This window comes from Actinomyces urogenitalis (assembly GCF_002861525.1).
GTDB lineage: Bacteria > Actinomycetota > Actinomycetes > Actinomycetales > Actinomycetaceae > Actinomyces > Actinomyces urogenitalis.
The window spans coordinates 56138-113808 of the sequence record NZ_PKHA01000003.1 but is presented as its reverse complement, the minus strand read 5'-3'; the positions used below and the strand labels follow the sequence as shown (position 1 = coordinate 113808).

49 protein-coding genes and 1 pseudogene (2 of these 50 running past the window's edge) are annotated in these 57671 nt (G+C 70.3%); 41 read left to right on the top strand and 9 right to left on the bottom strand.

Going from position 1 to position 57671, the window contains the following annotated elements:
- Positions 1-1791, top strand: partial view of a DEAD/DEAH box helicase family protein gene (locus tag CYJ26_RS04645; protein WP_101638044.1) — the 3' portion only. It extends 1125 nt beyond the left edge of the window; the window shows 1791 of its 2916 coding nt (coding positions 1126-2916); the start codon falls outside the window, past its left edge; the stop codon is at positions 1789-1791.
- Here the strand turns inward: CYJ26_RS04645 and CYJ26_RS04640 are convergent.
- The gene (locus tag CYJ26_RS04640) at positions 1779-2756 is read right to left on the bottom strand and encodes a hypothetical protein (protein WP_052039915.1); all 978 of its coding nucleotides are present in this window, start codon (positions 2754-2756) and stop codon (positions 1779-1781) included. The genes CYJ26_RS04645 and CYJ26_RS04640 overlap by 13 nt on opposite strands.
- 111 nt (positions 2757-2867) lie before the next feature.
- Between CYJ26_RS04640 and CYJ26_RS04635 the strand changes: the two genes are divergently transcribed.
- From CYJ26_RS04635 to rarD, 5 genes are all read left to right on the top strand, one after another.
- A complete protein-coding gene (locus CYJ26_RS04635) occupies positions 2868-3332 on the top strand; it encodes a ribosome maturation factor RimP (protein ID WP_034237229.1) in 465 nt (154 codons plus the stop codon).
- 27 nt (positions 3333-3359) lie between these two features.
- Positions 3360-4406 (top strand): transcription termination factor NusA, encoded by a 1047-nt coding sequence (gene nusA / locus CYJ26_RS04630; RefSeq protein WP_034237231.1) that lies wholly within the window; start codon positions 3360-3362, stop codon positions 4404-4406.
- Between the two features lie 105 nt (positions 4407-4511).
- The gene (locus CYJ26_RS04625; RefSeq protein WP_034237233.1) at positions 4512-4844 is read left to right on the top strand and encodes a YlxR family protein; all 333 of its coding nucleotides are present in this window, start codon (positions 4512-4514) and stop codon (positions 4842-4844) included.
- 103 nt (positions 4845-4947) lie between these two features.
- Entirely contained in the window at positions 4948-7938 is a 2991-nt protein-coding gene (infB, locus tag CYJ26_RS04620) for a translation initiation factor IF-2 (RefSeq protein WP_034237234.1), read from the top strand.
- Positions 7939-8033: 95 nt separating this feature from the next.
- On the top strand, positions 8034-8948 hold the full coding sequence (gene rarD, locus CYJ26_RS04615; protein ID WP_040319545.1) for an EamA family transporter RarD: 915 nt from the start codon (positions 8034-8036) through the stop codon (positions 8946-8948).
- A 35-nt stretch (positions 8949-8983) separates the two neighbouring features.
- On the opposite strand, the pseudogene CYJ26_RS11175 reads toward rarD, so the two are convergent.
- Positions 8984-10430 (bottom strand): annotated as a pseudogene (locus CYJ26_RS11175) (molybdopterin-dependent oxidoreductase).
- 285 nt (positions 10431-10715) lie between these two features.
- On the opposite strand from CYJ26_RS11175, the gene rbfA reads away from it, so the two are divergent.
- From rbfA to dapB, 8 genes are all read left to right on the top strand, one after another.
- Positions 10716-11189, top strand: coding sequence for a 30S ribosome-binding factor RbfA (gene rbfA, locus CYJ26_RS04605; protein WP_006548739.1), 474 nt, complete (start codon positions 10716-10718; stop codon positions 11187-11189).
- Positions 11186-12220, top strand: coding sequence for a tRNA pseudouridine(55) synthase TruB (gene truB / locus CYJ26_RS04600; protein WP_101638043.1), 1035 nt, complete (start codon positions 11186-11188; stop codon positions 12218-12220). The genes rbfA and truB overlap by 4 nt, the downstream gene beginning before the upstream one ends.
- Positions 12221-12248: 28 nt before the next feature.
- On the top strand, positions 12249-12518 hold the full coding sequence (locus tag CYJ26_RS04595) for a hypothetical protein (RefSeq protein WP_101638042.1): 270 nt from the start codon (positions 12249-12251) through the stop codon (positions 12516-12518).
- A 31-nt stretch (positions 12519-12549) separates the two neighbouring features.
- Positions 12550-13593 (top strand): bifunctional riboflavin kinase/FAD synthetase, encoded by a 1044-nt coding sequence (locus CYJ26_RS04590; RefSeq protein WP_101638041.1) that lies wholly within the window; start codon positions 12550-12552, stop codon positions 13591-13593.
- A gap of 151 nt (positions 13594-13744) precedes the next feature.
- Positions 13745-14014: a 30S ribosomal protein S15 gene (rpsO, locus tag CYJ26_RS04585; protein ID WP_006548743.1), complete on the top strand. Its 270-nt coding sequence runs from the start codon at positions 13745-13747 to the stop codon at positions 14012-14014.
- A gap of 271 nt (positions 14015-14285) precedes the next feature.
- Complete coding sequence (locus tag CYJ26_RS04580; protein ID WP_006548744.1) at positions 14286-16655, top strand: polyribonucleotide nucleotidyltransferase; 2370 nt, start codon at positions 14286-14288, stop codon at positions 16653-16655.
- Positions 16656-16759: 104 nt separating this feature from the next.
- Positions 16760-18124: a M16 family metallopeptidase gene (locus CYJ26_RS04575; protein ID WP_034237240.1), complete on the top strand. Its 1365-nt coding sequence runs from the start codon at positions 16760-16762 to the stop codon at positions 18122-18124.
- A gap of 26 nt (positions 18125-18150) precedes the next feature.
- Positions 18151-18903, top strand: a complete 753-nt coding sequence (gene dapB, locus CYJ26_RS04570) for a 4-hydroxy-tetrahydrodipicolinate reductase (RefSeq protein WP_034237242.1) — start codon at positions 18151-18153, stop codon at positions 18901-18903.
- Positions 18904-18906: 3 nt separating this feature from the next.
- On the opposite strand, the gene CYJ26_RS04565 is transcribed toward dapB, so the two are convergent.
- On the bottom strand, positions 18907-19572 hold the full coding sequence (locus tag CYJ26_RS04565) for a GNAT family N-acetyltransferase (protein WP_034237243.1): 666 nt from the start codon (positions 19570-19572) through the stop codon (positions 18907-18909).
- Positions 19573-19655: 83 nt separating this feature from the next.
- On the opposite strand from CYJ26_RS04565, the gene dapA reads away from it, so the two are divergent.
- Positions 19656-20552, top strand: a complete 897-nt coding sequence (gene dapA, locus CYJ26_RS04560) for a 4-hydroxy-tetrahydrodipicolinate synthase (RefSeq protein WP_040319546.1) — start codon at positions 19656-19658, stop codon at positions 20550-20552.
- On the opposite strand, the gene CYJ26_RS04555 is transcribed toward dapA, so the two are convergent.
- The 3 genes from CYJ26_RS04555 to CYJ26_RS04545 all read right to left on the bottom strand — a co-directional run bounded on the left by CYJ26_RS04555 (position 20549) and on the right by CYJ26_RS04545 (position 26765).
- A complete protein-coding gene (locus CYJ26_RS04555; RefSeq protein ID WP_006548749.1) occupies positions 20549-22345 on the bottom strand; it encodes an AMP-binding protein in 1797 nt (598 codons plus the stop codon). The genes dapA and CYJ26_RS04555 overlap by 4 nt on opposite strands.
- On the bottom strand, positions 22342-24195 hold the full coding sequence (locus CYJ26_RS04550; RefSeq protein ID WP_101638040.1) for an AMP-binding protein: 1854 nt from the start codon (positions 24193-24195) through the stop codon (positions 22342-22344). The genes CYJ26_RS04555 and CYJ26_RS04550 overlap by 4 nt, the downstream gene beginning before the upstream one ends.
- Positions 24196-24314: 119 nt before the next feature.
- Positions 24315-26765, bottom strand: a complete 2451-nt coding sequence (locus tag CYJ26_RS04545; RefSeq protein WP_101638039.1) for a HelD family protein — start codon at positions 26763-26765, stop codon at positions 24315-24317.
- 180 nt (positions 26766-26945) lie between these two features.
- Here CYJ26_RS04545 and CYJ26_RS04540 point away from each other — a divergent pair, with 180 nt between their 5' ends.
- Both CYJ26_RS04540 and CYJ26_RS04535 read left to right on the top strand, forming a co-directional pair.
- Positions 26946-27902, top strand: coding sequence for a PAC2 family protein (locus CYJ26_RS04540; RefSeq protein WP_006548752.1), 957 nt, complete (start codon positions 26946-26948; stop codon positions 27900-27902).
- Positions 27903-27941: 39 nt separating this feature from the next.
- Entirely contained in the window at positions 27942-29195 is a 1254-nt protein-coding gene (locus CYJ26_RS04535) for an MFS transporter (RefSeq protein WP_034237250.1), read from the top strand.
- A 25-nt stretch (positions 29196-29220) separates the two neighbouring features.
- On the opposite strand, the gene CYJ26_RS04530 is transcribed toward CYJ26_RS04535, so the two are convergent.
- Positions 29221-30042, bottom strand: a complete 822-nt coding sequence (locus CYJ26_RS04530) for a spermidine synthase (protein ID WP_006548754.1) — start codon at positions 30040-30042, stop codon at positions 29221-29223.
- 22 nt (positions 30043-30064) lie between these two features.
- Between CYJ26_RS04530 and dinB the strand changes: the two genes are divergently transcribed.
- From dinB to dnaE, 23 genes are all read left to right on the top strand, one after another.
- Positions 30065-31303 carry a DNA polymerase IV gene (gene dinB / locus CYJ26_RS04525; RefSeq protein ID WP_101638037.1) on the top strand — a complete coding sequence of 413 codons (1239 nt, stop codon included), beginning with the start codon at positions 30065-30067 and terminating at the stop codon, positions 31301-31303.
- Between the two features lie 156 nt (positions 31304-31459).
- A complete protein-coding gene (locus CYJ26_RS04520) occupies positions 31460-31855 on the top strand; it encodes a DUF3040 domain-containing protein (RefSeq protein ID WP_024036562.1) in 396 nt (131 codons plus the stop codon).
- A 463-nt stretch (positions 31856-32318) separates the two neighbouring features.
- Positions 32319-32750, top strand: coding sequence for a division/cell wall cluster transcriptional repressor MraZ (mraZ, locus tag CYJ26_RS04515; RefSeq protein WP_024034602.1), 432 nt, complete (start codon positions 32319-32321; stop codon positions 32748-32750).
- Positions 32751-32928: 178 nt separating this feature from the next.
- On the top strand, positions 32929-34020 hold the full coding sequence (gene rsmH / locus CYJ26_RS04510) for a 16S rRNA (cytosine(1402)-N(4))-methyltransferase RsmH (RefSeq protein WP_006548758.1): 1092 nt from the start codon (positions 32929-32931) through the stop codon (positions 34018-34020).
- Positions 34017-34415 carry a cell division protein FtsL gene (ftsL, locus tag CYJ26_RS04505; protein WP_024035228.1) on the top strand — a complete coding sequence of 133 codons (399 nt, stop codon included), beginning with the start codon at positions 34017-34019 and terminating at the stop codon, positions 34413-34415. Before rsmH ends, ftsL begins: the two co-directional genes overlap by 4 nt.
- 5 nt (positions 34416-34420) lie before the next feature.
- The gene (locus CYJ26_RS04500) at positions 34421-36229 is read left to right on the top strand and encodes a peptidoglycan D,D-transpeptidase FtsI family protein (protein ID WP_101638036.1); all 1809 of its coding nucleotides are present in this window, start codon (positions 34421-34423) and stop codon (positions 36227-36229) included.
- A gap of 69 nt (positions 36230-36298) precedes the next feature.
- The gene (locus tag CYJ26_RS04495; RefSeq protein ID WP_101638035.1) at positions 36299-37948 is read left to right on the top strand and encodes a UDP-N-acetylmuramoyl-L-alanyl-D-glutamate--2,6-diaminopimelate ligase; all 1650 of its coding nucleotides are present in this window, start codon (positions 36299-36301) and stop codon (positions 37946-37948) included.
- Positions 37941-39434, top strand: a complete 1494-nt coding sequence (locus CYJ26_RS04490) for a UDP-N-acetylmuramoyl-tripeptide--D-alanyl-D-alanine ligase (protein ID WP_034237254.1) — start codon at positions 37941-37943, stop codon at positions 39432-39434. Before CYJ26_RS04495 ends, CYJ26_RS04490 begins: the two co-directional genes overlap by 8 nt.
- A 4-nt stretch (positions 39435-39438) precedes the next feature.
- Positions 39439-40527, top strand: coding sequence for a phospho-N-acetylmuramoyl-pentapeptide-transferase (gene mraY / locus CYJ26_RS04485; RefSeq protein ID WP_024034983.1), 1089 nt, complete (start codon positions 39439-39441; stop codon positions 40525-40527).
- A 69-nt stretch (positions 40528-40596) separates the two neighbouring features.
- A complete protein-coding gene (gene murD / locus CYJ26_RS04480) occupies positions 40597-42117 on the top strand; it encodes a UDP-N-acetylmuramoyl-L-alanine--D-glutamate ligase (protein ID WP_101638034.1) in 1521 nt (506 codons plus the stop codon).
- Positions 42114-43379 (top strand): peptidoglycan glycosyltransferase FtsW, encoded by a 1266-nt coding sequence (locus CYJ26_RS04475; RefSeq protein ID WP_006548765.1) that lies wholly within the window; start codon positions 42114-42116, stop codon positions 43377-43379. The genes murD and CYJ26_RS04475 overlap by 4 nt, the downstream gene beginning before the upstream one ends.
- A complete protein-coding gene (locus CYJ26_RS04470) occupies positions 43372-44601 on the top strand; it encodes a UDP-N-acetylglucosamine--N-acetylmuramyl-(pentapeptide) pyrophosphoryl-undecaprenol N-acetylglucosamine transferase (RefSeq protein WP_024036170.1) in 1230 nt (409 codons plus the stop codon). Before CYJ26_RS04475 ends, CYJ26_RS04470 begins: the two co-directional genes overlap by 8 nt.
- The gene (gene murC, locus CYJ26_RS04465) at positions 44585-46072 is read left to right on the top strand and encodes a UDP-N-acetylmuramate--L-alanine ligase (RefSeq protein WP_101638033.1); all 1488 of its coding nucleotides are present in this window, start codon (positions 44585-44587) and stop codon (positions 46070-46072) included. The genes CYJ26_RS04470 and murC overlap by 17 nt, the downstream gene beginning before the upstream one ends.
- Positions 46069-46953, top strand: a complete 885-nt coding sequence (locus CYJ26_RS04460; RefSeq protein ID WP_006548768.1) for a cell division protein FtsQ/DivIB — start codon at positions 46069-46071, stop codon at positions 46951-46953. The genes murC and CYJ26_RS04460 overlap by 4 nt, the downstream gene beginning before the upstream one ends.
- A 196-nt stretch (positions 46954-47149) precedes the next feature.
- On the top strand, positions 47150-48403 hold the full coding sequence (gene ftsZ, locus CYJ26_RS04455; protein WP_034237257.1) for a cell division protein FtsZ: 1254 nt from the start codon (positions 47150-47152) through the stop codon (positions 48401-48403).
- Between the two features lie 107 nt (positions 48404-48510).
- On the top strand, positions 48511-49254 hold the full coding sequence (locus CYJ26_RS04450) for a purine nucleoside phosphorylase YfiH/LACC1 family protein (protein WP_006548771.1): 744 nt from the start codon (positions 48511-48513) through the stop codon (positions 49252-49254).
- A 97-nt stretch (positions 49255-49351) separates the two neighbouring features.
- Positions 49352-49834 carry a cell division protein SepF gene (locus tag CYJ26_RS04445; RefSeq protein ID WP_006548772.1) on the top strand — a complete coding sequence of 161 codons (483 nt, stop codon included), beginning with the start codon at positions 49352-49354 and terminating at the stop codon, positions 49832-49834.
- Positions 49835-49851: 17 nt separating this feature from the next.
- Positions 49852-50148, top strand: a complete 297-nt coding sequence (locus CYJ26_RS04440) for a YggT family protein (protein WP_006548773.1) — start codon at positions 49852-49854, stop codon at positions 50146-50148.
- Positions 50149-50342: 194 nt separating this feature from the next.
- A complete protein-coding gene (locus CYJ26_RS04435) occupies positions 50343-50948 on the top strand; it encodes a DivIVA domain-containing protein (RefSeq protein WP_034237258.1) in 606 nt (201 codons plus the stop codon).
- Positions 50949-51037: 89 nt separating this feature from the next.
- On the top strand, positions 51038-51670 hold the full coding sequence (lspA, locus tag CYJ26_RS04430) for a signal peptidase II (RefSeq protein ID WP_244902022.1): 633 nt from the start codon (positions 51038-51040) through the stop codon (positions 51668-51670).
- Positions 51667-52587: an RluA family pseudouridine synthase gene (locus CYJ26_RS04425; protein WP_024035674.1), complete on the top strand. Its 921-nt coding sequence runs from the start codon at positions 51667-51669 to the stop codon at positions 52585-52587. Before lspA ends, CYJ26_RS04425 begins: the two co-directional genes overlap by 4 nt.
- On the top strand, positions 52580-53089 hold the full coding sequence (locus CYJ26_RS04420; protein WP_101638032.1) for a GNAT family N-acetyltransferase: 510 nt from the start codon (positions 52580-52582) through the stop codon (positions 53087-53089). The genes CYJ26_RS04425 and CYJ26_RS04420 overlap by 8 nt, the downstream gene beginning before the upstream one ends.
- A 29-nt stretch (positions 53090-53118) precedes the next feature.
- Complete coding sequence (gene dnaE / locus CYJ26_RS04415) at positions 53119-56712, top strand: DNA polymerase III subunit alpha (RefSeq protein ID WP_101638031.1); 3594 nt, start codon at positions 53119-53121, stop codon at positions 56710-56712.
- 20 nt (positions 56713-56732) lie between these two features.
- Here dnaE and CYJ26_RS04410 read toward each other — a convergent pair whose 3' ends face one another.
- Positions 56733-56984 (bottom strand): RNA-binding S4 domain-containing protein, encoded by a 252-nt coding sequence (locus tag CYJ26_RS04410; protein WP_034237259.1) that lies wholly within the window; start codon positions 56982-56984, stop codon positions 56733-56735.
- Here CYJ26_RS04410 and CYJ26_RS04405 point away from each other — a divergent pair.
- Entirely contained in the window at positions 56983-57405 is a 423-nt protein-coding gene (locus tag CYJ26_RS04405) for a cupredoxin domain-containing protein (protein ID WP_101638030.1), read from the top strand. The two genes, CYJ26_RS04410 and CYJ26_RS04405, sit on opposite strands and share 2 nt — an antisense overlap.
- Before the next feature lie 36 nt (positions 57406-57441).
- Here CYJ26_RS04405 and CYJ26_RS04400 read toward each other — a convergent pair whose 3' ends face one another.
- On the bottom strand, positions 57442-57671 hold the final stretch of the coding sequence (locus tag CYJ26_RS04400; RefSeq protein WP_101638029.1) for a xylulokinase. The gene runs 1360 nt beyond the window's last position; the window shows 230 of its 1590 coding nt (coding positions 1361-1590); its start codon lies off the right edge, out of view — the gene reads right to left on this strand; it ends in the stop codon at positions 57442-57444.

Genomic DNA, 57671 nt, shown 5'->3' with positions numbered 1-57671 from the left:
CAGCTGTCTGTCCTGGAGACCAGCGAGCTCACCGGGCTCCTGGCCCGCTACGCCCTGGAACGCCTTCTGCCTGATCCTGCCCGCAGGTCGCAGTGGGAGGAGGTGCGCCAGACGCTCAGCGGCTTCGGGGTGCACCTGACCGACTCCGGGCTGCGACCCGGGCGCTCGCCCGTGGACCTCATCACCTCCTCCTCACTGGCCAAGGACACGGCCGTCATCGACGTCCTGCGCCACGAGCTGGACGCCCTGGGATCGCGGCTACGCGCCGTCGTCGTCACGGACGCCGCCGAGCGCTCTGCTGCTCACCGTGCCCTGGACGTGCTCACGGGAGACGGCCGGCCCGCGGCGCCAGGCGGCGCGTTGCGCTGCTTCGAGACGCTGCTGAGCGACGAGGCCCTGCGGGGCCTTGGCCCGGTGCTCATCACGAGCCGCCACCTGCGGCTAGCCAGCGGGCAGGAGGAGCTGCTGGCCACGCTGCGCGAGCGCACAGGGCTGGAGCTCAGCGGCCAGGACGACGGGGTGAGCCTGACGGTCGCCGGCCCCGGGGTCGGCTCGGCGGCGCTCGTGCTGGCAGTCAGTGAGCTCATGGCCGCTGGCCGGGTGCGCCTGGTGGTCTCCACCCGTGCGCTGCTGGGGGAGGGCTGGGACTGCCCGGCAGCCAACACGCTGGTGGACCTGTCCACCGTGACCACGGCGACGGCGGTGGCGCAGCTGCGTGGCCGCGGTACCCGGCTCGACCCGTCCTGGCCTAGCAAGGTGGCGCACTACTGGTCCGTGGTCTGCGTGCTGCCTGCCCAGGCTGGCCTCGGCGGCGGAGGCGACTTAGGGCGCCTGGAGCGCAAGGCGGACCAGATCTGGTCCGCGGTGCCGAGTGAGGCGACGCCCTGGCCCGGGGGTGACTGCGTTCCCAGTGCCGGTGGGACCCAGGCCGTCATCGAGACCGGCCTGCGCGGCGTGCTGAGCCCGCCCCAGCGCCTCCTCCTCGCCTCCCTGACCGCAGGAGCGCAGCATGCCCAGGTCGCCTGCCTCAACGAGCTGACTGTGGCGAGCCTGGGGGACAGAGGTATCGAGCGGGAGCGGTGGCTCGGCGCGGCCACGGGGATCGATCCGGACGCCATGGCGCCGCAGGGCGGCTCTGGGCGGTCGGCGAGAGCGGAGCGGTCGGGCTACCCCGTGGAGGTGGTACGCATCCAGTGGGCCAGCGCGCTGCTGCGCCACGGGGTGCCCAGCTCCTACTGGCAGGCAGCGGCCTGCGTGGTGGCGCGGTGCCTGAGTCAGGACGGCGGGGCACACGCGCACCTGGCGGTGCTTGAGGAGACAGACAACAGCCTGAGCGTGGGGCTGGTGGACGGGTCCGACGGCGCTGGTGCCCGCTTTGCGGACGCGCTCGCGGCGCTGCTGAGCGAGCCTGAGCGCCGTCCTCGCTTCGTGCTGGAGGCACAGCTGCTGACGACGACGGCGAATCCGCGCCGTCCGCTTCCCGCCTGGCGCCGGGCACTGGCACGCCTGCTTCTTCAGATCGGTCGGCTGCCGGGCAGGTCCGGTGGTGACGGGGACTGGATAGCCCTGGCCGTGCCGAGCCTCCTGGTCCGCTCGCGTCAGGAGGCCGAGGCCCTGGTGGCCGGCTGGACACGCTGGGTGGGGCCGTGCCGGCTGCGGCTGGTGCGTGACGGTGACGACGCCGCCGCCTACCTGGCGGCGCGAGGCGCCCACGGCCCGGTGAGGTACCTACGGGTGGAACGAGGCCGCCGGTGGGTGGAGCAGACTGTGGAACAGGCTCAGGACTCGTAGCCGGGCAGCGCCGGCAGCGTCGAGCCCCAGGCCCGGGCGCGTGCGGCGGCGTCGATGGCGGCGTCGATGGCGATCTCGCGCTGGTCCGGATCCAAGGCAATCAGGGAGACGATCTCCTGCTCGCACACGCGCAGCCAGGACTGGCGTGCCCAGGTGGTGTCCGCGCTCGTCGCGCTGGTGGAGGCCTGGGGCGGGGCGGCGTAGGCCGGCAGGCGCGAATCCGTTCCTCCCAGGGCGATGGAGGCGTTGACGACGTCGTCGGCGTAAGCGGCGTCAGCCTGTGCCTGGGCGCGCTGGGCGTCGGCCGAGCGTGCCGCCACCTCCTCCATGGCGTAGCGGGCCGCGTCATAGGCCTGCACGAGGTCTGGCTCCAGGGCCTGGGTCATCTGGGAGGCCTGACGCGGTGCCCCCTCCAGCGCCGTCTCGGCGGCCAGCGTGGTGGCCAGCTGCGTGGCGCCGGCGGACCAGGAGACGGCCAGGGCGGCGTACAGCTGCGCCTGGCCGGCCTGCTCGGCATGGAGAGCGGCCTGGCGCGCCTGCTCGGCACCCTGCTCCAGAGCCTGCAGCAGGTCATCGGGGGTGGCATCGGCCGGGGCTGTGGCGACCGGCGTCGTCGTGGGCAGGGTGGTAGGAGCAGAGGTGGGCCAGGGCTGCCAGACCCCGCCCAGGGCCTCAAGCTGGAGCTTGCCCGCCTCGACGAGCTGGGTGACCTGGGTGGCGACCTCCTGGTTGCCGGAGGTGAGAAGAACCTCGGCCGTGGAGGAGATGAGGGTGGCCTGGCGTGCCAGGGCGTCGCGTTCGGCCTCGGCGGCCGACGCCGTCGGCAGGGTGTCAGGAACGCCGTGCCCCAGCCGCAGCTCACAGGCTCCGGTGCCAGCCAGGAGGCCGCCGGCCAGGAGGAGCACCAAGGCGCCTCGCAGCGGGCGCGTCAGGACGGGGGAGCAGGGCAGGGGTGCAGGCTTCACACGGTGATCCTGGCACGGCCAGGTAGCATGAGCCATGCTGGCCACGCCCAAGGACGCGCCCACTAGTGCGTCGGTGGCCCGCGATCTGACCAACGACCGGGAAGGGACCCCATGGCGGACACGCTGTCAACTGCGACGACCGAGCGGCTCACCGAGCTGCTCACACCTGTGGTCGAGCAGGCAGGTCTGTTCCTGGAGGGGGTGGAGACCACCAGGGCCGGCCGCTACTCCACCGTGCGCGTCATCGTGGACCTGCCTGACGGCCCGGGCGACCTTGACCTGGACACGGTGGCTGAGGTGACCCAGACGGTGTCTGACGCCCTGGACGAGGCTGATCCGGTCAAGGGCCAGTACACCCTGGAGGTCACCAGTCCCGGGGCCGAGCGCGAGCTGACCACGCCCCGCACCTTTCGGCGCGCCACCGGTCACCAGGCCCGTCTGGTCACTGCCGGCCAGACCCTGACCGGGACCGTGCGCAGCGCAGACGAGGAGACCGTGACCGTGGAGGTCGACGGCAGTGAGCAGACGATTGCCTACACGGACCTCCTGGAGGCCCGGATGGTCGTCGTCTTCTGAATCGGGACGAGGACGAGAGAGGACACCATGGACATCAACATGCCGGAGCTGCGAGGCGCGGCCCAGGAGCTGGGCATCGACCTGGAGGACCTCCTGCCCGCCATCGAGGACGCCATCCTGGGTGCCTACACCAAGGTCCCGGGCGCTATCCGTGGCGCGCACGTCGAGATCGACCGCCGCAGCGGCCATATGGCCGTGCTGGCTCCTGAGGTTGACGAGGAGGACCAGCCCACGGGCGAGTTCTTCGACGACACCCCCGACGACTTCGGGCGCATCGCCCAGGCCACTGCCCGCTCGGTGATCGTCCAGCGCATCCAGGATCGGCGCGACTTCGAGGTCCTGGGCGCCTTCAAGGACAAGGCCGGCGAGCTGATCTCCGGCACCGTGGAGCAGGGGCGTGACCCGCGCATCGTCTACGTGCGTCTGGACGAGGAGCACGAGGGGATCATGCCTCCCCACGAGCAGGTCCCGGGTGAGCGCTACCGCCACGGCGACCGTATCCGCGCCTATGTCACCGAGGTCTCGCGCGGTCCCAAGGGAGCGCAGATCATCCTCTCGCGTACTCACCCCGGCCTGGTGCGCAAGCTCTTTGAGCGTGAGGTGCCCGAGCTGGTCTCGGGGGACGTGGAGATCATGGCGGTCGCGCGTGAGGCCGGCCACCGCACCAAGATGGCGGTGCGCTCGCGCCAGCGCGGCCTGGGGGCCAAGGGCGCCTGCATCGGCCCGATGGGTCAGCGCGTGCGTGCTGTCATGGCGGAGCTGGGCGGGGAGAAGATTGACATCGTCGACTACTCCGACGAGCCGGCCCGCTTCATCGCCAATGCCCTGTCCCCGGCGCGCGTGTCCTCGGTGCACATCCAGTCCATGGAGGACCAGACGGCCAAGGCCGTGGTACCTGACTTCCAGCTCTCCCTGGCCATCGGCAAGGAGGGGCAGAACGCTCGCCTGGCCGCGCGTCTGACGGGCTGGAAGATCGATATCCACGCCGACGCCGAGACCGGCGAGGTGATCGCGGGTCGTGGTTCTCGTGCCGACGACGTGACAGGCCCCTCAGCCGCACAGAGGGATGCCTGAGCCTGGCTGCCGCTAGACTTGTTCGGGACCCTGCGTGAGATCCTGGGGCCGTCAGGCCGCCAGGGGCAGCAGGTGACAGGACGATGGGAAGGACGCGACGAGACGGTGAAGCACCTCTCACACGTACCTGAACGCACCTGCATCGGCTGCCGCGCCAAGGGTCCTCGGGCGCAGCTGCTGCGCCTGGTCATCGACGACGGCCGGCTTCGTGTCGACCCCCGGGCGGTTGCGCCTGGGCGAGGCGCGTGGATCCACCCGGATCCCGCGTGCCTGGAGCTTGCCGAACGCAGGCGCGCCTTCGGGCGCGCGCTGCGCACCAGTGAGCCGCTGGACGTGGCTCCCGTGTGCGAGCGGATCTCCTCCCGGGGCAACCTGGATGAGGATGGTGCGAGCACGCACGAGCGGCCTGCACGCAGTGCCGCGACAACGACCGACTAAGAAGGCGGGTAGGAAGCCGATGGGCACCCGATGAGTACCCAGCGATGAGCTGCCTCAACTGACGCCCACCCTGATCCGGGGTGGGCAACCGGACAGGAGAAAAGTGGCTAAACCACGCGTTCACGAGCTCGCGAAGGAGCTCGACCCCACTGGCAAGAAGATCACCTCCAAGGTGATCCTGGCCTGGCTCAAGGACCAGGGAGAGTTCGTCAAGGCGGCCTCCTCCGCGGTCGAGCCTCCCGTCGCTCGTCGGGTCCGCGAGCACTTTGCCGATCAGGCGGCCTCGGCCGCAGGCAAGGACTCCGCCGCCCCGGCTGCCGCTGCCAAGCCTGCTCCGCGCCAGGGCGCGCCGAAGCCGGCTGCCCCGGCGCACGCCGCGGCTCCCGCGCCTGAGCACGCTGCGGCGGCCAAGCCCGGACCGGCCTCCAAGCCGGCTCCTGCGACTTCAACCCCCGGCCCCGCGGCGTCTCAGCCTGCTACCTCGAAGCCCGCGGCGCCCAAGCCGGCTGCGAAGCCCTCCTCGGCGCCGGCCTTCCAGGCCCCCAGCCAGAGCACGGGGCGCAGCGAGCACACGCCGACCCCCGGACCGCGCCCGGCGGCGCCGACCCCAGGTCCGCGCCCGGGTGCACCGCGTCCGGGTAACAACCCCTTCGCCACCTCCCAGGGCATGCCTCGCCCTGCGGGCCGTGGCGGTCAGCGCTCTGAGCGTGGCGAGCGTCAGGGCTCGCGCGGCCAGGGCGGCTCTCGCGGGCAGGGCGGACCTCGTCCGGGTAACAACCCCTTCGCCACCTCCCAGGGCATGCCTCGCCCAGGCGGCTCAGGTGGACCGCGCCCTCAGGGTGGTGCCCGTCCCGGACCTCGTCCGGGCGGTAACCGCGCCGGTGGCCACGGCGGCCCGCGTCCCCAGGGCGCTGGCTCGGGCGGCCCGCGTCCTCAGGGTGGGGCCCGTCCCGGACCTCGCCCAGGCGGCGGCCCGCGTCCGAACCCCGGCATGATGCCCGGCCACTCCTCGGTGGGACGCCCCGGCGCCCCGGCCCGTGGTGGTCAGGGTGGCCGCGGTGGCCGTCCTGGCGGCGGTCGCGGCGGAGCCGGCGGTGGCGCTGGTCGTCCCGGTGGTGGCGGCTTCGGCGGCGGTCCTCGCGGTGGCCGCGGTGGTCGCGGCTCGACGCAGGGCGCCTTCGGCCGTGGTGGTTCCAGCCAGCGTGGACGCAAGTCCAAGCGGGCCAAGAGGCAGGAGTTCGAGCAGCAGGGCGCGCCGTCGATCGGTGGCGTGATCGTCCCTCGCGGTGACGGCTCAACGCCGATCCGTGTGCGTCAGGGTGCCACCTTGACGGACCTGGCTGAGAAGATCAACGCCAACCCCGCGGCCCTGGTCACGGTCCTGTTCCACCTGGGAGAGATGGTTACGGCCACCCAGTCCGTGGACGAGGACACCTTCGCCCTGCTGGGCGCCGAGCTCGGCTACGACGTCAAGATCGTCTCGCCCGAGGACGAGGAGCGCGAGCTCCTGGAGTCCTTCGACATCGACCTGCAGGCCGAGGAGGCCGAGGTCGACGACGCCGACCTGCTCCCGCGTCCCCCGGTGGTCACGGTCATGGGTCACGTCGACCACGGTAAGACCAAGCTGCTGGACGCGATCCGCTCCACCGACGTCGTGGCTGGCGAGGCCGGCGGTATCACGCAGTCCATCGGTGCCTACCAGGTGCGCGTGCACCTGAATGACGAGGACCGTCGGATCACCTTCATCGACACCCCCGGTCACGAGGCCTTCACGGCCATGCGTGCCCGTGGTGCCGAGGTCACCGACATCGCCATCCTCGTGGTCGCTGCCGACGACGGCGTCATGCCCCAGACGGTCGAGGCGCTCAACCACGCCCAGGCGGCCGGTGTGCCGATCGTGGTCGCGGTCAACAAGATCGACAAGGAGGGCGCCAACCCGGACAAGATCCGCGGCCAGCTCACCGAGTACGGTCTTGTGCCCGAGGAGTACGGCGGCGACACGATGTTCGTCGACATCTCGGCCAAGCAGCGTCTGCACATTGACGAGCTGCTAGAGGCTGTGCTGCTGACGGCTGATGCTGCTCTCGACCTGCGGGCCAACCCCGACTCCGACGCCCGAGGCGTCACGATCGAGGCCAAGCTGGACAAGGGCCGTGGCGCGGTCTCGACCATCCTGGTCGAGCGCGGCACCCTGCACGTGGGTGACCCGATCGTGGCCGGCAGCGCCTACGGTCGCGTGCGTGCCATGTTCAACGAGCACGGTGACGCCCTGGAGGAGGTCGGCCCCGGTAGCCCCGCGCTGGTCCTGGGTCTGACCAACGTGCCCAGCGCTGGTGACTCCTTCATCGTCGCGCCCGACGACCGCACTGCCCGTCAGATCGCTGACAAGCGTGAGGCCGCTGATCGTGCGGCACTCCTGGCCAAGCGCCGCAAGCGTGTCTCCCTGGAGAACCTCACCGACGTCCTCAAGGAGGGCAAGGTCGACACCCTCAACCTCATCCTCAAGGGTGACTCCTCGGGTGCGGTCGAGGCCCTGGAGGACTCGCTGCTCAAGATCGACGTGGGCGAGGAGGTCGCTCTGCGCATCATCCACCGCGGCGTGGGTGCCATCACGCAGAACGACGTCAACCTGGCTACGGTCGACTCCGCCGTCATCATCGGCTTCAACGTCCGACCTGCCGAGCGTGTGGCCGAGCTGGCCGACCGCGAGGGCGTGGACATGAAGTTCTACTCGGTCATCTACTCCGCGATCGAGGACGTCGAGGCCGCGATGAAGGGCATGCTCAAGCCCATCTACGAGGAGGTGGAGCTCGGCAGCGCCGAGATCCGTCAGGTCTTCCACTCCTCGAAGTTCGGCTCCATCGCCGGTTCGATTGTGCGCTCGGGCGTCATCAAGCGTGGCACCAAGGCCCGCCTGGTGCGCGACGGCGTCGTGGTGGACGGCAACCTGTCCATCGAGTCGCTGCGCCGCGAGAAGGACGACGTCACCGAGGTCCGCGAGGGCTACGAGTGCGGTATCAACCTGGGCTTCAAGGACATCGCCGAGGGCGACGTCATCGAGACCTGGGAGATGCGCGAGAAGCCGCGTGACTGACCTCAGGCCTTGCCGGGCCTGTTAAGTCGGCCACGAGACGACGGCGCCGCCACCCTCTGTACGAGGGCGGCGGCGCCGTCGTCTACCGTGAGCGGGTGAGCCCAACTGATCCCGCCGCACGCCAGCGCGCCACCCTGCTGGTTTTGGCGACCTATCTCATCTGGGGTGCCTTCCCTCTCTACTTCAAGCTCCTGGCCGCCGCCGGCGCCCTGGAGGTCATCGGCTACCGGATCGTCTTCACCGCTGCCACGTGCCTGGTGCTGGTCAGCGTCACCCGCTCGTGGCCGAAGGTTGCGGCGGTCCTTCGCTCGCCGAGGCAGCTGGGGACCTTCATCGCCTCCGGCCTGCTCATCACGCTCAACTGGCTCACCTACGTCTACGGCGTCAACTCCGGCCACGCGGCCGACGCCGCCCTGGGGTACTTCATCAACCCGCTGGTCACCGTGGCACTGGCGGCGGCGGTGCTGGGTGAGAGACTGCGCCGCTACCAGGGGGTTGCCATCGGGCTGGCGGGCCTGGCGGTGGTGGTCATGGTCGTGATGCAGGGCACCCTGCCCTGGATCTCCCTGGCTCTGGCGCTGACCTTCGGGCTGTACGGGCTGGTCAAGCACGAGGCCACGGCTGACGCGCTGACCGGCCTGACGGTGGAGTCGCTGGTGGTGACTCCGCTGGGGCTGGGCTATCTCGTCTGGCTGGCGGCGACTGGTGGCTCGGTCCTCCAGGGAGCCGAGGGCTCGGCCGGCCTGGCTGTGCTGCTGGTGGCAGCGGGGCCGGTCACGGCGGTGCCCCTGCTCCTGTTCGCCTCAGGCGCGCGAGACGTGCCCCTGACGACGGTCGGTCTGGTCCAGTTCGTCTCACCGATCATCCAGTTCCTCATGGCCTGGGCGGTCTTCCACGAGGAGATCTCGGCCGGTCGCTGGACAGCGATGGTGCTGGTGTGGGTCGCCGTGCTGGTCTTCTGTGCGGACCTGGTCCTCCAGGCCAGGAGACGGCCTCGGGTACGGGGCTAGATTCGAGCGTCGACGTCCTGGTAACCCGAGTCCTCTCAGGTGCCCCCCATGCCATCGCCGACCTCGCAGTAGTCGCGGATGACGGTCACCGAGCGCACCCACTTGACCATCTTGTAGCCGTGGCCGGACTCGCAGCGAAGCCGCAGTGGTGCGCCGAACATGGGGGACAGGGGAGCGTCGTTGCGCCCCCAGGCCAGGATCGTGTCCTCCTCCAGAGCCAGACTGAGCGGCAGGCAGGTGTAGTAGGGCTCCACGGGCCGGCCGTCGTGCATGTGCTGGGCTTTGCCGAAGGACTCGAACATGACCCACTGGCCCTCGGGATCGATCTGTCCGGCCTGGGCCAGGAGGTCAGAGACCCGGACTCCTGTCCACTTGACGATGCCGGTCCATCCCTGCATGCAGGTGTGCATGGTGATCTGGGACTGGGAGGGCAGCGCCTGCAGCTCGGCCAGGGAGAGACTGGTCGGGCGTGAGACCAGGCCGTCCACGGTGAGGCGGAAGCCTTCAAAGTCCGCGGACGCGAGCTCGTGGTACTCCGGGGACTCCTGCGCTGAGGGGGTGCGGGTGTTGACCCAGTGGAAGGGGAGATGTCCGCCTCGGTGTACGGCCTGGCGCTGGACTGGCGTGAGGCCAGGCGGTCCACGGTCAGGCGGCGGACCACGCGTGTGGCGCCCCACAGCAGCCGCTGGCTGCGGCGGGTGTCAGCCAGTGTCCAGAAGGAGGCCCCGAGCTACAGGGCGATCACGCCCGCGATGGTGGCCACGACGATAAGGGTGGCAGCGCCCACACGAGCTGGGTCGAAGTGGCCGTAGACGATGTGGGTGAGGTTGTGCTCGCGGTGGACGATGAAGACCAGCAGGACGTGGACGACGGCGAAGCCCAGGTAGAGGGCCATGCCCAGGAAGTGCAGGGAGCGTGCGGTCTGACGCCCGCCGAGCATCTTGGCGTACCAGGGGAAGCGGCCCACCACGGCCGGGGACATCGCCGGGCCGGTGATGATCATGAGCGGGGCGGCGACGAAGACGATGACGAAGTAGCCCAGCTGCTGCAGGCCGTCGTAGGGCGTGAAGTCGCACAGCGAAGGTGCCTGCAGGTGGAGGTAGGTCAGGAAGGAGTCCCAGGCCTTCGGGAGGATCTCCAGGGAGGTGGGCACCAGGCTCCGGTTGCGATCATGAGGACCACGTAGACCAGACCGTTGACCATCCACACGCAGGTCAGGATCCCGTGCCAGGCACGGCCCAGGCCGATCTTGGCGCGTCCGGGCAGGGAGATGAAGGGAGACAGGTCGCGCTGGTCGTCGCGCGCCGTGAAGGCTCCCTCCTCCAGGGGCACGGTGTCCCGGGTGAAGCGGATCCACTCAGACCCCGGTGTGCAGTGGTTGTTGAAGTAGAGCCGGGGGCGGGAGGTGAGGATCTCGATCCCAGACCGGATGAGCATGCCGATGCACAGGAAGTTGATCAGGTACGTCACGCGCAGCCACATGGGGAAGGTCGAGGTGTCGATGCACTCAGAGGCAGCCTCGCTGGCGGCCAGCGCCGCAGCCGTGAGGAAGGGGGAACATCATTGGCCCTTCGGGAGGTGGGGATGAGAACAAGGCAATAGTAACGGAAAAATCCAGTAAATAAAGATTGTCTGTGATGAGCCAGCGAAAAGTGTGATCTCGCGCCGTGGTCAGGCTGAAGAGGTCGAGATCTGAGACAATCTCCTGCCCGCAGCCTGCGGGCGGACCGCCGAGCGGTCCCCTGACGCCCAGCAAGGAGAGCCTTCATGGCAGACGCAGCGCGCGCCCGCAAGGTCGCTGACCGCATTCACCAGACTGTTGCCAGGCTCCTGCAGGGGCGTATCAAGGACCCCCGCCTGGGATTCATTACGATCACTGACGTGCGGGTGACCGGTGACCTGCAGCAGGCCACGGTCTTCTACACCGTCTACGGTTCCCAGCGTGAGCGCCGGGACACCGCTGCGGCCCTGCGCTCGGCGACCGGGCTCATCCGCTCTGAGGTCGGCAAGGCGCTCGGGATCCGTCTGACCCCCTCCATCGCCTTCCAGCTTGACGCCCTGCCCACCCAGGCCAAGACCTTCGAGGACGCCCTGGCCCAGGCTCGTGCCAAGGACGAGGAGATCGCCCGCTCGACGGCCGGTGCGACCTACGCCGGGGACCCCGACCCCTACCGGCATGATGACGAGGACGAGGAGATCGAGGACGAGGAGCCGGACGAGGCTGACGAGGACGAGGCGTGAGGGTCTCGGACCGACCACAGCTGCCTCGTGGCGCCGTCACCGCAGCCGACGGCCTCGTCCTCATCGACAAGCCGGCGTCGGTCACCAGTCACGACGTCGTCGCCATGACCCGGCGTCTGGCCTCGACGCGCAAGGTCGGCCACGCCGGGACCCTGGACCCGATGGCCACCGGTCTGCTGGTGCTCGGCGTGGGCCGGGCCACGCGCTTCCTCACCTACCTGGTGGGAGCGGACAAGACCTACGAGGCGACCGTCCGGCTTGGCCAGGACACCCTGACCGAGGACGCCGAGGGTGAGGTGACCGGTGCCTGCGGTGCGCGCGTCGAGCAGGTCGCCGAGCGCCTGGAGCCTGCGATCCAGGCGCTGACGGGCCCGATCATGCAGGTGCCTTCGGCTGTCTCGGCCATCAAGGTCGACGGCGTGCGCTCCTACAAGCGCGTGCGCGAGGGCGGCGAGGTTGAGCTCGCGGCCCGACCGGTCACCATTCACTGCCTGACCCGCCGAGGGCCGCTGCGCAGCGAGCAGGCCGATGACGGCACGGCGGTGGTGGACATGGACCTGACGGTGGCCTGCTCCTCGGGAACCTACGTGCGTGCCCTGGCTCGTGACCTGGGCCAGGCCCTGGGCTGCGGGGCGCACCTGACGGCGCTGCGCCGCACTGCCGTCGGCCCCTTCAGCCTTGACGAGGCAGCGACGCTGGAGCAGCTGGCTGCCGTGGTCGAGGCCGATGCGCACGCTGAGCGTCCTGGCGGGCTGCCCACCGTGCCGCTGTCGGTGGTGGCGCGGCGGTGCTTCCCCGTCGTCGAGCTCAGCGAGGCCGAGGCTCGCGCCCTGGGCTACGGCCAGCTCCTGGGGGCCGAGGTGATGGAACGGGCGGTCGTGCCACCTGGCGTCATCGTTCCCAAGGCTGGCGGCTCGGGCGGTGTGGCCGCGGGGTTCGCGCCGGACGGGCAGGTCGTGGCACTGTTGACCTCGGCCAAGGACCGGACCCGGCCCCTGCTCGTCCTCGCTGCCCGCGACGGCGCGAGCTGAGTGCCGGTGAGTCGTGACAGGAGAGACGATGAGCGAGCAGACCACCAACGAGGCCCAGCAGTCCCAGGGGTGCGGATGCGGATGCGGCGGGCACGGCAAGCGTCAGGAGGCCCCGGCCCTCGCTCCTGAGGTTGTCCAGCCGCTGGGGGAGGGCTACCAGGATGACGGCGTCGTGCCTGGGCGCAAGGCCGGCAACGTCCTGGGGCTGCGCGACGTGTCGGCCTCCGGCGGCGGCTGTGGCTGTGGCGGTCACGGCGGAGGTCACGGCCACGGTGGCTGCGGCTGCGGCAAGCACTGAGTCTGTGGCGGCAGAGGAATCTGGGGGCACGGTGGAGGTCTGGTACGGGCCGGAGCAGGTGCCGTCGGCGCTGGGCGCGCCTGACGGACCTGGCACCGTGGTGAGCGTCGGCGTCTTCGACGGCGTCCACCGCGGGCACCGTGCGGTGCTGGCCAGGGCGGTCGAGTGCGCCCGGCAGGTGGGGCTCGCCCACCCCGAGCGGCCCCGGCCGCTGGCGGTGGCCGTCACCTTTGATCCTCACCCCATCCTCATCCACCGCCCGCACACCCACCTGCCGATGGTCACCTCACTGGCTGACCGCCTGGAGCTGCTGGCCACCACGGGGCTGGACGCCGTGCTCGTGATCCACTACACCCTCGACTTCGCCCAGCAGAGCCCGTACGGCTTCGTGCGCCGGTGGTTGGAGGAGCTGCTCGGGGCCCGCGCCGTGGTCGTGGGGGACGACGTGCGCTTCGGGCGGGGCAACAGCGGCGACGCGGCGACCCTGGAGCAGATCGGCCGGGCCGACGGCCTGGAGGTCGAGATCGTCCATGACGTCCTGGCGCCCAGTGGCAGACGTTGGTCCTCGACCTGGGTGCGTGAGCTCATCGAGGCCGGGGATGTGGCGGGCGCTGCCCAGGTGCTGGGGCGGCCCCACCGGCTGCGGGGCACCGTGGTCCACGGGCTGCGGCGCGGCCGCGAGCTGGGCTTCCCCACCGCCAACCTCCAGGCCGCCACGGCCGGGGTCGTCCCGCCCGACGGCGTCTACGCTGGCTGGCTCGTGCGCTCACCGGGCGCCGGGGATGGCTCGGGTGGTGGCCAGGAGCGTCTGCCTGCCGCGATCTCGATCGGCACCAACCCGACCTTTGATGACGTGCCCGAGCGGACGGTGGAGGCGCACGTGCTGGGGCGCTCTGACCTCAACCTCTATGGGGAGGTCGTGGCCATCGAGCTGGTTGAGCACCTGCGGCCGATGCTGGCCTTTGACGGCCTGGAGCCCCTGCTGGCCCAGATGCGTGCCGACGTCGTCGACACTGCCCGGGTGCTCGGCGTGCCGGCGCCTGCTCCGGTGCGGCCGCAGGACGTCACAGCCTGAGGTCCTGGCGGCTGTGCCGCTTCCCACAGGCCAGGCGGGACGGCCAGGGGGCTGGCGCTGGTATCTTTGTCGGGCCGTCGATCGGCCGCGGACGTGTCATGCCCGGGAGAACCAGCCCCGGCGCTCCGCGCAACGAGAAAGAGGAGCAACCGTGTCGGTTTCCCCCGAGCGCAAGCAGCAGATCATCGCCGAGTACGCCACCCACGAGGGTGACACGGGCTCCCCGGAGGTTCAGATCGCTGTCCTGTCCGAGCGCATCTCCAACCTCACCGAGCACTTCAAGACCCACACCCACGACCACCACTCACGTCGTGGCCTCTACCTGCTCATCGGTAAGCGCCGTCGTCTCCTGGACTACCTCATGAAGGAGGACATCGAGCGCTACCGCTCCCTCATCGCCAAGCTGGGCATCCGCCGCTGAGCGCCTGCACCGCAGCGAACGTAGGCCCCGTCACCTCACAGTGACGGGGCCTACGTCGTGCTCCAGCGCGGCAGACCTCTGCTCACGATAGGATCACAGTGCCTGCACCAGTGTCCGCTGGAACGGACCGAGCACGCAGGCGTGGGCGGAAGCCGTCGGTTTTCGGTGGTGGCCTCCGGACGGACGCACGGCGATCAGCCGGCTCCCTTCCGTGGGCCTCGATCGAAGGCCACGAGCCCGCCCCTGATCGAGAGAAAGAGACTCATCACAGATGTTCATCGATGACCCCGAGGTCACCGCTGCCGAGGCCGTGATCGACAACGGCTCCTTCGGCAAGCGCGTCGTCCGCTTCGAGACCGGACGCCTGGCCAAGCAGGCCGCTGGAAGCGCCATGGCCTACCTTGACGGCGAGACCGCCGTCCTGTCCGCCACGACGGTGGGCAAGCACCCCAAGGACCAGTTCGACTTCTTCCCGCTGACGGTGGACGTCGAGGAGCGCCAGTACGCTGCCGGCCGCATCCCCGGCTCCTTCTTCCGTCGCGAGGGCCGCGCCGGCACCTCCGCCATCCTCGCCTGCCGACTCATCGACCGCCCGCTGCGTCCCTCCTTCGTCAAGGGCCTGCGCAACGAGGTCCAGGTCGTCGAGACGGTCCTGGCCATCCACCCAGACGACGCCTACGACGTCCTGGCGATCAACGCCGCCTCGATGTCGACCCAGATCGCGGGCCTGCCCTTCGCTGGCCCCGTGGCCGGCACCCGCCTGGCCCTCATCGACGGCCAGTGGGTCGCCTTCCCCCGCTACTCCGAGCTCGAGCGCGCCACCTTCAACATGGTCGTGGCCGGTCGCGTCCTGGAGGACGGAGACGTCGCCATCATGATGGTGGAGGCCGGCGCCACGGAGAATGCCTGGGACCTCATCCGCGCCGGCGCCACCGCCCCGACCGAGCCCGTCGTCGCCTCGGCCCTGGAGGCTGCCAAGCCGCACATCAAGGCGCTGTGCGAGGCCCAGATGAAGGTCGCCAAGCACGCCTCCAAGCCCACCGCCGAGTTCCCGCTCTACCTCGACTACTCCGACGAGCAGTACGAGGCCGTTGAGAAGGCTGCTACCGCCCACGACCTGGCCGGCGCCATTGCCACCGAGGGCAAGCAGGCTCGCGACCTGGCCACCGACGCCGTGCGCGACGCCGTCCTGGCGGACCTGGCCGAGCAGTTCGGCACCGAGGAGGACGTCAAGGCCCTCAAGGCGGCCTTCAAGTCCGTGACCAAGAAGCTCGTGCGCCACCGCACCCTGACCGAGGGCATCCGCATGGACGGCCGCGGGCTGAAGGACATCCGCACCCTGGGCGCCGAGGTCGAGGTCCTGCCCCGCGTGCACGGCTCGGCCATCTTCGAGCGTGGCGAGACCCAGATCATGGGTGTGACCACCCTCAACATGCTGCGCATGGAGCAGCAGATCGACGACCTGTCGCCGATCACGCACAAGCGCTACATGCACCAGTACATCTTCCCGCCCTTCTCCACTGGCGAGACCGGGCGCGTGGGCGCTCCCAAGCGCCGCGAGATCGGACACGGTGCGCTGGCTGAGCGCGCCCTGGTGCCCGTCATCCCCAGCCGCGACGAGTTCCCCTACGCCATCCGTCAGGTCTCTGAGGCGCTGGGCTCCAACGGCTCGACCTCCATGGGCTCGGTGTGTGCCTCCACCCTCTCCCTGCTCAACGCCGGTGTGCCGCTGCGCGCCCCCGTGGCCGGTATCGCCATGGGCCTCATGCACGAGGAGATCGACGGCGAGACCAAGTGGGCCACGCTCACCGACATCCTCGGCTCCGAGGACGCCTTCGGCGACATGGACTTCAAGGTTGCCGGTACGCGTGAGTTCATCACGGCCCTGCAGCTGGACACCAAGCTCGACGGTCTGCCCTCCGACGTGCTCGCCGGCGCGCTCGGCCAGGCCCGCGACGCCCGCTTCTTCATCCTTGACGTCATGGAGCAGGCTATCGACGGCCCCGACGAGATGGCCCCGACCGCTCCGCGCGTGCTCACCGTCCACATCCCGGTGGACAAGATCGGTGAGGTCATCGGTCCCAAGGGCAAGATGATCAACCAGATCCAGGAGGACACCGGCGCGGACCTCACGGTCGAGGACGACGGCACCGTCTACATCGGTGCCTCTGACGGCCCCTCGGCCGAGGCCGCTCGCGACGCGGTCAACGCCATCGCCAACCCGCAGATGCCGGAGATCGGTGAGCGCTTCGTCGGCACGGTGGTCAAGACCACGACCTTCGGCGCCTTCGTCTCCCTGACCCCCGGCAAGGACGGCCTGCTGCACATCTCCCAGATCCGTCGCCTGGTCGGCGGCAAGCGCGTGGAGAACGTCGAGGACGTCCTGAACGTGGGTGACAAGGTCCAGGTCGAGCTCGCTGAGATCGACCAGCGTGGCAAGCTCTCGCTGCACGCGGTCCTCACCGACGAGCAGCTGGCCGCCGAGGAGGAGGCCAAGGCCTCCCGCGGCGGCGAGGAGGAGGGCGAGCGCCGTGAGCGTCGCCCCCGCCGCTCCGAGCGCGGTGAGGAGGGCGAGCGTCGTGAGCGTCGTCCCCGCCGTCGTCGCAACCGCGCCGCTGAGGAGTCCTCACCGCAGGAGTAAGGCGCGAGCCCATCAGGGCTGAGACGTCACCGGTCTGGGGCCGGGTGAGGGATTGCACCTCACCCGGCCCCAGTCGTAGGCGCGGGCCCCGTTAGGCTCGTGCGGTGACGAACTCCTTTGACACCGCCGGTGACGCAACGAACTACGCCGAGGTCGCCCTGGAACGTGGCCGGGCCGGTGCGCCCGGCACCGAGCTGCACCTCCTTGACGACGGTGCGGTGCTGCGCCGCTCGATCCTGCCAGGTGGGGTACGCGTCATCACCGAGGCCGTGCCGGGGCTGCGCTCAGCGAGCATCGGGATGTGGTTCGGCGTGGGCAGCCGGGACGAGGTCAGTGGCCAGGAGGGGGCTACCCACTTCCTGGAGCACCTGTTGTTCAAGGGAACGGCGAGCCGTGATGCCCGCGCGATCGCCGAGTCCTTCGACATGATCGGTGGGGAGTCCAACGCCGCCACCTCCAAGGAGCACACCTCCTACTACGCCCGCGTCCAGGGCAAGGACGCTGGGCAGGCTCTGGACGTGCTCACGGACATGGTCACCTCCTCCCTGCTGGACCCGGCCGAGGTGGAGACCGAGCGTGGCGTCATCGTCTCCGAGCTGGCTGACGCCGCCGACGACCCGCAGGACGTGGCCCAGGAGGCCTTCGCCCGGGCGGCCTTCGGCGAGGGCACGCCGCTGGGCCGCCCCATCGGCGGCACCTACGAGACCGTGACCGCGGTGCCGCGCGACGCCGTGTGGGAGCACTACCAGCGTACCTACGGCTCGGACACGCTCGTCGTGGCGGCGGCCGGGGCCGTGAGCCATGAGGAGGTGTGCGAGCGGGTAGCGGCCGACCTCGCGGCAGCCGGCTGGGACTGCTCGGCTGCCAGCCAGCCCAGGCCCCGGCGCTTCGAGACCGAGCCCTGGACCGCCCTGGACGTCCACGACGTCACGGTGCGCAGGCAGAGCGAGCAGTCCCACGTCTACCTCACCTGCCAGGGCATCGCTACGCGCGATGAGCGCCGCTGGCCGATGAGCGTGCTCACCACGATCCTCGGCGGCGGCATGTCCTCGCGCCTGTTCCAGGAGGTGCGTGAGAAGCGGGGCCTGGCCTACACCACCTACGCCTTCGACACCTCCTACGCCGGTGCCGGGGCCTTTGGCCTGTACGCCGGCTGCGCCCCACAGGACGTGGACGAGGTCTGCACCGTCATGGTGGGGGAGTTCGAGAAGCTGGCGGCCGACGGCGTGACCGAGCGGGAGCTGGAGCGTGCCCGCGGGCAGATCCGCGGCTCCATGGTGCTGGGCGGGGAGGACAGCCTGGCCCGCATGGGGCGGCTCGGACGCGGCGAGGTCGTCACCGGCCGGCTGCGCTCGATGGAGGAGAACCTGCGCCGGCTGGAGCGCGTCACCGGCCAGGACGTCCAGGACCTGGCGGCCTGGCTGCTGGCTCAGCGCCGTGCCCGGGTGCTGGTCGGTCCGGCAGCCTGAGCACAGGGCCCCGCTAGGCTGGGGCCATGAGCATCACTGTTGCCGTCGTCGGCGCCTCGGGGCGCATGGGATCAGCCGTCTGCCAGGCGGTTGAGGATGCCAGCGACCTGGAGCTGGTTGCGCGCCTGGACGCCGGTGACGAGATCGTCCCGGCCACTCTGGGCGGGGCCGAGGTCGCCGTCGACTTCACCGTCCCGAGTGCCACTGAGGCCAATGTCCACGCGCTCATTGACGCCGGCCTCGACGTCGTTGTGGGCACCACCGGCTGGGACGAGGAGGCCTACGCGCGGGTGCGTGAGCACCTGGCACGTCCCGAGGCCGCTGGCTGCGCCGTGCTCATCGCCCCGAACTTCGCCCTCTCAGCCGTCCTGGCCATGAGCCTGGCGGCCAAGGCTGCCCCGTACTTCGCCTCTGCCGAGGTGATCGAGCTCCACCACCCGGCCAAGGTGGACGCCCCCTCGGGTACGGCCGTCGCCACTGCCCGAGGGATCGCGGCCTCCCGCGCGGCCGCCGGCTGCCCGCCGATGCCTGACGCCACGGCATCCGACCCCTGGGGAGCGCGAGGCGCCGTCATCGACGGCATCCACGTCCACGCGGTGCGTCTGCAGGGGCTGACGGCGCACGAGGAGGTCGTGCTGGGTAACCCCGGTGAGCAGCTGACCATCCGCACCGACTCCTTCGATCGGGCCAGCTTCATGCCCGGCGTGCTGCTTGCCGTGCGTCAGGTCGGCCAGCGTGAAGGCCTGACGATCGGCCTGGACGCGCTGCTGGACCTGTAGAACCTACAGGGCAGCCGCCCAGCAGTCCTCAACCACGCCCTGGCCCACCGGAAGCTCCCGCCAGGAGCCGGTGCGCTCCATGCCGGCCGCGGTGAGCAGCCCCTCCAGGGACTCATCCCCGCGCACGGCCCACACCACCATCACCTGCGCGCCGTCGGCACGGGCCAGGTCGCTGGCTGCGGCCAGCAGCCGGGAGCCGTGCCCGCAGCGCTGGGCAGCCGGGTCCACACCCAGCGCCGTCACCTCGGCACCAGCTTCAGGGTCGCCCTGGGCTGGCGCGCCCTGCTCATCCACGGCCTGGCCCTGGGTCGGGGCGAGGGCCACCAGGCCCACCACCGCCTCGGCGTCGGTGGCCACCAGCACGTGGTGGCCTGGTGCCGAGGGCTCGACGACGGCCTGCTCCCACCCGGCGGTGAGCACGGCCGGGGCGATCATGGCTTCCACGCCGGCCGGCAGGACGGCGCCAGCATGAGCCACCGTGTGCGCCTGGCGGAGGGAGGCGAGCATGGCGGCCGCGTGCACCCGGCCAATGGCCTCCAGGTCTGTGACGACCGCCGGCCGGACGAAGCCGGCGGCGGGCTGACCCTCCTCAGGGCGGCGGCCGGGCAGGTCAGCGGTGGGGTCCGTCTCGAAGACCGAGGGCAGGTCATGGCTGTGGTGGGAGCTCATGGCCCTGAGCGTATCGGCCCTGAGGGTGGTCTCAGCATGGGGCGCGCCATGACCGCAGGCGACCAGGCGGCTAGGCTCAGTCTATGAGCACCCCACTTTCCCGCCCCTTCGGATCCGTCGGCGTCGCGATGGTGACCCCCTTCCACCACGACGGATCGATCGACGTCGAGGCCGCCCAGGCCCTGGCCGTCAGTCTCGTCGAGGACGGGGCGAACATGATCCTGCTGGCGGGAACCACGGGTGAGGCGCCCACTACCCACCTGCCGGAGAAGCAGACCTTGCTGCGCGAGGTCGGCGACGCCGTGGCCGGGCGCGCGATGCTCGTGGCCGGTGCTGGCTCGAACGACACCGCCCACGCCGTGCGCATCGGGGTCGGCTCCCAGGACGCCGGTGCCCAGGGGCTGCTCATCAACGCCCCCTACTACAACCGGCCGAGCCAGGAGGGCGTCTATCAGCACATCATGGCCGTCGTCGAGGCCACCGACCTGCCGGTCATGGTCTATGACATTCCCGGCCGTACCGGCGTGCGCATTGAGGATGACACGCTCGCCCGGTTGGCCGAGCACGAGCGGGTGCTCGCCGTCAAGGACGCCACGGGCGACGTCGAGCAGGGCTTCAGGCGGATGGCAGCGACTGGGCTGGCCTACTACTCAGGCGACGACGGGCTCAACTTCGCCTGGCTGGCGCACGGGGCCAGCGGTGTGGTCTCCGTGGTGGCCCATGCTGACGCGCACTCCTGGCGCGAGATGGTGGCCGAGGTCGATGCCGGGGACCTGCCCGGGGCCCGGGCGGTGGCCCAGCGGATGCGGCCGCTGACGGCCGCCATCATGGGAGGCGGGCAGGGCGCCGTCATGGCCAAGGAGGCCCTGGAGCTGCAGGGCCGGATCCCGACGGCGACCGTGCGCCTGCCGCTCGTGCGTGCCGAGGCCAGCCAGGTGGAGGCGCTGCGCCAGGTGCTGGTGGCCCAGGGACTGCTCTAAGCCTGGTGCTGGCGGCGCTCCAGCAGCTCGCGGACCTCGCGGCGCAGGACCTTGCCGATCATCGAGCGAGGCATCTCATCAATGATCTCTAGACGGCGGGGCAGGGCGTAGTGAGGCAGCAGCCTCTCACCGTGGGAGCGCAGCACCTCCAGGCTCAGCGCCCTGCCCTCGGCAGTGGGCTCGCCTGAGTCGTCGGTGTCCAGGACGACGGCGGCCACGACGGTCTCACTGGCCGAGCCGTTGTCCGCGCCGATGACGGCGATGTCCGCCACGCCCGGGACCTGTCGCAGCACCGCCTCGACCTGGGAGGGGTAGACGTTGAAGCCGCCGGACAGGATGAGCTCACGGCGACGGTCGGCCATCCACAGGAAGGACTCCTCCCGGCGCACCATGTCCCCGGTGCGCAGCCACCCGCCGGGCAGCATGGCGGCGGCGGTGGCCTCCGGGTCCTGCCAGTAGCCGGCGAAGACCTGGGGACCGCGGACGAGCAGCTCGCCGGGCTCGCCGTCGGGGACCTCTGTCTCGGGGTCGATGACCGGGGCGTCGGGGTCCACCACGCGCACGTCGGTGGAGGCAAACGGCAGGCCGAGCGCTCCCAGCCGCCGGGTCGGGCCCATCGGGGTACCGGCGATGATCGGGCTGGTCTCCGTCATGCCGTAGCCCTCGACGAAGTACCCGCCGGTCAGCTCCTCCCACTGCGCGCCGACCTGGGGCGGCATGGGGGCGGCTCCGCACACGCCGTAGCGCAGGCTGGCCAGGTTCGTGCCTGCCTTCTGGGCCGCGCGCAGGATCCGCTCGAACATCACCGGTACGCCCACGAAGAAGGTCAGGGGACGGCGCTTGTGCGCGGCCAGGACCGCCTCGACGTCGAACTTGGGCATCATGACCTGGGTGGCGGCCTTCTGGACCGCGCAGAAGAGATTGAAAGTCAGCCCGAAGGCATGGAAGAAGGGCAACAGCGCCAGGAAGTTCTCCCCGCCCTCATGCAGCATCGGCACCCAGGCGATGGCCTGGTTGGCGTTGGCGCGCAGGTTCGTGTGCGTGAGCATGGCCGCCTTGGGCGTGCCCGTGGTCCCACCGGTGTGCAGCAGCACGGCGACGTCGCTGCCGGCGGGGTGAGGCCAGGAGGCGGCAAGTCGAGGCGCACGGGCGACCTCGGTGTCCCACGAGCGCACTCCGGCTGGCAGGCGTTCGGCCTTCATCGAGGCGCGGGTGGCGCGGGCCTTGGCCACCGGCAGTCTCAGTGCGGCACGTAGGTGGGCTGGCAGCGCACGCGCCAGGTCGACGGCGAAGACGGTCCGCCCGGCCAGCGGGTCGACCGAGGGATCGTGCTCGGCAGCGGGGTCCGTGACGAGGTCGACGGCCTTCTCCCAGGCCACGACGACACGGGCGCCATGGTGGTCGAGCTGGGCGCGGAGCTGATCGGCCGGGGCCAGCGGGTTGTGCTCGGCCACGATTGCCCCCAGTCGTAGGGCGCCGTAGACCGCGACGACGTGCTGGGGGCAGTTGGGCATGATGAGGGCCACCCGGTCGCCAGCGCGTACCCCCGCGTCAGCCAGGAGCTGGGCGGCGCGCTCGGAGGCGGCCAGCAGCTCGCGGTAGGTGGTGGTCCAGCCCAGGAAGTCGATGGCGACGCGATCGGGGTAGAAGCGCGCGGCGGTCTCCAGCAGCTCGCTGAGGTGGGAGTCGGGGACCTCGATGGTGGCGGGGATACCGGGCTGGTACCCAGGCCGGTGGAAGCGCTCGGCGTCCCAGGACGCGCCGGTTCCCGCCGGCTGGGACGAGGCACTCACTTGTCCTCCTCAGCGTCCTGGCTGGCCTGGGAGGACTGGCTGGCCTGGGCCTCGCCCAGGCGCTCGACCAGGGAGGCGGCCGCGCTGACGGAGGCTGAGGCGACGGCGTCGGCGGCGCCGCTGGCTGCCTCGCGAGCGGCCAGCAGCTCCTCGCGCACGACCCGGCGCAGCACCTTGCCGATCTGGGAGCGGGGCATCTCGCTCAGGATCGCGATCTGGCGCGGCAGCGCGTAGTGGGACAGGGTCTGCTCAGCCCAAGAGCGCACCTGCTCCAGGGTGACCGTCTGGCCCTCCTTGGGCAGGATCGCGGCCACGACGCGCTCGTTACCAGCGTCCCCCTCACCTCCGGGCAGGCCGACGACGGCGACCTCCTCGACCTGGGGCATTGAGCGGACCGCCGCCTCGACCTCGGTGGGGTAGATGTTGAAACCGCCGGAGATGATGAGCTCCTTGCGTCGGTCGGCGATGACGTAGAAGCCATCGGCCTCCTGGCGCACGAGGTCACCGGTGCGCAGCCACCCTCCGGGCAGCAGCACGGCATCGGTCTCCTCGGGGTTCTCCCAGTAGCCGGCGAAGACCTGGGGACCGCGCACGAGCAGCTCACCAACCTGCCCGGGCTCGACGTCGACCTCGGTGTCCTCCGGGTCAACCAGGCGCACGTCCGTGGAGGGGTAGGGCACGCCCAGCGCCCCGGCACGACGCTCAGGGGAGATGGGGTTGCCCAGGATGATGGGGGAGGCCTCAGTCATGCCGTAGCCCTCGATGATGACCCCACCGGTGGCCTCCTCCCAGGCCTGGGCCACGGCCTTGGGATTGGCGGCTGCTCCACACACGGCGATCTTGCAGCTCGATAGGTCGGCGCCGGTGGCGTTGGCGCGTGCCACGATGCGGTCGAACATCACCGGCACGCCCGGGAAGAAGGTGGCGGGGCGGCGCTTCCAGGCGGTGAGCACCATGTCAGCGCTGAACTTGGGCAGGATGACCTGGGTGGCTGCCAGGCCCACGGCGCACAGCAGGGACAGGCTGAGCCCGAAGGCGTGGAAGAAGGGCAGGACCGCGTAGAAGGTCTCCTGGCCTGCCTCGCAGGTCTGGGAGGCCCAGGCCAGGCTCATCTCGGCGTTGGAGCGCAGGTTGGTGTGGGTCAGGCGCACGGCCTTGGGGCTGCCAGTGGTGCCCCCGGTGTGGAGCAGGACGGCGGTCTGGCCGACCTCGGGCAGGGGGTGCCCGGCAGGCAGCGGGGTGGAGGCGGCCACGGCGTCGTCCCACGAGCGCACTCCCGCAGGGACCTTGCCGCGCAGCTCGGAGCGCTGGGCGCGAGCAGCGGCCACCGGCAGCCGCAGGGCCATGCGGCTGGTCCATGGCAGGCCGCGGGACAGGTCCACGGCGTAGACCTGACGGTCAGCCAGTCCGGCGGCGCGCAGCGAGCCTGAGGCCTGGACCAGGCGGGCCAGTGTCTTCTCCCAGGCGATGATGACCTTGCCGTGGTGGATCTCGATCTGCTCGCGGATCTGGGCGGCTGGGGCCAGAGGGTTGTGCTCGGCCACGATCGCGCCGATCCGCCAGGCGGCGTAGGCGAGCACCACGTGCTGGGGGCAGTTGGGCAGGATGAGGCCGACGACGTCGCCACGACCGATCCCGGCGCGCCGCAGGGTCTCGGCCGCCTGGGCGACCTGGCGGGAGAGCTGGGAGTAGGTCGTGGTGGCGCCCAGGAAGTCGATGGCGATGTGGTCGGGGAAGCGACGGGTGGCGTCGTCGAGCATGCGTGAGAGCGGCTCGGTGACCGGCGCGATCGTGGCCGGCACGCCGGGGGCGTAGTGGGGCCGAAGGTAGCTGCGCGAGGTGTCGCTCATCCGAGGTGTCCTTCCCTGGGGCGCGGGGCAGGCGGGCTGACCCGCTGCCTACGCAACCGTAACCTACGGTTGCGTAACCTTGTGGGGAGGCAAGGAAGGAGGCGGGTGTGGCCTCACCCTCATCCTAGGGCAAGGCCCTGCGGCAGCTCCTGGCGAGAGACCACCCGCAGGCGGCGCGTCGGGCGGGTCATCGCCACGTACAGGTCACCGGCGCTCTGCCTGCCGATCATGGCAGGGTCCACGAGCACGACGACGTCGAACTCCAGACCCTTGGACAGCACCGGTCCCATGACCGCGAGCCTGGCTCGCAGCACGTCCCCGCCCGGAGCAGTCATCGCCTCAGCCAGCGCGGCGTCCTGGCCGAGCCAGGCCGCCACGGCCGGCGCGTCAGGGGCGATGACGGCAACGCGCCCACCCTGGGGGCCGACGGCCTCGTCGAGGGCGGCCAGCTCCTGGCTCACCACCGCGCGCAGGTGGCCGGCCCAGCCAGCCTCGTCATGCGCCAGGGCGCTCGCGGACAGGTCCTCCGCCTCCAGGCAGCCGGGCAGGTCCCGCACCGAGCGCACGGGATACACCGGTGGGTGCCCCAGCGCCGTCGTCACCGCGTCAGCCGTGTCCATGATCGTGGCCGGGGTGCGGTAACACACGGTGAGCACCTCCTCGCGCAGGGGCGTGGAGGCCACCGGTCGACTCGTGCGCCCACCACGACGCGGCTGGCTGGGTGAGGTCCCCAGGGCCTGGAGCACCTCAGCCCAGGAGGAGGGGGCGTGGGGGCCGGAGTACTGGGCGAGGTCCCCCACCACGGTGAAGGAGCGCACCGGGCAGCGCCTGGCCAGCGCCCGCCAGGCCATGTCACCCAGCTCCTGGGCCTCGTCGACCACGACGTGGCCGTAGGTCCATCCTCGGTCCGCCCTGGCCCTCTCCGCCAGCGTCAGGGACGGCCCGGCGTCCTCCATCCGGTCGGCCAGCATCTCGGCGCTGACCATGCCGTCTCCCAGTCCCTGGGACTCGATGGCGCGCGCGGCGTAGTCCACGAGCTCGGCGCGTCGGCGGGTCTCCAGCCTCGCCTGGCGGGCCTGGGCATCCTCGCTGGGACCCAGCAGCTCAGCGAGCTCGTCGATCAGCGGCACGTCAGCCGGGGTGAGCGGCGAGCCGGGGGTGCGTGCCAGGCTCTCGCGCTCGGCGGCGCTGAGCTCGGGCGCGACCTGCTCTAGCAGGGGCGGGCGGGCCCACAGCCGCTCCAGCAGGCCGGTGGGCGTCGTCGGCATCCAGCACAGGTTGATCTCGCGGCGGGCGTCGCGTGTCGTGCGGATGTCCTCACGGATCCAGGCGCGGGTCTCGGGGTCGGAGGCGTCCTGGCGGGTGGCAGTGGCGTACTGGTCAGTCAGCCGTTCCAGCAGCCACAGCACGAAGGTCTCGCGGGCCAGGTTGTGGGGCTTGCCCGAGCGGCGGGCCCGGCTCATAGCCTCGCGCACGTCGGCGGGCTCCAGGAGCAGGCGCGTGCCCTGGACGATGATCTCGCGGGGCTGGTCGGGCAGGCGCTGCAGGCTGCGTACCGCGCGGCGCAGGATCTCGGCCCACACGGTCCGGCCCTTGAGCTCATGGAGGGCGGGCGACTCCGTGCCGCGGGCGCGCACGCCCGGCACGAGGTCAGCGATGGTGGTGGCCACCACCCCGGTCTCGCCCAGTGAGGGCAGCACCTGCTCGACGTAGCGCAGGAAGGTGCGCGAGGGGCCCACCAGGAGCACCCCTGAGCGCTCCAGGCGCTCACGCTCGGAGTAGAACAGGTAGGCCACCCGGTGCAGGGCCACCGCGGTCTTGCCGGTGCCCGGTCCGCCCTGGACCACGAGCACACCGCGGCCCTGGGCCGTGACGATGCGGTCCTGCTCGGCCTGGATGGTGGCGACGATGTCACCCATGCGTCCGTCGCGTGCCGCGCTCATGGCCGCGATGAGCGCGCCCTCGCCCTGCAGCCCCTCGGCTGCGACGCGGGGCTGGGAGCCTGACGGGTAGGTGCCAGCCTGGTCCAGCGAGGAGACGTCGATGACCTCGTCCTCCAGTCCGATGACGCGCCGAGCGCGGGTGTCGATATGACGACGTCGTACCAGGCCCATGGGCCGGGAGGCGGTGGCCTGGTAGAAGGCGCGGGCCAGAGGCGCCCGCCAGTCCAGGACGACCTCGCGGTGGCGAGCGTCCTGCAGGCCGGTGCGCCCGACGTAGTGGCGCTGGCCACCGTGGGTGACCGGGCCGGCGCTCGCCCCGTCCACTGCTCCGTGTGCCAGGTCCATGCGGCCGAAGACGAGGCGGTCCTCGACTCCCTCCAGGGAGGCGATGAGGCCGGAGTAGTGCACCGCGTAGGCGTCTCGCTCGCCACGGGACTGGTGGGTGCCGGACACCCCCTGGGCCTCGGTGGCGGCCAGCGAGCGGCGCGCCGCCTCCAGCTGGCGGTCCAGCTCGCCGTAGGCCAGGTCGACGACGTGCTGCTCGGCGTGGATCTCGCGGTCACGGACCGAGGAGGTGGCCTGGGCCTCGGGCTGCTCGGAGGTCGGGGGCTGGGATGACGGTGGCATCTGGCTCGCTGTCTGGTTGTGCGGGGCAGGTCATGAGCCCGCCGTGGGTACCGCTGAGGGTGCACAGGCAGGCCGGTCCATTATTCTCCTGGCAGGGCCGCGCGGAAGAAGCCGACGGCGAACAGGACGTGGGAACATGGTCACCACGGCCGGTGTTGCAGTGCTCAGCACGAAAGGAGGATGCCCATGCCGCTCTACAGTTTTGAACGCCCTGCCCAGGCTCCGGTGGCGCCTCGTGTCCTTCTGTACCACCTGGACGGGGCGATGGACGCTGGTCACGCCGGTGAGCTGGCCGTTGAGCAGCTGCTCATGACCCTGCCCTGGCAGCGTCTGGCCACCTTTGACGCCGACGCGCTCATGGACTACCGGGCACGCCGGCCCATGATGACCTTCAGCTCGCACACCTACACCTCGGTGCAGATGCCTGAGCTGGTTCTCGACCTGCTCCAGGATGACGAGGGTGAGGACCTCCTGCTGCTCCACGGAAGCGAGCCGGACTACCGGTGGGAGGAGTTCATCGGGGCGGTCACCCACCTGGCGCTGACCATGGGGGTGAGCCAGGCGGTGTCCATGACTGGCATGCCGCTGGCCGTGCCCCACACCCGTCCGGTCTACGTCCACCACCACGGCAACCGGCCCGAGGAGCTGCCCGAGCAGCCGGACTTCTTTGGCCACGCGGAGTTCCCCGGCTCGGTGAGCGGCCTGCTGGAGCTGCACCTGGGGGAGGCAGGGCTGAGCTCGCGGGGCCTGACGGCGGGCATCCCGCACTACGTGGCGCGGGAGGACTACCCGGCTGGCGCCGCGGCGCTGCTGGCGGCTGTGGCTGAGACCACAGGACTAGCCCTGCCGCTGGGGGACCTGGAGGCAGCTGCCGCGGTCAACCGCGCCGACATCGACGCTGAGGCTGCGGGCCAGAGCGAGGTGGCGGCCGTCGTGGCCGCCCTGGAGGCGCAGTATGACGCCGTGGCTCCGGTCAAGGCCGACGTCGAGGAAGTCTCCCGGATGCTCGACGTCCCCACAGCCGATGAGATCGGCGCCCGGCTGGAGGCCTTCCTGGAGGCTAACGGCACCGACCCGGGCCTGCAGTACCCGGGAGCCACCGGCCTGGAGCCCCATCATCCCGAAGGCCGTGACTGACGCGCCGTGAGTGAGCTCGCCCCAGGACCGCAGCCGGCCGTGCCTCCGCTCGGAGGGGCACGGGCCTGGCTCGTCCTGACGCCAGCGGCCTTCATCTACGTGCTGGCCGTGGCTGCCCGGACCTCCTTCGCTGTGGCCGTGCCGCAGGCCAGCGAGCGCTTTCCCGGCGGCGCGAGCCTGCTGGCGAGCTTCGTCGTCCTCCAGCTGGCTGTCTACGCCCTGGCGCAGGTTCCTGTGGGTCTGTTACTGGACCGCTTCGGCTCGCGTCGGGTCCTCGTGGTCGGCGGCCTGGTAGTCGCCACCGGTCAGCTGCTCATGGCCACCGCCACCTCGGTGCCGGGGGCGGTGGTGGCCCGGGTGCTGGTCGGCGCCGGGGATGCGACTGCCTTCATTGGCACCCTGCGGCTACTGCCTGCCTGGTTCCCGCTGGGCAGCGTGCCGCTGATGAGCCAGCTGGTCTCCGCTTTCGGCCAGCTCGGACAGGTCGTCTCCGCGATCCCCTTCCTCGCTCTCCTCCACGCCCGCGGGTGGACCACGACCTTCGCCACGATGTCTGGGATCGCGATGGCCATGGCGATGACCGGCCTGGCCCTCATCCGTGACACTCCCCCCGGCGTGGGTAGTGCCCAGGTGGGGCGGCGCGAGAGCGTGTGGATCACGATGGGCCAGGTGCTGCGCCACCCGGGTACCTGGCTCGGCTTCTTCTGCCACTGGATCGGCATGTTCCCCGCGGCGGTGCTCACCCTCATGTGGGGCGTGTCCTGGATGACCCAGGGCTTGGGAGTCTCGGTCTCCACCGCCTCGGCAGCGCTGACGGCGAACACGGTGGCCGGGATCGTGGGTGGGATGAGTGCCGGCCTGCTCTCCTCTCGCTTGCCCGGCTACCGCTCCACGATCGTCATCGTCTCGGCGCTCGCCTCGCTGGCCGCCTGGGCCCTCGGCCTGCTGCTGCCGCACCCCGTCATCGCGGCCTTCCTGGCCGCCGTGGTGCTGGGGATGACCGCCCCCTACTCCGGCATCGGATTCGACGTCGCCCGCTCGCTCAACGTCCCCAGCCGGTGGGGCACCTGTACGGGACTGGTCAACACCGGTGGATTCACCGCCACGATTGTGGCCGTCCAGCTGGTGGGCGTCATGCTGGACCACTGCGGAGGTGACCGCTCGGCCCAGGACTTCCGGCTGGCCGTGGCCTCAACCGCGGTGGTGTGGCTGACGGGGATGGTCGGACTGCTCCTCTCGCGTCACGCCACCCGCCGCCACGTGCGCTCGGGGCGCTGGCAGGCCAGCTTCTGACGGCGCCTGCCCCCTGGCCCGGTCATCATGGCCGGGGCAGGGCTGGGTCCTCCTGCTGCCAGGTGCGCACCGGTAGGGGCAGACGCCGCACCGCCCGCTCGATCTGCTCGCGCTCCTGTGCGCTCCACGGACGCTGGCAGGCCACGGCCACGAGGTTGCCGCGGCGCTTGCCGCGTGCGTGGGCGGGGTCAGCGACCACCAGCACCCCCTGGCATACCTGACGCAGGGCTGCCAGGTCCTGCCCCGCCTCGCTGCGGGGCGCAGAGGGCATATTGACCAGGTACACCCCGTCTGGGGCCAGGGCCTGGACGCAGGCGGCGTGGAAGTCCGCGCTGCGGCACGAGGCTGGTACCTGCCCCTGGGCAAAGATGTCACGGACGACGACGTCCCACTCGCCCGGCCTGAGTGTGGGAGCCGCCTGGGCGGCGTCGGCCACCCTGATCCGCAGCCGGGGGGAGCGAGGCAGGTCGAACCACTGGCGCACGTACTGGGCCAGCACGGCATCGATCTCAACGGCCAGCTGTGTGGAGCCGGGACGGCGGGCCTCCCAGGCCCGCGCTAGGGCGCACCCCGCCCCACCCAGGTGAGCGGCCCGCAGCGGGGCCGGTTCGGGCGTGAGTACCTGGAGTACGGCGTTCATCTGCTGCTGGTACTCAAAGTCCAGGTGCCCCGGGTCCCGCAGGTCGATCCAGGAGGACTCGGTCTCGTCCAGGAGCAGCAGCACCCCGCTGTCGCGTCGCTCCAGCCGCGCCGTGGCGTAGCTCGTGGGGACCGGGCCGGCGGGCAGGTTCGCCAGCGCCGGAGCCTGGGGGCCTTGGGAGGTGCGCGAGGGGCGTCGTGGTGTCACAGACGCACGTTAGCCTGGAGGTATGAGTCGAGCACCACGGAACGAGGCCGCACGCCGCTCCTGGGGCGAGGACGACTCTGCCACCCCGATCCTGCACGTGGACATGGATGCCTTCTACGCCTCGGTCGAGCTGCTGGACCACCCCGAGCTCGTGGGTCGGCCGGTGATCGTGGGAGGCACGGACGGGCGTGGTGTGGTCTCGGCGGCCTCCTACGAGGCCCGCGCCTATGGCGTGAGCTCGGCGATGTCCATGAGCCAGGCGCTGCGCCGCTGCCCGCAGGCCGTCGTGCTGCCGGTGCGTCACAGCCACTACTCCCGGGTCTCGCGTCAGGTCATGGACATCCTCGAGCAGGTCACGCCAGTGCTGGAGAAGGTCAGCGTGGACGAGGCCTTCCTCGACGTCTCCGGCGCCCAGCGCCGTATGGGCCCACCGGTGCGCATCGCCCAGTGGATCCGCTCCACCATCCGCCAGAGCCTGGGGCTGCCTGCCTCCGTGGGGATCGCCTCGACCGAGTTCGTCGCCAAGCTCGCCTCCTCCCACGCCAAGCCAGACGGTCTGCTCCTCGTACCGGCCTCGGCCACCCAGGACTTCCTCAACGTGCTGCCCGTGGGAGCGATGTGGGGGGTGGGGGACAAAAGCGCCCAGGCTCTGGCCAGGTGGGGGATCACGGACGTACGGGCCCTGGCTGCCACGCCGGTGACCCAGCTGGAGAAGATCCTTGGGGCTGCCGCCGGCCGGCACCTGTGGGAGCTGGCCCATGGCATCGACCCGCGGCCGGTGACCGTGGGGCGTGCGGAGAAGTCCGTGGGCACCGAGTCCACCTTTTTCGACACCCTGACCAGCCGGGAGGACGCCCGTCGGGTCCTGCTGGACCAGGCCCACCAGTGCGCCGCGCGGCTGCGTGAGGGAGGGATGCGCTCGCGCGTGGTGGTCCTCAAGGCTCGCGGTGCCGACTTCACCACGCTCACGCGCTCGCGGACCCTGAGCGCGCCGACGGACCTGGCACGAGACATCTTCGCCGTCGTCCAGGCCCTGCTGTCCGCCCTGCCGGTGCCCGCCGGTGGCTACCGGCTGCTGGGAGTGCGGTGCGAAGGGCTCACGCGCAGCGACGACGGCGTCCAGCTGGCCCTGGACGAGGACCCTCGTCGTGGGGCCCCGGAGCGGGCGGCTGACGCCGTGCGCCGTCGGTGGGGCGCGGCGGCTGTGGGGCCGGCGAGCCTGCTGCCGGCCAGGGCGCCCGAGGCCAAGCCGCCGGCGTGAGGCAGGGGAGGGCTCCGGTTTCCGTTCCGTGACGGCAGGCGCCTATTGTGGTACCTGCCGGGCTTGACCCGCTTCGTCAGCGCCGACCCTGTCCGGGGTCAGGCGGTCAGTGGGTCCGGGCCGCACTACTGCGACGTCACGGAAGCGAGGGAAGCCATGGCACTGTCAGAGCGCGAGCAGCAGGTGCTGCGCGACCTCGAGGAACAGCTCCACGAGGACGACCCCACGCTGGTGACCTCGATGCAGCAGGGCGAGCAGCGTCTGGCGCGGCTCTCGCCCCGGCACGTCGGAGCCGGCGTCGCCCTTCTCCTGGTGGGCCTGACGGTGGTCATCGTCGGCGTCGCGGTCGGCCACCCCCTGGCCTCGATCCTCATTGGCGTGGCGGGCTTCGCGCTGGCGGTGTGGGGAGTGACCCTCATGCTCACGCGCCCTGACCACGCGCGAGGCTCCCGCGGCCGCGCGCACCGACCGGCGGGTCGCCAGGCTCGCGCCGGCTCCTTCATGGATCGTCAGTCCGAGCGCTGGGAACGGCGGCGCGACTCCGAGCGCTGACGACCTCGCATTCCTGACGTATCACAGGCTTCGCCCCTCACGGGCGGGGCCTGAGTGCTATGTGACTGGTTCCTGCCTGGGCGAGGCCGGGTCCGCTGGCGTCCACCACTGTCCTCCACCACGCCCCCTCCACTTTCCTCCACCGCGGATCCGTCACGGGCCTGCGCGGGTGCGATGTGGCGTACGGAGCCGGGCTCATCTTGGCGCTGTCTGGCGGGGCCGGCCGGCGTAGGCGCGGTGCGGCGTCCTGCTGTGCCTGGCAGCGCCCTGTCCGCTCGTCTGCGACGCGCCGAAGGGCCGTGCTCCCGACGATCTCCTCCACTTCACTCCACCGTGTTTTTCCCTAGAAATCTGCGGATCTGGAGGAAAGGGGGAGTGTGTTTTCCTTTGAATGTGGGTGAAAGGGGAGGGAAGTGGAGTACTGTGGGGCGCACTGGGTCGTCGAGGGGAAGGAGTGGTCCCGGTGTTCCTGGGTACTCACGCCCCTCGCCTTGACGACAAGGGCCGGCTCATCCTCCCGGCCAAGTTCCGCGAGGAGCTGGCTGGGGGAGTGGTGCTGACCCGTGGTCAGGAGCACTGCCTCTACGCCTTCACCACGGCCGAGTTCGAGCGCATGTACGCCCAGCTGCGCGAGGCCCCCCTCGCGCAGAAGCAGGCTCGCGACTACATCCGCGTCATGCTCTCGGGCGCCGACTCCCAGATCCCGGACAAGCAGGGACGCATCACGCTTCCCGCGCCGCTGCGTGCCTACGCAGGCCTGTCCAAGGACCTGGCTGTGATCGGTGCGGGAGCCCGCGTGGAGATCTGGGACGCCCAGGCCTGGCAGACCTACCTGGAGGCCCAGGAGCAGGTCTTCGCCGACACGGCTGAGGAGATCATCCCCGGCTTCTTCTAGGCCGGGCCACAACTGCACACCACCCCGGGCGCACCGCGCCCACGGCAGGCCTCGTGAGGTCTCTACCCGAGCTGGAGTCCGACGCCACTTCCCCGGCGCCGGAAGGACGGGTGGAGTCCTGGCGAGACTTTCCGGCCATACCGGTCACCCGTTCGCGACGCCTGGAAAGGAGGAGCACATGTCCCACGCGCCACTGACGAACCGGCCTGAGTCTGATGACGACGTCGCGGCGCAGGCGGCTGCCCGCCACACTCCGGTGCTCCTGCGCCGCTGCCTGGACCTGCTGGCACCGGCCATCGAGGAGGCGCCGGCCGAGCCGGTCATGATCGACTGCACGCTGGGTATGGGTGGGCATACCGAGGGGGCGCTGCGCCGCTTCCCTAGGCTGCGAGTCATCGGCATCGACCGTGACAGCCAGGCCATTGCCCTGGCCAGCGCGCGCTTGGCCCCCTTCGGGGACCGTTTCACGGCGGTGCGCGCCACCTATGACGAGGTCGAGGCCGTCGCCCACCGCTTCAGCCAGGACGGCGAGGGCACCGTGGACGCGGTGCTCATGGACCTGGGGGTCTCCTCACTCCAGCTCGACGACGTCGAGCGTGGTTTTTCTTACGCGCGCCCGGCGCCCCTGGACATGCGCATGGACCAGTCACAGGGAATGACGGCCCAGGAGCTGCTCGACGGCGCCGAGCCGGGTGAGCTCGTGCGCATCCTGCGCGCTTACGGCGAGGAGCGTTTCGCTCCGCGCATCGTCGAGGCGATCGTGCGACGCCGCAGCGCCGGCCATCCGGTCTCCTCCACCCAGGAGCTGGCTGAGCTCGTGCGTCAGGCGGTGCCGGCGGCGACCAGGCGCACCGGAGGGCACCCGGCCAAGCGCACCTTCCAGGCCCTGCGGATCGCCGTGAACGCTGAGCTGGACGTCCTGGAGAGGGCTGTGCCGCGTGCGCTCAACAGCCTGCGGGTTGGTGGCCGCTTGGTCGTGGAGTCCTACCAGAGCCTGGAGGACCGCATCGTCAAGCAGGCCATTGCTGCTGGCACGCGTGCATCCGTCCCCGATGACCTGCCGTTCGTGCCCGAGGGCGCCGGGGCCTACCTCCAGGCTCTGACTCACGGCGCTGAGCGGGCAGACGAGGCCGAGCTGGCGGCTAATCCTCGCTCGGCCCCGGTGCGGCTGCGTGCCGCGGTGCGACTGCGCCCCGCCGACCAGGCCCCGGCCGCGGAGCCGAAGCCCTTGACCACCACCCGACGACGACAAGGAAGGAAGACCCGGTGAGCGCCACAACCGCCCTGCGAGCCCCCTCCCGGCGTCCTGAGGCGACGCCGCAGGAGCGCCCTGCCCTCTACGTCGTGCGAGGGATCGCTCCTGCTCGTTCCACGGTTCCCTTCATCATGGTCGTTGTGCTGATCCTGGCCGGCGCGCTGGCTGCCTCCATGCTGCTCAACGCCTCCATGGCGGCCACCGCCTTCCGTATGCAGTCGGCTCAGGTCGAGCTCAACGTCGTCAACGACCACATTGACACCGTCCGCTCCCAGGTCCAGGACGCCTCCGCAGCCGACCACCTCACCCAGCGCGCCACCGAGCTGGGGATGGTGCCGGCCGCCGCGCCGGGTGTGGTTGACCTGGGCGGCTCGCAGCTGTCGGCCGGGCAGGCCGCGACCGCGAAGTAGCAGCAGTGAACCCCAGTCGCCGTCGTGCACTTCAGCTCTTCGGTCTGGCCGGCTTCAGTGTGCTGACCGCCCGGACCGCCTGGCTCCAGGTCGTCGAGGGGCCGGCCTTGGCGGACAAGGCCAAGGCCGAGCGGACGATCACGTGGGTCAACCGCGCCCAGCGCGGCCAGATCCTGGGGCGCGACGGCGCGGTACTGGCGACCTCGTCGATCTCCTACGACATCGGAGTCAACCAGGTCAGGATTGCCCAGTACGAGCACAAGGAGGACCGTGAGGACCCGGCCACCGGGCGCACGGTGAGCACCGTCGTCGGGTATGGCGCGGTGGCGGCGGCCGCTCAGATTGCGCCGATCCTGGGGGTGGACGCCCAGGAGCTCGGGGCGAAGATGGTGGGGGAGTCCACCTACGTCGTCATCGCCGAGGCCGTCGCACCGGACACCTGGCGCCAGATCAAGGCGCTGGAGATCCCCGGCGTCGAGCCAGACCAGCGCACCAGGCGCAGCTACCCGGCCGGCCGGGTCGCGGGCAACGTGGTGGGCTACACCTACGAGGGCAAGGCGCGTGAGCTCATCGGCTCCGCCGGCCTGGAGCTGACCCAGAACAAGGCCCTGACCGGGGTGGACGGGCGCGGGAGCGTCGAGATCGGCAAGACCGGCGCCATCATCCCCACCGGTGAGCATGATGAGGTCGCCTCCGTGCCAGGCACGGCAGTGCGCACGACAATCAACCCGGACCTGCAGGCCGTGGCCCAGGAGGCGATTGACGAGGTCGTCCAGGCCCAGGGCGCGGACTGGGGCAGCGTCGTCGTCATGGAGCCGGCCACGGGCAAGCTCCTGGTCCTGGCGGACTCGCGCTCGGTGGACCCCTCCGACCCAGGTGCCACGGCGGAGGAGGACCGCAACGCCCGCAGCGTCCAGGCCATCTTCGAGCCAGGAAGTGTGGGCAAGGTGATGACCTTTGCTGCTGCCCTGGACAAGGGCGTCCTCACCCCCGAGGACCAGATCACGGTCCCCTACACCTGGACCGCTCCGAATGGTCAGAGCTTCCGCGACTCCCACGAGCACGCTACCCAGGTCCTCACCGCGGCCCAGGTCCTGGCCGAGTCCTCCAACGTCGGCACGGTTCAGATCGGTGATCGTGTCTCAGACGCTGACCGCCACGCCATCATCGAGCAGTTCGGCTACGGGCAGCTGACTGGGATCGAGATGCCGGCGGAGTCCGAGGGCATCCTGGGCGACTACGCCCAGTGGGACGCCCGCACTCGCTATACCACCATGTTCGGCCAGGGCATTGCGGGTACCTCCCTCCAGGCCGTCCAGGTGCTGGCGAGCGTGGCGAACAAGGGGGTCCGGGTGGCGCCGCGCGTCATTGACGCCTGGATCGACGCCGAGGGGAAGGAGACCGACCAGACCCAGCCTGAGGGCGTGCGGGTGATCTCCGAGGCGAGCGCCACCACCCTGACTGAGATGCTCATCGGGGTGACGCAGGAAGGCGGTACCGCCGAGTCGGCCTCGATCGACGGCTACCTGGTGGCGGGCAAGACGGGAACCACCGAGATCCTCACCGAGCCAGGCACCGTGGCCTCTTTCGTGGGCTTCACCCCCGCGCGCGACCCGGCCATCGCGGTGGCCGTCATCGTCTACCGGCCCGATGGCACCTACGGTGGAACCGTGGCGGCCCCGGTCTTCCGCAAGATCGCCCTGGCCTGCATGCACTCCCTGGGTATCGCCCCGGACCCGATGGTCATCGCTGCCAAGGCGGCCGCTGAGGCTGACGCTCAGGCGGCCAAGGCGGCCCAGGACAGCCAGGGCTGAGGAGCAGGACGAGGGCACGCGTGCCCGCCTGTCCCTGTGGCGGGCACGGTCACGATAGATTGAGGAACCATGAGCAATCATGCCTACGAGTCGGCAGCAGCGCTGCGTCCGCGTCACTGTGCGCCGACCGCCCTGGCTGACCTGGCCCACACGCTGAGCCTTGAGGTGGCGGGTGACCCCGCCGCTGACCTTGACCAGGTCCTGATCCACGGCGTGAGCGTGGACTCTGGCGATGTCGCTCCCGGTGAGCTGTTCGTGGCCCTGCCGGGCTTTCGTCGGCACGGGGCCGAGTTCGCCGCGCAGGCGGTAGCCGGTGGGGCGGTTGCGGTCCTCACGGATGCCGACGGCGCAGCGCGCCTGGGCGCGAGCCTGGGACAGGTCCCGGTGCTCACCCACCCCGATCCGCGTGCGGTGGTGGGCCCCCTGGCCGCCGAGGTCTACCACCACCCGGCGACCCACCTGACGACGACGGCCGTGACGGGGACCAACGGCAAGACGACGACCACCTACTTCCTCCAGTCGATCCTGGCCGCGCACCTGGGTCAGTGCATGATCGCGGGCACCGTGGAGCTGAGCGTGGGCACGCAGTCGGTGGAGTCCCCACGCACCACGGTCGAGGCCCCGGTGCTCCAGCGCATGATGGCGCTGGCGGTCGAGGAGGGCGTCAAGGCTGCCAGCCTGGAGGCCTCCAGCCACGCCATCGTGCTGCACCGGCTGGGTGGGACCGTCGTCGACGTCGCCGGCTTCACCAATCTTCAGCGTGACCACCTCGACTTCCACCACACCATGGAGGAGTACCTGGAGGCCAAGGCTCGCCTCTTCACCCCTGAGCACGCCCGCCGCGCGGTGATCTGCGTGGACGATCGGTGGGGGGCTGCGCTGGCAGAGCGTGTGGCGGACCGCGGGGCCGTGCCGGTGGACCGGGTGCGCGCCTACCCCGCCCAGGACAGTGAGGACCCTGCCCAGGGCGCGCAGTGGTGGGTGAGCCAGGCCAAGGCTTCGATGACCCAAGCCGCCACCACCTTCACCCTCCACGGGCCCGATGGTGAGCAGATCGAGGCGCTGTGCCCCCTGCCAGGGCTCGTCAACGTCCAGAACGCGGCCCTGGCCCTGGTCATGGCCCTGCGCGCGGGGGTGGCGCAGGACACTGCTGTGCAGGCCCTGGCCCACGCCCACAACATCCCGGGGCGTATGCAGCGCATCAGCCAGCGCGACGGGCGCCGGGGGACCTGTATCGTCGACTTCGCCCACACCCCGGAGGCGATGGACCTCGCGCTCAAGGCGGTACGTGAGATCACTCCGGGCCGGCTCATCGTGGTCTTCGGTTCCGACGGCGACCGTGACCAGGGTAAGCGGCCGCTGCTGGGGCAGGTGGCGGCGCGTCTGGCCGACGTCCTGGTGGTCACCGACGAGAATCCGCGCTCGGAGGACCCGCAGCTCATCCGTGACGCCGTCCTGGCCGGGGTGCGTTCGGTGCGCCCGGGCCTGGAGGACGTCGAGGAGATCACGACCTGGCGCGGTGACGCCGTGCGCCGCGGGGTTGAGCTGTGCGGGCCGCAGGACACCGTCATCGTCACCGGCAAGGGGCACGAGCCCTTCCTGGAGATGGCTGGGGAATTCATCCGCTACAACGACGCCCCCGTCATGCGCGAGGCTGTCGAGGCCAAGTGGCCTGCCCGCACGGGCGCTGAGGCATCAACCGGGAGCGAGCATGAGTGACCGTACCCTGCGTGAGATCGCTGCGATGACGGGGGGAGTGCTCCTCGCCCCCGGCGGTGACGAGGCTGGTGGATCGCTCCAGGCTCACGATGGCGTCACGCGCGTGACCGACGTCGTCACCGACTCCCGGCAGGCGGCAGAGGGCTCGCTCTTCGTGGCGATCGTTGGTGAGCGCACCGACGGCCACCGCCACGTGCCCCAGGCGGCGGCAGCAGGTGCTCGGGCCGCTCTGGTCAGCGACGTCGAGGCCGTGCGCGCCGCGATGGCTGAGGCCGGTCGCGACCCTGAGTCCCTGCCGTTGGTGATCGTCCCAGACACGGTGGCCGCGCTGGGCGGCCTGGCTCGCTCCCACCTGGCCCAGCTGCGCGAGCAGGCCAGCTCCCGGGGCGAGACCCTGAGCGTGGTAGCGATGACGGGCTCGGTGGGCAAGACCACCACCAAGGACCTCACCCGCCAGATCCTGGCCGCCCAGGCCCCGACCGTGGCGCCGGTGGCCAGCTTCAACAACGAGATCGGCCTGCCGCTGACTGTGCTGCGAGCAGACCACACCACCCGCTACCTCGTGCTGGAGATGGGGGCCTCGGGCAGCGGGCACATCGCTTACCTCACCTCGATCGCGCCTCTGGACGCGGCGGCCGTGCTCATGATCGGGCACGCCCATATGGGCGGCTTCGGCTCCGTGGACGGCGTGGCCCGGGCCAAGAGCGAGATCGTGACCGGCCTGCTGCCCACCGGGGTTGCCGTGCTCAATCTCGACGACCCGCGCTCGGCGGCTATGCGTGAGCTCGCCCCGGGCCGGGTGCTGACCTTCTCCGCCAGCGGCGACCCGCGCGCCGACCTGCGCGCGAGCGCCGTCGAGCTGGATGAGCAGGCCCACGCCGTGCTGGACCTTCACCTGCCGGGTGCCCGGCCCGAGCGCCTACGGTTGGGACTGCCCGGGCGCCACAACGTCACCAACGCCCTGGCTGCCGCCGGACTGGCGCTGGCTGCCGGGCTGGATCCCTCCCAGGTCCTCCAGGCGCTGGCGGGTGCCGGCCTGGAGAGCCCGCACCGCATGGACGTGCGTGAGTGCGGCGGGGTGCTGGTCATCGACGACTCCTACAACGCCAACATCGATTCCATGACCGCTGCGCTGGAGGCGCTGCCGGCCCTGGCCGGCCAGCGACGCCGTGTGGTCATCATCTCCGAGATGCTGGAGCTGGGCAGCGCGAGCCATGCTGACCACACGCGAACCGGTGAGCTGGCGGCTGCTGCAGGCGCCCAGGTACTGGTCACCATCGGCCAGGGCGCCGCACCCGCCGCGCAGGCGGCGCGCGCGGCGGGGGTGCATACTATCGAGCTGCCAGATGCCCAGGCCGCGATCGAGCTGCTGGACGGCGGCCACTCACCCCTCAGGCCGGCGGACGCCGTCCTGATCAAGGGATCTCATGGTTCGGGCGCCTGGCGCGTGGCTGACCACCTGACCGCCACTGACAAGGAGGACTAGCCTGATGACTGCGATCCTCGTTTCCGCCGCGGTGGGGCTGATGGTCTCGCTGCTGGGGACCCCACTGCTCATTCGTTTCCTGCACGCGCGCGAGTACGGCCAGTTCATCCGTCAGGACGGCCCTCAGGGCCACTTCACCAAGCGCGGCACCCCGACGATGGGCGGGCTGGTCATCATCGCCGCCACGGTCCTGGGCTACGCGGTGGCCAACCTCGTGGAGATGCGGGTACCGCGGGCCTCGGGAGTCCTCCTGCTCTTCCTCGTGGTCGGACTGGGCCTGATCGGCTTCCTGGACGACTTTGAGAAGATCTCTCGGCAGCGTTCCCTGGGCCTCAAGGCCTGGCAGAAGATCGTGGGCCAGGCCCTGATCGGGATCGGCTTCTCGGTGGCGGCGCTCTTCTTCGCCGATCGCAACGGCCTGACGCCGGCCTCCACACGTATCTCCTTCGCCCGCGACTCCGCGATCGACCTGGCAGCCGGAGGGATGGTGCTGGGCATCATTCTGTTCGTCCTGTGGGCGAATTTCCTCATCACCGCCTGGTCCAACGCGGTCAACCTCACCGATGGTCTTGACGGCCTGGCAGCGGGAGCCTGCGCCATGGCCTTCGGTGCCTACACCCTCATTGGCGTGTGGCAGTCCAACCAGTCCTGCCAGTACGCCCACACCGACACCGTGGCCACCATGTGCTACCAGGTGCGTGACCCGCGCGACCTGGCCATGATCGCTGCCGCCCTCATGGGAGCCTGCTTCGGCTTCCTGTGGTGGAACGCCTCGCCTGCCAAGATCTTCATGGGGGACACCGGCTCCCTGGCCCTGGGAGGGGCCTTCGCCGGGCTGTCGATCCTGACCCGCACCGAGTTCCTCGCCGTGGTCATCGGTGGGCTGTTCCTGGCCGAGGTCCTCTCCGACGTCATCCAGGTCGCCTCCTTCAAGGCCACGCGCAAGAGGGTCTTCCGTATGGCTCCGATTCACCACCACTTCGAGCTGCTGGGGTGGAGCGAGGTCAATGTCGTCATCCGCTTCTGGATCGTGGCCGGGGTCTGCGTGGTCGCCGGGCTCGGGCTGTTCTACGCGGAGTACTGGATGGCCTGACCACACCGGCAGGAGGACCAAGGATCTGTCTCCTCCCGCACAACCCCTGATCCGTACCAGCGAGGAGCCGTGAGCACCACGAACACCGTCACCCCTGAAAGCGCAGACATCATCAAGGACCTGGTCGGAGCCCGGGTGGGCGTTGTGGGGCTGGGGCGTACCGGCACCGCCGTCGTCGAGGTCCTGTCAACCCTGGGTGCGCAGGTGAGCGTCTTCGACTCCCGCCCCGACGCCCTGGAGGCCCTGCCGGCAGGGGTGAAGCCTGCCTCGGTCGCCGTGGGCGAGGCGCAGGCGGTGGCTGAGGCGATCGCGGGCTCGCAGCTGCGGTTGCTCATCGTTTCCCCGGGCGTGCCGGCCACCGGCGCGGTGGCGCGCTCCGCGCGAGATCGTGGCATCGAGACCTGGAGCGAGATCGAGCTGGCCTGGCGCCTGCAGCGCTCCACCCACCCTGAGGTCCCCTGGATCACGGTGACCGGCACGGACGGCAAGACGACGACGGTCGGGATGCTCTCGGCCATCCTCACCGCTGCTGGGCTTGAGGCTCCGGCAGTCGGCAATATCGGCGTGCCCACGATCTCCGTAGTCGCTGCTGGAGGCGCGCAGGCGCTGGCCGTAGAGCTGTCCAGCTTCCAGCTGCACACGACTCATAGCCTCAGTCCTCTGGCCGCGGCCTGCCTCAATCTCTCAGCCGACCACCTGGACTGGCACGGTGGCATGGAGGCCTACGCCGCTGACAAGTCCCGCGTCTACACCCACGCCCAGCGCGCTGCGGTCTACAACCTGGCTGACCCTGCGACACTGCGCATGGTCGAGCAGGCCGACGTCGTCGAGGGCTGCCGCGCGATCGGCTTCGGCCTGGGAGCCCCCGGGCTGGGGCAGGTTGGACTGGTTGAGGACGTCATGGTTGATCGTGCCTGGCACCCGCGGCGCCACCATGAGGCCGCCGAGCTGGCCACGTTGGCGGACCTGGCCCACCTGGCACCTGGAGGCGAGGTGGACCGCCTGCCGGCTCATATCGCTGCCGATGCCCTGGCCGCTGCCAGCCTGGCGCTGGCCCACCCCCAGGTCCAGGCGGACCTGGGCGCGGTGGCGCGGGGACTGCGTGCCTTCACCCCTGGTGCGCACCGGCTGGTCACGGTGGCCGAGGGGGCCGGCGTGACCTGGGTCGACGACTCCAAGGCCACCAACGCCCACTCCACCCAGGCCGCGTTGAGCTCAGTGCGCCCGGGCAGCGCGGTGTGGATCGTCGGAGGGGACACGAAGGGAGCCGACCTTCACGAGCTCGTGGCTCGCGTGCGCCCCTACCTGCGCGGCGCCGTCGTCATCGGAGCCGACCCGACCCCGGTGCTCCAGGCGCTGGAGGACGAGGCGCCTGACCTGCCTCGTCGCGTGGTGCCTGCGGCCAGCGCCCGCGAGGTCATCGAGGAGGCGGTCCGGCAGGCCTCGGCCATGGCACAGGAGGGAGACACGGTCCTGCTGGCACCTGCGGCGGCCTCCTGGGACCAGTTCACCAGCTACGCCGAGCGCGGTGACATGTTCGCCCAGGCCGTGCGTGCCCAGGCTGGCGTGGACCAGGACCGCCAGCCATGAGCCAGGAACAGCCCGCGCCGCGCCCGCAGCGCTCCCGGCCTTGGTGGCGGGTCCTGACCGGACCCGATGGCCCGGTCCCGGGTGAGAGGGCCTCGCTGACCTACTACACGCTGCTCATTGCCTCACTCTTCCTCCTGGTCCTGGGCCTCATCATGGTCTTCTCGGTCCAGTCCGTCACCGTGGCGGCCCAGGGAGGCAACGCCTACGCGGCCTTCGCCCGCTACCTCGTCATCGCGCTGGTCGGGCTGGCGGCCATGTTCGCGGCCTCCCGGGCCTCCGTGCCCCTGCTCAAGCGCCTGACGCTGCCGGTCCTGGGCGCCTCGATGGCGTTGCAGTGCCTGGTCTTCGTCCCAGGCGCCAGCCGCTGCGCCGGTGGAAACTGCAACTGGGTGGCTGTGCCCCTCATCGGCACCGCCCAGCCCTCGGAGTTCATCAAGCTGGGGCTGGCGCTGTACACCGGATGGGTTGTTGTGCGTCACGGGGGCAGGTTCGGCTCGGTCAGGAGCACCCTGCTCATGCTGGCTCCCGCGGCCGTGGCCATCATGCTGGTCATGGGCGGTGGAGACCTGGGGACCGTGGTCATCATGGTCATGCTCATGGCCGGGGCACTGTGGATGGCGGGACTGGGCCGGGGCTGGTTCCTGGTCCTGGGCGGTGTGGGGCTGGTGGGCTTTGCCGGCGGAACCATGCTCTCGGCCAACCGTCGTGCGCGCATCATGGCCTGGCTCAATCCGGAGGGCTCTGATCCTCTGGACGTGGGCTACCAGCCTCTCCACGGCCGCTACGCCATGGGCACCGGAGGCTGGGGCGGGGTCGGCCCAGGGTCCTCGCGTCAGAAGTGGGGGTACCTGACTCAGGCGGACTCCGACTACGTCTTCGCGGTCCTGGGCGAGGAGCTGGGACTGGTAGGCACCGTCGTCGTCATCGTGCTCTTCGCGGTGGTGGGCTGGTGCTGCGCGCGCATTATCCGCCGCAGCAACGACCTGTACGTCAGTGTGGTCACCGGCGGCATCATGGCCTGGATCGTGGGCCAGGCACTGGTCAACATGAGCGTGGTGGTCGGGCTCCTGCCGGTGCTGGGCGTGCCGCTGCCACTGATCAGCGCCGGCGGGTCCTCCCTCATCTTCGTGCTCCTGGCCATCGGCGTGCTGCTGTCCTTCGCGCGCCAGGAGCCCGGCGCGCCCGAGGCCTTCGCCGCTCGGGTGGGAGCGATGCGTCGTAGCCTGTCCGTCGTCACATCTCGCAGGAGGAACCGTGCCTGAGACCCAGGACCACCCGCTTCGCGTGCTGCTGGCCGGAGGAGGAACCGCCGGTCACGTCAACCCGCTGCTGGCCACGGCCGCGGCGTTGGGCGAGCCCGGCCTGGCCGGCAGCCGGGACGCCGAGCTGCTCGTGCTGGGCACCAAGGAGGGGCTGGAGGCAGACCTCGTCCCGCAGGCCGGCTACGAGCTGGCACTCGTGCCGCGTGTGCCCATGCCTCGGCGGCCCGGGCCTGCTCTGGTCAGGCTTCCGGCGCGCCTGCGTGGTGCCGTGCGTGCGGCTCGTGAGGCCATTGAGCGCGTCGAGGCCGACGTCGTGGTCGGCTTCGGCGGATACGTGTCCACCCCGGCCTACCTGGCTGCGCGCCAGGCAGGGGTTCCGGTGGTCATCCACGAGCAGAACGCCCGCCCAGGGCTGGCCAACCGGCTGGGAGCGCGCTGGGCCAAGGCGGTGGCGCTCACCTTCGCCTCCACCCCGCTCGCCGCGCGCCACGGGCGCACGGAGGTGACCGGACTGCCTCTGCGTCCGGCGATCGCTGATCTCGTTGCCTCTCAACGCTCTGCGCAGCTCAAGGCACGCTCCCGCGAAGAAGGTGCCCAGGCGCTGGGCCTGGACCCCAGCGCCCCCACGCTGCTGGTCACCGGTGGCTCCCTGGGCGCGCAGCGTCTCAACGAGGTCATGGCCGAGTCCCTGGCGTCCCTGCCCGAGGGGCTCCAGGTGCTGCACCTGACCGGACGCGGCAAGGACGCCGCGGTGCGTAGCGCGTTGGAGGGTGCCGTGGCGGCCGGTGCGGTTAGTGCTGAGGCAGCAGGGCGCTACCACGTCCTGGACTACCTCACGCAGATGGAGCAGGCCTATGCCTGCGCCGACGGCGTCATCTGCCGCTCCGGCGCGGGCACAGTGGCCGAGCTGACTGCTCTGGGCCTGCCGGCGCTCTACGTGCCCCTGCCTGTGGGCAACGGGGAGCAACGCCTGAACGCGGCCGACGTCATCGCCGCCGGTGGCGGGCGGCTCGTGCCCGACGCCGAGCTCAACGTGGCCCAGGTGCGTGCCTTCACGCAGGTGCTCACCGATCCGCAGGCGCATGAGGCCATGGCGCAGGTCGCTGCCTCGACCGGGGTGCGTGACGGCGCAGCGCGGCTGGCTGATCTCGTACGGCAGGTCGCTGGCACCGGTGACCGCGTAGCCGGGAGCGAGGAGAAGAGTGATGACGACGCAGCATGACCACACGACGGCGGACCTGGCCGGTTCCTCCTTCCACCTCATCGGGGTGGGGGGAGCTGGCATGAGCGTCCTCGCCCAGCTGTTGGCCGAGCAGGGTGCGCACGTCACCGGCTCTGACGCGCACTCCAGCCCGGCGCTGGAGCAGCTGCTCGCCCAGGGCCTGGAGGTCCGGGTGGGCCATGACGCCGACGCGGTGCCCCCCGAGGCCACGGTCGTGGTCTCCACGGCGATCAAGGAGACCAACCCCGAGCTGGTCCGGGCACGTGGCCGTGGCCAGGAGGTCATCCACCGCTCTCAGGCCCTGGCCCTGGCCGCGCGGGGGCGGAGCATGGTGGCGGTGGCCGGGGTCCACGGCAAGACCACGACCTCTGGCATGCTGGCCGAGGCCCTGACCGAGCTGGGCTGGGACCCCTCTTTCGCCATCGGGGGAGTCGTGCGGGCGCTGGGCAGCGGTGCCCATCTGGGGGCCGGACAGGTCCTTGTCGCCGAGGCGGATGAGTCTGACCGCTCCTTCCTCAACTACGCCCCTGCGGTCGAGATCGTCACCAACGTCGAGCCCGATCACCTGGACACCTACGGCACGCGCGAGGCCTTCGAGGAGGCCTTCCTCGACTTCTCGCGGCGCCTGGTAGCCGGAGGGCTTCTCATCGCCTGTGCCCAGGATCCGGGAGCCCTGCGCCTGGCTCGTGCCGCGGCTGGTGAGGGCCGGCGAGTGGTCACCTACGGCAGCCTCAGCCCGGCTGAGCTACCCGACCAGGACCTGGTCGGGCTGGCTCACGTCGAGTTGGAGGTTGAGGAGCACCCGGCTCAGGGCACGCGCTCGCGCCTGACCCTGTGGACGACGCCGACCAGCCACGACGAGCCGGTCAGCCTTGAGCTCTCAGTGCCTGGTGAGCACGTGGCCCTGGACGCGGCGGCGGCCTGGGCCTGTGGCGTGGAGCTGGGAGCGCAGCCCCAGGCCATGGCCCGTGCCCTGGGAGCCTTCGGAGGGACCAAGCGGCGTTTCGAGGATCGCGGCGAGGTTGGCGGGGTGCGTGTGGTTGATGACTATGCCCACCATCCCACCGAGATCCAGGCCTTGGCGACGGCGGCTCGTGAGGTGGCCCAGGCGCGCGGAGGCCGGCTTCTCATCCTCTTCCAACCTCACTTGTTCTCCCGGACCCAGGCCTTTGCCGAGCGCTTTGGTCAGGCGCTGAGCCTGGCTGATCTCGTCGTCGTCACGGCCGTCTACCCGGCTCGGGAGGCCCAGGAGGACTTCCCGGGGGTGAGCGGGCGCACCGTGAGCGAGCACGTTCCTGGTTGTCGCTACCTCGCTGACCGCGTGGAGGCGGCCCGCAGCCTGGCCGACGCGGCCCAGAGGGGGGACCTGCTGCTGACCGTCGGGGCGGGTGACGTCACCGAGATGGGCCAGGTGATCCTGGACCGGCTGGCCGAGCGTGGCCTGGACGGTCCTGGCGGGGAGGCCGCGTGAGGAAGCCCAGCCCGCCGCGGCCCGAGCCTGGCGCTGAGGTCGCCGGCCACGGCGAGGTGTGGCGGCAGGAGACCAGCGCGGACCTGTCCGTGTTCGCACGCCGCGGGGAGCGCAGCGAGACCGGGCTCGGCCAGGCACGCGACCGTGTGGTCTCTACCGGCCTGGCTGACCGGCTGGCCGAGCGGCGTCGTGCGCTGCGCACGCTGCGACGCCGTCGGGTGTGGATGGCTGGTGCCGTCCTCATCCTCGTCCTCGCCCTGGCGTGGACGGTGCTCTGGTCTCCGTTGCTCGGGCTGCGTGGCTCTGAGATCACGGTCTCCGGCTCGGACTCCAGCGTCTCGACCGAGCAGGTGCGTGAGCTGCTTCAGGACCAGGAGGGAACGAGCCTGGTGCGGCTGGACCTGCGGCAGGCCGCACGGACCGTGACGGACGGGCTGGTGCGTGTGCGCTCGACGCAGGTGACGCGTTCCTGGCCTCACGGCTTGACCGTCTCCCTGACCATGCGGGTGCCGGTGGCCGTGCGGCAGGTCGACCAGTCCTACGAGGTACTCGACGGCGACGCGGTGGTCCTGGAGACCACGGACACCCCGCCTGAGGGTCTGGTGAGGATCACGGATCCTGAGGACGGTGGGCTCAGCGGCACCCAGGTGGCCGCGGTGGCCCAGGCCGTCGGCGCGCTGGACGTGGCGACCCGAGCCCAGGTCGCCTCTGGATCGGCCTCGTCATCGGGGCAGGTCACCCTGGTCCTGACCAGCGGGGCGAGCGTGCAGTGGGGGGACACTGAGGAGATGGCGCTCAAGGCGCAGGTGCTCAAGGTGCTGCTGGCCCAGGAGGCCAGCGTCTACGACGTCTCCTCGCCACACAGCCCGACCACCTCGTGAGCTGGTGAGCGGCAGACGGTGACCGGACGGGAGGTGCGGAACACGCGTCGAACACGCCGAGGCAAATCCGCGGCGCGCGGCGCGACGGACCATAGCGTTACTCCCGTCATCGAGAGAATGACATAAGTATATACCTCAACTTGAGGTTGAGGGTCGGGGAGCCCTTGCGGCTCGGTACCAAGCGCGGAGGCACACAGTGGCGGAGTCCCAGCACTACCAGGCAGTTATCAAGGTGGTGGGCGTCGGCGGTGGCGGCGTCAACGCCGTCAACCGCATGATCGAGTCCGGGCTGCGCGGTGTGGAGTTCATCGCCGTCAACACCGATGCCCAGGCACTGCTCATGTCTGATGCGGACACCAAGCTGGACGTCGGCCGTGACCTGACCCGAGGCCTCGGAGCCGGAGCGGACCCCTCCATCGGTCGCAAGGCGGCTGAGGACCACGAGGATGACATCCGTGAGGCCCTGGACGGCGCGGACATGGTCTTCGTCACCGCCGGTGAGGGTGGTGGCACCGGCACCGGTGCGGCCCCCGTGGTCGCCCGGGTCGCCCGCGAGCTTGGCGCGCTGACCATCGGCGTGGTGACCCGTCCCTTTGCCTTCGAGGGACGTCGCCGCGCTACCCAGGCTGACGACGGCGTGAAGAACCTCCGCGAGGCCGTCGACACCCTTATCGTCATCCCCAACGACCGGCTGCTGCAGATCGCCGACCGCGGCATCAGCGTCGTCGACGCCTTCAAGCAGGCCGATCAGGTTCTCCTCCAGGGTGTCCAGGGCATCACCGAGCTCATCACCACCCCGGGTCTGATCAACGTCGACTTCAACGACGTCAAGTCCGTCATGCAGGACGCCGGCAGCGCCCTCATGGGCATCGGCTCGGCCACGGGGGAGGGGCGTGCGCTGGCCGCCACCGAGCAGGCCATTGCCTCCCCGCTGCTGGAGTCCTCGATCGACGGCGCTCACGGCGTCCTGCTCTTCTTCCAGGGTGGCTCCGACCTCGGCCTGTTCGAGGTGTCTGAGGGGGCTGAGCTCGTGCGCGAGTCGGTCCACCCTGAGGCCAATATCATCGTCGGTGCGGTGGTCGACGGCGCGCTGGGCGACGAGCTGCGCGTGACGGTGATCGCGGCCGGCTTTGACGCTGAGCCCGTCTCTGCCGGCAGCCTGGAGGGTGCGCTCACGCGTGAGAGCCGGGCCAAGGCGCAGGCCAAGCCGGCCGGCGCTGCAGCGCCCCAGACCCCGGCCCGCGGCGCTCACGCCGCCGAGAACCCCGTGTCCCGGCCGGCGCCGCAGGTCTCCAGCCCGGCTCCGGCGGCTCCCACGGCCCCCACCAGCGAGGTGCCGGCCTACGTTGACGACCTCGCCCCCGAGGCGGCCGTGGAGCTGGAGGTTCCCCGGCTCATGGGCGCCGACGCCGAGTCCGACGAGATCGACCTGCCTGACTTCCTGCGCTGAGCACGTTCATGACGCCTGACGCCCCCTCGCCCCGGTCCGCGCCCGAGGCAGGGGGCGTTGGTGCACCCCTCCTCCTGCCCCTCGACCTCGGTCCGGCAGCCCGAGGCGTGTTCACTACCCGCTTGTGGCCCGGTGACACTGCCTCGCACCACGATCCCTACCGGGGTCTCAACCTCGCGGCGCACGTCGGAGACAGCCCCGAGCACGTCCAGGCCGCCCGGCGCGCCCTGGAGCTGGCGCTGGGGCTGGGGCAGGGAGCCGACGGCGAGGTGGGGCCGGGGGTGGTGGCCTGGATGGACCAGGTGCACTCCGCCGTCGTCGCCACCGCCTACCGCGCTGGGGGACGTGGGGACGTGCCGCGAGCCGATGCGCTCATCCTGGACCGAGCGGACCCGCGGTGCGAGGGCGTGGCTGGGGTCGGGGTCCTGGTGGCCGACTGCGTCCCGCTGCTCCTGGCCTCCCAGGACGGACGCGTGGTGGCAGCTGTGCACGCGGGTCGTCGGGGCATGCTCGACGGCGTGGTGGCTGCAACGCTGGACGAGCTGGAACGGCGCGGCGTGGGTGCGGGCCAGCTGTGGGCCGCGATCGGTCCGTGTATCTGCGGGCAGTGCTACGAGGTGCCCGAGCAGATGCAGGCCGCGAGCCTCGCCCGCGAGAGCGAGTGCGGCTCGCGGACCCGGTGGGGTACCCCGGGGCTCGACGTCGCTGCCGGGGTCCAGGCGCAGCTGGCGCGGGCCGGAGTGGAGCACGTGGTTCGTGGCGGGTGGTGCACCTGGGAGGACGAGCGCTTCTACTCCTACCGGCGCGAGCCTGTGACCGGACGTATGGCCGGTGTGGTCCTGGCGGGATGATGACACGCCGAAACCAATCGAGGGCAGGACGGTGCGGCACCGATAACGTCGTGCTGTCCGGACCGCCCCAGGACCGGCAGGACACAGGAGCGAACACATGAGCGGCGCGCTGCGCAAGATGACGAACTTCCTCGGATACTCCGAGCCCGCTGAGGACTATGACGAGGGCTACCACGAGGCCGGTGGCGCCTATGACACCTACGCCGCCCCCGCCGTCGCCGACTCTGCCCAGGAGGCTGAGGACTTCGCCGACTACGCGGGTCTTGAGGACTCTGGTACCGCGGCCGGGGCGGGTGCGGACCTGCGCCGGATCGTCACCGTCCACCCCTCGACCTACAACGAGGCGCGTGTCATCGGCGAGTCCTTCCGCGATGGCGTGCCGGTGATCGTCAACCTGACCAACATGAGCGAGTCCGACGCCCGCCGCATGGTGGACTTCTCCGCCGGCCTGGTCTTCGGGCTTCACGGCGCGATCGAGCGTGTGACCCCGCGCGTGTTCCTCCTGACCCCGGCTACCGTGGAGACTGACGGCGGCCAGGGGGCCACCGTCTCCCACGACCGCTTCTTCAACCAGAGCTGAGCGGGGCGAGGGCCGCGGTGCTGGTTCCGATCGTCTCGATCCTGCAGAGCCTGCTCAGCCTCTACATCCTGGTCCTCCTGGGCCGGGTGGTGCTGGACTGGATCCAGGTCTTCTCCCGGCAGTGGAGGCCACGTGGCCTTGTGCTCGTCCTGGCGAACCTGGGCTACGCGCTCACGGACCCACCGCTGAGGTGGCTGCGGCGCGTGGTCCCGGTGCTGCGTGCCGGTGGGATGGGCATCGACCTCAGTTTTATCGCGCTGTACTTCATCATCGTCGTCCTCCAGGTTGCCCTGGGGATGGTGGCGAGAATCTGACCGTGCCAGGGGGCCTGCGCTCCGGCTCCCAGGCAGGTACCAGGGTCGCGATATGCTGGTGCCCTGAGAGGGATCCTGATCCTGACACTCTGTTCAATATCACCTGAACCTTAAGTTCAGGTACTCTGTTCGCATGAGTACCCGGTCGAACCGGTGCTCGTGACATTTTCCGTAACGACACCGAGGTGACGACTATGACGCTGCTGACGGCAGACGACGTCCTCAACAAGAAGTTCCAGGCGACGAAGTTCCGCGAGGGCTACGAGCAGGACGAGGTTGACGAGTTCCTCGACGAGGTCGTCGAGGCGATGCGTCAGCTCGAGGCCGAGAATGCCGACCTCAAGGCGAAGCTCGAGGCCGCCAACGCTCGGCTTGCCGATGCCAGCGACGCCCCCCACGAGGCTCCTGCCCAGGCCCCGGTTGTCGAGCCGGCCGTCCAGGCTGCTCCTGTGGCTACCCCGGAGCCGGCCGTCGCCGGTGGTGAGGAGCCGGTGGCTGCCTCCGGCATGCTGGAGCTGGCACAGCGTCTGCACGACGAGCACGTTGCCAACGGTAAGGCCGAGGGCGAGCGTATTGTTGCCGAAGCCCGTACCACGGGTGAGCAGATCGTCCGCGAGGCTGAGGACCAGCGCAACCGCACGCTGGCCCAGCTGGAGAAGGAGCGCTCCGGCCTGGAGCACAAGATCGACGAGCTGCGTCGCTTCGAGTCCGACTACCGCACCCGCCTCAAGAGCTACCTGCAGGGTCTGCTGACCAACGTCGAGGACGGCGTGGGCTCCGGCAGCTCCCCGTCGCTGTGAGGCGACACAGCTGACCACCTTGTGAGGGCGGCGTCCCGTGCCGGGACGTCGCCCTTGCGCGTGAGTGAGAAAGGACTGCGAGCCCCGCTATGACACCATCCTCAGCCCGGCCTCGTGGCAGGCGTGCTGCGGCGCCAGCGCGCCTGCGGCTGCAGCGTCCCTCTGGCTACGTCCTTGCTCTGTGGCTGGTGGCGATCGTCGTGGTCCTCGTTGACCAGCTGACCAAGGCCTGGGCCGCCTCGGCCCTGGCCGACGGGCACCGGGTGGCGCTCCTGGGTGACCTGCTGGGCCTGGTGCTCGTGCGCAACCCGGGGGCCGCTTTCTCCTTCGCCACCGGCCAGACCTGGATCTTCACCGTCGTCGCCGTGGTGGTGACGGTGATCGTGCTCCGCGCCTCGCGGCGCCTGGCCTCGCGCTGGTGGGCCGTGACGCTGGGGCTGGTGCTGGGCGGCGCCGTCGGCAACCTCATCGACCGCTTGGTCCGCTCTCCCGGTGTCTTTCGGGGACATGTGGTCGACTTCATCGACTACGGCGGCTACTTTGTGGGCAACGTCGCCGATATCGCGATCGTCGTGGCGGCGGCGGCGATCGTCGCGCTGTCCGTCTACGGCCTGGAGCTGGACGGCAGCCGTTCGTCTGGAACCCGTCAGGACGGGCCAGACGAGCTGGACAAGCCGGACGAGCTGGACGGCGAGGGGACCGGCCAGGAGCAGGCCTCGTGAGCATGCGTCTGCTGCCTGTCCCAGACGGACTGGTGGGCGAGCGCGTGGACGCGGCCCTGGCGCGCATGACCGGCCTGTCGCGCTCCAAGGTCTCCGAGCTGTGCGCCCAGGGCGGGGTGCGGATGGACGGGGCGGTGCTGGGCAAGTCGGATCGATTGGTGGCCGGCAGCCTTATTGAGGTCGACCTGCCTGATCCTCGCCCGCTGGGCCCCGCACCCACGCCTGTGGACGGCATGAGCCTGGTGTATGAGGACGAGGACATTGTCGTCGTCGACAAACCGGCCGGGATCGCGGCCCACCCCTCGATGGGCTGGGACGGGCCGGATGTGCTCGGTGCCCTCAAGGCCATGCACGTCCAGGTGGCCACCTCCGGGGCCGCTGAGCGTCAGGGGATCGTCTCGCGCCTGGACGTGGGCACCTCGGGCGCCATGATCGTGGCCAAGGGCGAGAGAGCCTACTCGGTGCTCAAACGAGCCTTCCGTGAGCACGAGGTGGACAAGATCTACCACGCCCTGGTCCAGGGCCACCTTGACCCCTCCTCCGGGACGATTGACGCTCCTATCGGGCGCCACCCCAGCCGAGAGTGGAAGATGGCCATCATCGATGGCGGACGCGAGTCCGTCACCCACTACGACGTCATTGAGTCGATGCCGGCCGCCGACCTGGCGGAGATCCACCTGGAGACCGGGCGTACCCACCAGATCCGCGTGCACATGTCCGCCGTCGGCCACCCCTGCGTGGGCGACGAGACCTACGGTGCGGACGCAGCCCTGTCCCAGCGCACGGGCCTGGTGCGCCAGTGGCTCCACGCGCACCGTCTGGGACTGGCCCACCCGATCACAGGAGAGTGGATGACCTTCGTCAGTCCGTACCCCGACGATCTCGTCCACGCTCTGGAGGTGCTGAGGTATGCCTGAGACGGTGAGGATCCTGACGGCGCGCGGTGACGGCGTCGGGGAGCAGGCTGAGCTGGTGCACGCAGGTGCAGGCCTGGTGCGCCTGGAGGTCTTCGTCCGGGAGCAGAACGTGCCCCTCGTCCTGGAGATCGACGCGCGTGACTATGAGCCGACGACGGTGCACGTCCTGGCGAGTGCTCCTGACGGCACGCCCCTGGGCACAGCGCGCCTGCTGATCGACCCCGATGATCCTGGCCAGGCGCACCTGGGACGGCTGGCCGTCCGGCGCTCGGCGCGGGGGACGGGCCTGGGCGCCAGGCTCGTGGCCGCCGTCGAGCAGGCAGCCGTGGAGCTGGCGACCGGGGACGGTCCGAGCGCCCCGGACAGGGTGCGGATGGTGCTGTCCGCCCAGGAGCAGGCGATGGGTTTCTACGCACGCTGCGGCTATGCCCCGGTGGACGGGCGTCGGTACCTCGACGCCGGGATCTGGCACCAGGACATGGCGAGGTTCCTCACCCGCTGAGGCCCGGCTCCCGGCCCTAGGATGGGCCCATGGCTGATCCCGGTACCCAGGCACCTGAGGCTAAGAAGGACGACTTCGTCCACCTCCACGTCCACACGGACTACTCGATGCTCGACGGCGCCGGGAAGATCAAGGACTACGTCGCCGAGGCCAAGAGGCTGGGGCAGCCGGCGCTGGCCATCACCGACCACGGCTACATGTTCGGCGCCTACGAGTTCTACGAGGCTGCGCGCAAGGCTGGTATCAAGCCGATCGTGGGCGTCGAGGCCTATATGACCCCCGGGACCTCGCGCTTTGACAAGACGCGCGTGTTCTGGGGAGAGGAGTCCCAACGCTCCGACGACGTCTCGGCGCGAGGCTCCTACACGCATATGACACTGCTCTCGCGTAATGACGAGGGACTGCACAACCTCATGCGCCTGGACTCCTACGCCTCCTTGGAAGGCCAGTGGGGCAAGTCCCCGCGTATGGACCGCGAGCTGCTCCAGCGCTACGCCTCCGGGCTCATCGGCACCTCCGGCTGCCCGTCCTCGGAGATCCAGACGCGGCTGCGCCTGGGGCAGTGGGAGGAGGCACTGCGCTGCGCCGGGGAGCTGCAGGACATCTTCGGCAAGGAGTTCTTCTACGTCGAGCTGATGGACCACGGCCTGGAGATCGAGCAGCGGGTGACCAAGGACCTGCTGCGCCTGGCCAAGGAGATCGGCGCACCCCTGCTGGCCACCAACGACTCCCACTACGTACGCCCCGAGGACCGCACCATCCAGGACGCGATGCTGTGCATCAACTCCGGCTCGGTGCTCTCCGATCCCGACCGCTTCAAGTTCGACGGCGACACCTACTACCTGCGTCCCGGACGGGAGATGCGTGAGCTCTTCCGCGAGATGCCGCAGGCCTGTGACAACACCCTGCTCGTGGCCGAGCAGTGCGACGTCCACTTCGCCACCGTGGACGAGGGAGCCTCCTTCATGCCGGCCTTCCCCGTGCCCGAGGGGGAGACCATGGAGTCCTGGTTCATCAAGGAGTGCTGGAAGGGGATGGACAAGCGCTTCGGCGGTAACATCCCCGAGGACTGCCGCAAGCAGGCCGAGTACGAGATCGGCGTCATCGTCCAGATGGGGTTCCCCGGCTACTTCCTGGTGGTGGCTGACTACATCAACTGGGCCAAGAACCACAGCATCCGCGTGGGACCGGGGCGTGGGTCCGGAGCCGGCTCCATGGTTGCCTACGCCATGGGGATCACCGAGCTCAATCCTCTCCAGCACGGCCTCATCTTCGAGCGCTTCCTCAACCCCGAGCGCATCTCCATGCCGGATATCGACGTCGACTTCGACGAGCGCCGGCGTGAGGAAGTCATTGACTACGTCAAGGCCAAGTACGGCGCGGACAAGATCAGCCAGGTCGTTACCTACGGTGTCATCAAGGCCAAGCAGTCCCTGAAGGACTCCAGCCGCGTCATGGGCTACCCCTACGCCGTCGGTGACCGGCTGACCAAGGCGATGCCTCCCACCATCATGGGTAAGGACATCACCATCAAGGGCATCTTCAATCCCGAGGACGAGCGCTACGGGGAGGCCGCGGAGTTCCGCGCCCTGCACGCTGAGGACCCCGATGCCCAGAAGATCGTTGAGCTCGCCCAGGGGCTGGAGGGCATGACCCGCCAGTGGGGCGTGCACGCCTGCGCCGTCATCATGTCCAGCGCCACGCTGACTGACATCATCCCGATGATGCAGCGCCTGCAGGACGGCGCCTACATCACCCAGTTCGACTACCCCACCTGTGAGCACCTGGGGCTGCTCAAGATGGACTTCCTGGGCCTGCGCAACCTCACGGTCATCTCCGATGCCCTGGAGAACATCGTGGCCAACGGCAAGGAGCCGCTGGACATCGACCACGTCGCCCTGGATGACGCCGAGACCTACCAGCTGCTCTCGCGCGGGGAGACCCTGGGCGTCTTCCAGCTCGATGGCGGTGGTATGCGCACGCTGCTGCGGCTGATGAAGCCTGACAACTTCGAGGACATCTCCGCCGTCGGCGCCCTGTACCGTCCCGGGCCCATGGGTGCGGAGTCACACACCAACTATGCCCTGCGCAAGAACGGCCAGCAGGAGATCACCCCGATCCACCCGGAGCTCAAGGAGGCCCTGGAACCCATCCTGGGCAACACCTACGGCCTCATCGTCTACCAGGAGCAGGTGATGAAGATCGCCACCGACCTGGCGGGCTTCACGATGGGTAAGGCCGACGCCCTGCGCAAGGCCATGGGTAAGAAGAAGATGGACATCCTGGCCAAGATGTTCGTCGAGTTCGAGGCCGGGATGGTGGCCAACGGCTTCTCCAAGGAGAGCGTCAAGACCCTGTGGGACGTCGTGGTGCCCTTCGCCAAGTACGCCTTCAACAAGGCGCACTCGGCGGCCTACGGCGTGGTGTCCTACTGGACCGCGTACCTCAAGACCCACTACCCGACGGAGTACATGGCGGCGCTGCTGACCAGCCAGAAGGACAACAAGGACAAGCTGGCGCTCTACCTCGGCGAGTGCCGTCACATGGGCATCAAGGTGCTGCCCCCGGACGTCAACGCCTCGCGTGCCCAGTTCTCCGCCGTCGGCTCGGACATCCGCTTCGGGCTCGGGGCGATCCGCAACGTGGGCGCCAACGTGGTCGACGGGATCGTCGCAGCCCGTGAGGAACAGGGCGACTTCACCAGCTTTGAGGACTTCCTGGACAAGGTGCCGGCGGTGGTGTGCAACAAGCGCACGATCGACTCGTTGATCAAGGCCGGTGCCTTTGACTCCCTGGGCAAGTCACGTCGCTCCCTGCAGGCCTGCCATGAGGACTTCGTTGACGAGATCATCGGGGTCAAGCGCAACGAGGCCGTGGGACAGTTCGACCTCTTCGCCTCGCTGGGCGGTGGCGACCAGGCGTCTGAGGACCCTGCCTTCGGCTCCGGCCCGGTCTTCTCCTCCGAGGTCCCGGACCTGCCTGAGTGGGACAAGAAGGACAAGCTGGCCTTCGAGCGCGACATGCTGGGCCTCTACGTCTCTGACCACCCGCTGCTGGGCCTGGAGGGCATGCTCTCCAAGCTGGCGGACGTCGAGATCGCTGACCTGCTGGAGAACGAGGAGCGGCCTGACGGTGCCATGGTGACGGTGGCCGGGCTCATCACCTCCCTGCAGCGCAAGACCACCAAGCAGGGCAACCTGTGGGCCATCGCGCAGGTGGAGGACCTGGGCGGAACGGTGGAGGCGCTCTTCTTCCCCGCGACCTACCAGACAGTCTCCACGATGCTGGCTCCTGACACGGTGGTGACCCTGCGCGGGCGGGTCAACCGGCGTGACGGGCAGGTGGCCCTGGCGGTCCAGGAGATGACGATTCCCGATGTCTCCAGCGCGACGCACGAGTCCGTGACCCTGACGCTGCCGACCAACCGCTGCACCGGCCCGCTCATTGACCAGCTCAAGACCGTGCTGGAGAAGCACCCCGGGATGAGCCCGGTCAGGCTCACGCTGACGAGCAAGTACCGCGAGGTGCGTACCCAGCTGAGCAACTCCCTGCGGGTGGAGGCTTCACAGGCCTTCTACTCCGACGTCAAGGCGCTCCTGGGCCCGGGGTGCCTCAAGCACTGAAGGCCCGGGACCGCCGGCCCCTACTCTTGCGCAGCGACGACGGCGCCCGCGGCCTGGGCCGGTAGCTCGACCTCGACGACGTCCCCAGCAGCCAGGTGGTGGCCGCGCCGGGTCTCGACCTCGCCGTTGACCCTCACGTCACCGGACTGGATCGCGATCCGCGCCTCGGCGCCGTCCTCGACCAAGCCTGCCAGCTTGAGGAACTGGCCGAGCTTGATCTCGCCGCGCACGAGCACGGTCGGGTACTGGTAGGCGTCATGGGTCTGGCTCATGGCACCAGTCTTCCAGGTCACCGGGCATGATGGCCTTGTGAAGCGTGACCCTGTGAAGCATGAGCCGCTGGCCTCGGACCGGCTCGTCCTCGTCGTCGGTCAGCGCTACCCGGTGGGGGAGCGGTGCCACACTCTGACCCCGCGCCTGGCGCAGGCGACGGTGCGCTCCCGCGAGGTCCTGGTGGAGCTTGCGGGCCACGGTGAGGTCATCACCTACGGCGAGCTCAGTCAGGCCATCGGTGGCCTGGTTCTTCCCCGGCACATGGGCCCGTTGCTGCACATGCTGGGGCACGACTGTGCCAGACGGGGCGAGCCGGACCTGGCCGCCCTGGTCGTCTCGGCGACCAGCGGTGAGGTGTCCACCCCGGACAGCGCCTGGGCGCAGCCGGCGCGTGAGGCCTGCTGGGCCTACTGGTCCTGAGCCGGCCCGAGAGGCCTCAAGGTGGGTGAGGTCGGCTCAGAATGCCTCGACGGCGGCTTTTTGCAGGGGTAGTCCGGCGATGAAGTGTTCCAGGTAGTGCTGGTACTCGGTGACTTGTTCGGGTGTGGCTTGGAGGGTGAGGGCCTGTTGTGTGGTGTTGACGGTGTTGTCGATCCAGTCTTCGAGCGTGGTGTTTTGGGCCCATTGGGAGTAGGCGGCTAGGAGTGCCATGCCCCAGGCGCCGCCTTCGGAGGCTGTGGTGGAGA

Coding starts and splice junctions, on each gene's coding strand:
- CYJ26_RS04420 (WP_101638032.1), top strand. CDS start 52,580: ATGCCTGAGACGGTGAGGATCCTGACGGCGCGCGGTGACGGCGTCGGG.
- dapB (WP_034237242.1), top strand. CDS start 18,151: ATGAGCATCACTGTTGCCGTCGTCGGCGCCTCGGGGCGCATGGGATCA.
- dapA (WP_040319546.1), top strand. CDS start 19,656: ATGAGCACCCCACTTTCCCGCCCCTTCGGATCCGTCGGCGTCGCGATG.
- CYJ26_RS04540 (WP_006548752.1), top strand. CDS start 26,946: ATGCCCATGCCGCTCTACAGTTTTGAACGCCCTGCCCAGGCTCCGGTG.
- CYJ26_RS04550 (WP_101638040.1), bottom strand. CDS start 24,195: ATGAGCGACACCTCGCGCAGCTACCTTCGGCCCCACTACGCCCCCGGC.
- nusA (WP_034237231.1), top strand. CDS start 3,360: ATGGACATCAACATGCCGGAGCTGCGAGGCGCGGCCCAGGAGCTGGGC.
- CYJ26_RS04475 (WP_006548765.1), top strand. CDS start 42,114: ATGAGCCAGGAACAGCCCGCGCCGCGCCCGCAGCGCTCCCGGCCTTGG.
- CYJ26_RS04405 (WP_101638030.1), top strand. CDS start 56,983: ATGGCACCAGTCTTCCAGGTCACCGGGCATGATGGCCTTGTGAAGCGT.
- CYJ26_RS04520 (WP_024036562.1), top strand. CDS start 31,460: ATGGCACTGTCAGAGCGCGAGCAGCAGGTGCTGCGCGACCTCGAGGAA.
- dinB (WP_101638037.1), top strand. CDS start 30,065: ATGAGTCGAGCACCACGGAACGAGGCCGCACGCCGCTCCTGGGGCGAG.
- mraY (WP_024034983.1), top strand. CDS start 39,439: ATGACTGCGATCCTCGTTTCCGCCGCGGTGGGGCTGATGGTCTCGCTG.
- CYJ26_RS04635 (WP_034237229.1), top strand. CDS start 2,868: ATGGCGGACACGCTGTCAACTGCGACGACCGAGCGGCTCACCGAGCTG.
- CYJ26_RS04595 (WP_101638042.1), top strand. CDS start 12,249: ATGAGCGAGCAGACCACCAACGAGGCCCAGCAGTCCCAGGGGTGCGGA.
- CYJ26_RS04565 (WP_034237243.1), bottom strand. CDS start 19,572: ATGAGCTCCCACCACAGCCATGACCTGCCCTCGGTCTTCGAGACGGAC.
- dnaE (WP_101638031.1), top strand. CDS start 53,119: ATGGCTGATCCCGGTACCCAGGCACCTGAGGCTAAGAAGGACGACTTC.
- rsmH (WP_006548758.1), top strand. CDS start 32,929: ATGTCCCACGCGCCACTGACGAACCGGCCTGAGTCTGATGACGACGTC.
- lspA (WP_244902022.1), top strand. CDS start 51,038: ATGACACCATCCTCAGCCCGGCCTCGTGGCAGGCGTGCTGCGGCGCCA.
- CYJ26_RS04445 (WP_006548772.1), top strand. CDS start 49,352: ATGAGCGGCGCGCTGCGCAAGATGACGAACTTCCTCGGATACTCCGAG.
- CYJ26_RS04410 (WP_034237259.1), bottom strand. CDS start 56,984: ATGAGCCAGACCCATGACGCCTACCAGTACCCGACCGTGCTCGTGCGC.
- CYJ26_RS04490 (WP_034237254.1), top strand. CDS start 37,941: ATGAGTGACCGTACCCTGCGTGAGATCGCTGCGATGACGGGGGGAGTG.
- rbfA (WP_006548739.1), top strand. CDS start 10,716: ATGGCAGACGCAGCGCGCGCCCGCAAGGTCGCTGACCGCATTCACCAG.
- CYJ26_RS04495 (WP_101638035.1), top strand. CDS start 36,299: ATGAGCAATCATGCCTACGAGTCGGCAGCAGCGCTGCGTCCGCGTCAC.
- CYJ26_RS04435 (WP_034237258.1), top strand. CDS start 50,343: ATGACGCTGCTGACGGCAGACGACGTCCTCAACAAGAAGTTCCAGGCG.
- CYJ26_RS04580 (WP_006548744.1), top strand. CDS start 14,286: ATGTTCATCGATGACCCCGAGGTCACCGCTGCCGAGGCCGTGATCGAC.
- CYJ26_RS04545 (WP_101638039.1), bottom strand. CDS start 26,765: ATGCCACCGTCATCCCAGCCCCCGACCTCCGAGCAGCCCGAGGCCCAG.
- murC (WP_101638033.1), top strand. CDS start 44,585: ATGACGACGCAGCATGACCACACGACGGCGGACCTGGCCGGTTCCTCC.